The sequence below is a fragment of the Pseudoxanthomonas sp. z9 genome (assembly GCF_006542425.1).
GTDB lineage: Bacteria > Pseudomonadota > Gammaproteobacteria > Xanthomonadales > Xanthomonadaceae > Pseudoxanthomonas_A.
In genome coordinates this window covers 1-57671 of sequence record NZ_VFID01000007.1, presented here as the reverse complement: position 1 = coordinate 57671, position 57671 = coordinate 1, and the positions used below count along the sequence as shown (strand labels likewise).

Here is a 57671-nt window from a genome sequence, read left to right as displayed (position 1 = left end):
CACGGCAGGAGAGGAGACATCGACCATACGGACTAGTATGGGCTTGCCCGTTTAGAGCAGTCAATCGGTCGGCGGGATTCCCGGGCATTGCAAGCGTTTGATTTGGCAAAAGTTTTGCTGCGCCGCAGCAAACGTACTCCAACAAACTTCGCCGTATGGTTAAATGGGGCCATGACGACCCCAAGCCCCGACCCAGCTCCCGCCGCATCTCCGCGGAATGCCCGTCTCAGTGCCGACGACTGGGCGCAGGCCGCGCTCGATCTCATCGCCGAACAGGGTGTCTCCGCCGTCGCGGTCGAACCCCTGGCACGGCGTCTCGGCGTGACGAAAGGCAGCTTCTATTGGCATTTCCCGTCCCGCGATGCCTTGTTGCAGGCGGCGCTGGAGCGCTGGGAAGCGGTGGAACAGGAAAGCGTGTTCGGCAATCTGGAGAAGGTGCCGGATCCGCGCGAGCGCCTGCGCGCGCTGTTCCAACTGGTCGGACACGAAGTCAAACCGCACATCATCTACAGCGAGTTGCTGAAGGCGCTGGATCATCCGGCGGTCCAGCCGGTGATCGATCGCGTGTCGCAGCGTCGACTCGAATACCTGATGGCGTCGTTCCGGCAGGCGGGGCTGGCGCGACAGGATGCGATTCATCGTGCCCGCCTCACCTATGCGGCGTACGTCGGTTTCCTGCAGCTGTCACTGCAACTGCAGCAGCCGCGCATGACGCATGATGAATTCGAAGCCTATCTGGAACACGTCATCTCCACCCTCATTCCGGTCTGACGGAGCCTGCCGGGGACGTTCCGCCGGATGCATCCAGGCCGCCCGCCGGTGCGGTTGCCGCACGCTTGAGTTCCGAAAGCCTGACAACGACGTAGGCAAGCAGCGCGACCACGAAGAACACCAGCAGGAGCCAGGCAACGCCCTGCAACGTTTCGATGATGGTCCGGTAAACCTCGAGCAGCCAGCGCTCGGGGGTCAGCACGATGATCCTGGCCTTGTCGGCTTCCAGCCACTGTGGGGCGGTGATGTAGCGCTCCAGTTCGTGGATGCGTACACCGGAGGAAACGCCGACCACCAGGATGGCGAACTTCATGTACTTCACCCATGCGGCGCTGATGGTGTCGGCGATGATGCGATCCAGGATCCTGTCGATGGGCTGCGAGAACGCGCGGCTCACCAGCCAGGACACTGAAGCGGACAGCAGCAGGGTGACGACGAGCAGGGTGAGGAACATGGGATGCCTCGCGGGTTGGAATCAGGCCGGTCCAGGCGTGGCCATCAGGCGGCCGCTGCGCCACTCCTGCACGCGCTCGGTGTAACCGGCGCTGTCCAGGTAACGGAAAATCGAGCGTACGGTGATCACGGGGTAGTCGCCGGACAGGCGCGTGGCGACCGGATGGTCGGTGAAGTCGACGTTGGCGGTGAACAACCCGCCCAGTACGCGCTTGGTGTATGGGACATGGATCGTATCCGGTACGAAACCATCGCCGCGCGCGAAAGCATAGGCGGTGGCGCGGTCGTATAGCGGCGTGTCAGCCATCGCACTGGCCATCATCTCGACCAGCCAGGCGGTCGAGTTCTGGTAGTCCCGGCTGCCGGGACGCGCGATCAGGTTGTAACGCGGATGATGCAGGCTGTGGCGCGGCAGTTGTTGCAGTCGCCCGGCCAGCTGCTGGGCGAAAACCGGCGTGAACCAGACGATGCGCAGATCCTGGTTGACCAGATCGTCGGAGAAGAAATTCACCAGCCCCTGCGCGTACAGTCCGGAACGATCGCTGCCGCATTCATTGAGCAGATGCACCACCGTCCAGCGTCCCCTGGGGTGGTCGCGGACGACGAAGCCCGCATGGCTGTAGACCAGGCCCTGTTTCGACAGATCCGTACCGACCCGTGCAATCAGCGCGACCGGTGCATCCCTCTGATCCAGCGCGGCCGCTGCCCGCAGCGCACTCTCGGCCGCCGCGGCGGCTTTCGCGGGCGGCAATTCCTGTTCCCGGCAATCGTTGCCGGCGTGAGCCGCCAGCGGCAGGCACAGCAGCCAGGCAAGGCGCATCAATAACCGGTACATGGCTCAACTCCCGTAGCGATGGCTGTGGATATGCGGGCGAACGTTGTCGTTGGCGATGAAGCAAAACGTCTCGCCGGCAGCGCCCAGCAGCCAGCCGGTGGCAACAGCGGTTACGCTGATGGCGGTTCCCACCGCGATGCCCAGCCGGCGAACGGCTTCCACCGACAGGTAGATCACGAACGAGGCGCCGGCGGCGGTGGCCGATACGGTGACCGCCACGCTGCCACCCACCACCGCGACCCCGGACACCACCGCCGACGCGCCATGCGCCAACGCGTGCACGACGGCCACGGGCACTTCGACGGAAGCGGCGAGGCTGGCCTGCGAATGCCGGCTGGCGCCGTCGGACTGGACGGCGCTTCGGGCGGGAGCGGCCACGGCAAACAGAGCGGTTGCCAACAACAGCGTGCGAAAAAGCGGGAGGGTGGATTCTGTAAGGGGCATCGGCGGGTCTCCTTGCGCGGTGCAAGCTGTGCGCAGAACCCCTCCGGGTTCAACCAACTTCGACAAGGTAAGCTATCGGGGAGCGAAAGGTATAGGAATCCGCTACCCATGGCCGTATCCCTGGAACTGGTCGACGCCCTCAAGCGCTGCCTGCGCGGGCAGGGCATGACCTACCGCGACCTGGCCACGCAGATGAAGATGAGCGAGGCCGCGATCAAGCGCATGTTCTCCCGCCGCGCCATGAGCCTGCAGCGCCTGGAACAGATCTGCGAGGTGCTGGACGTCGGCCTGGCCGAACTCAGTGCCGAGGCGGCGCGCGGGCGCAAGCCGATGGCGCAGTTGGAGCCGGCGCAGGAACAGGCACTGGTGAAGGAACCCGCCCTGCTGATGGCGCTGTTCCTGACCCTCAACCGATGGCGCCAGGAAGACGTGCTGGAGCATTTCGGGTTCACGCCGGCGCAATGGACGGGCCTGCTGGTGAAACTGGATCGACTGGGCATCATCGAACTGTTGCCCGGGAACCGCACGCGCACCCTGACCGCGCGCAATTTCCGGTGGCGCGCCGATGGGCCGATGGAACGCTATTTCCGCCACACCCTGCTGACGGATTACTTCGCCGATGCCTTCGATGGCGAGCAGGATGCCCTGCTGCTGCTCAGCGGCAGCCTCAGCATCGATGGCATCAAGCAATTGCGACAAAGGCTGGAGGAGGTGGCGCGCGAGTTCGATGCCCTGTTGGCGCGGGATGCGACCCTGCCCGCGTCCGAGCGCATCGGCGTGAGCCTGGTGCTGGCGCAGAAGCCCTGGCTGCTCCAGCTCTTCAACCCTTATCGGCGATCACGCGCCGGCTGAGCCCGCCACCGAAGCTCCTGCCTGCCGCGAGGGAAGCCTGCCGGCGCCGCGTCTACATATGTATGTGGATGCTGCCTCTGCCGCGGATTCCCGGGAGGCCCGGGCGTGACGGCCGGGACAAGTCCTGACCTTCCTGAATCCGATTCGGCGTTGTTCTCGTCATCGGGACCGGACATTGGTATCATTTTGGTCTCATTTTTCGAGGGCACGGCATGAACGCAGCGGTCGACGTTTTCAAATCGCAGGATTCCCAGGGGTGCAGGCTGGACGCGCTGAACGCCTGGGTCGCGGAAGTCGCTGCGCTGACCCGGCCCGACCACATCCACTGGTGCGATGGCAGCGATGCCGAAAACGCCGCGCTCATCGCCCGCATGCAGGCCGACGGCACCCTGCTGCCGCTCAACCGCGAAACCCATCCGCACAGCTGGCTGCACCGTTCCAGCCCCAGCGACGTGGCGCGGGTCGAGCATCTGACTTTCGTCTGCACGCCGGACCGCGACGATGCCGGCCCGAACAACCACTGGATGGCGCCGGCCGAGGCACATGCCAAGATGGACGCGCTGTTCGCCGGCTGCATGCGCGGGCGCACCCTGTACGTGGTGCCTTACTGCATGGGGCCGATCGATTCGCCGCTGGCGCGTTGCGGCGTGGAAATCACCGACTCGCCCTACGTGGTCGCCAACATGCGCATCATGACCCGCATGGGTGCCGCGGCATTGGCGCGGATCGAACGCGAGGGCGGCTTCGTGAAGGGCCTGCACTCGATCGGCGAACTGGATCCGGAACGTCGCTTCATCATGCATTTCCCGGAAGAGCTGACCATCAAGAGCTACGGCTCCGGCTACGGCGGCAACGCGCTGCTCGGCAAGAAGTGCCACGCGCTGCGAATCGCCTCCCACCAGGCGCGGCAGGAAGGCTGGCTGGCCGAGCACATGCTGATCGTCGGCATCGAGAACCCGCAGGGCCAGACCCACTATGTGGCCGCCGCGTTTCCTTCCGCCTGCGGCAAGACCAACCTGGCCATGCTGATCCCGCCGGAAGGCTACCGCCAGGCTGGCTGGAAGGTGTGGACCGTCGGCGACGACATCTGCTGGATGCGTCCCGGCGCCGACGGCCGGCTGTACGCCATCAATCCGGAGGCCGGCTTCTTCGGGGTGGCTCCGGGCACTTCGGACAGCTCCAATCCGAACGCGCTGGCCACCATCAGCCACCACACCATCTTCACCAATGTCGCGGTGACCGACGAGCAGGAACCGTGGTGGGAAGGCCTGGACGGACGCACGCCGGCGCTTGACTGGCAGGGGCGCCCCTACGATCCCGCCAACGGCCCGGCCGCACACCCGAACTCGCGCTTCACCGTGTCCGCCCGCCAGTGCCCCAGCTACTCGCCGCGTGCGGAAGATCCGCAAGGCGTGCCGATTTCGGCGATCGTGTTCGGTGGCCGCCGCGCATCGCTGGTCCCGCTCGTGTTCGAAGCCCGCGACTGGACCCATGGCGTCCTGGTCGGCGCCGCGATGGGGTCGGAAACCACCGCCGCCGCCACCGGCGCGGTTGGCGTGATGCGCCGCGATCCGATGGCGATGAAACCGTTCTGCGGCTACAACTTCGCCGACTACTTTGCCCACTGGCTGTCGTTCGACCAGCCCGGCGTGAAGCTGCCGAAGATCTTCCACGTCAACTGGTTCCGCAAGGGCGACGACGGCAAGTTCCTGTGGCCGGGCTTCGGCGAGAACCTGCGCGTGCTGGAATGGATGATCAAACGGGTGGAAGGGCAGGCCGACGCGGTCGAGACCCCCATCGGCCATCTGCCTCGAACCGGCGATCTGAATCTTGACGGCGTGACGCTCTCGCAGGAAGCCGAAACCAAGCTGTTTGGCTTCGACCGGGACGGCTGGCGGTCCGAGGTGGAAAGCATCGGGGCTTATCTGGAGGAGTTCGGTGAGCGGATGCCGGGGGCGTTGAAGGGTGAGCAGGAGCGCATCGCTGGCCAGCTGGATTGAAGCCATTTTCTTCTTCGCGAGAGACGGCCGCCCTCGAGCGGCCGTTTTTCTTTGTGCCATCGCAGGTCCTGAAGCGTATTTTTTCTTACAATTCATCAAAATGAACAGGGCAAGTGATTGATTTATAAGGCCGCATAACTCTTTCTTAATGAAGAAATTTGCGTTACTCTTGGGTTCACAGGCTGCATGAGGCCTGTCACTTCGGATTCCGGGGCTCTTTTGGCACCGGCCGTTTACAACTCAAGAGAGAGAGACAAATGGGTTCCAGTTACTTGTCGAAAGGCATCAAGCGCACGGCCCTGAGCCTGGCCCTGGGTGCCTGCTTCGTGGGTGGGGTACAGGCGCAGTCGAACTCGGCCGGTGCCATCACCGGTCGTGCGGTCGACGGCGACACCATCACCATCGTCAACCCGAGCACCGGCTTTACCCGTACCCTCGGCGTGAGCGGCGATGGCAGCTATCGCTTCTCGGCCCTGCCGACCGGTAAGTACACCATTACCCGCAAGGCTGCCGACGGCACGTCGTCCACACGCGAGATCACCGTCAACGTTGGTACCGCAGCCAATGTCGATTTTGCGCGTGCAGCTGCCGCGGCAAGCGGTGGCGCCACCACGCTGGACGCGGTTCAGGTCGTGGGCACCAATGCCATCAACCCGATCGACGTTTCGTCCGTTGAATCGACCACGATCCTGACCTCCGAGCAGATCGCCAAGATTCCGGTTTCGCGCGACATCACCGGTGTTGCCCTGCTTGCTCCGGGTACGGTCAAGGGCGATGCTGCGTTTGGCAAGCTGGCGTCGTTCGGCGGCTCCTCCGTTGCCGAGAACCAGTACTACGTCAATGGCTTCAACATCACCAATACCTTCAAGAACCTCAACTTCGCGCAGGTTCCGTTTGAAGCCATTGCCGAACAGCAGATCAAGACGGGTGGCTACGGCGCCGAGTTCGGTCGCTCGACGGGTGGCGTGATCAACCTGATCACCAAGCGCGGCTCGAATGAATTCCATGCGGGCGGCAACGTCTTCTGGGAACCCGAATCGCTGCGCGAAACCAATCCGAATCTGTATTACAACAACGGCCGACTGGTCGCGGACAACTCCAAGGACAACGGCTGGGAGGCGACGGCCTCGGTTTGGGCCAGCGGTGCGCTGGTGAAGGACAAGTTGTTCGCCTACGCGCTGTTGCAGTACAGCAGGAGCAATCAGGACTCCTATCCCGGTAGCGTCGATGGCGTTGGCGGCGGCACGAACACCCTCGCCGAAGAAAAGTCCCCGACCTGGTTGGTGAAGCTGGACTGGAACATCACCGACGACCATCTGCTGGCGCTGACGGCGTTCTCCGATACCCGCAAGACCGATACCTCCTACTATTACACCGACTTCGGCACCACGGCCTCGCCGTCGGTCAAGCCAAAGCGCAGTGACCGCCTGGGAACCGTGTTCACGGAACAGGGCGGCGACAGCTACTCGCTGAAGTACACCGGCTACCTCACCGATACTTTCACCCTGACCGCACTGGCGGGCCGCGGCGAATTCAACCGCAGGAACCACGCAGTCCAGGCGGATGGAACCCGCTTGTCCTACAGCGGCGACCTCAACAGCGTCGTGGGCGGTTGCCCCATTGTTCGAGACAATCGCCCCCTGGGGGTCCAGCAGGCTACCGGAACGATCACCGGTTGTGACTTCGCGGGATCCCTGACCCGTTCGGATGCCAAGGATACGCGTGATCAGTATCGTATCGATGCCGAGTGGGTGCTGGGTGATCACCTGCTCCGCTTCGGCTATGACGCCGACGATTTCGAGACCGTTGATGGTTCGGCGTACTCGGGCAACTACTACTACCAGTACAACCAGGCTGCTGACGGCACCGATTTCGTTCGCCGCTACAACATCCGCCAGGGCGCGACGGTCAAGGTCGAGCAGCAAGCGTTCTATCTGGAAGACACCTGGAACATCACTGACAATTTCCTCGTCTATGGTGGTGTCCGTTGGGATAGCTTCGAGAACAAGAATGGCCTGGGCCAGAGTTATGTGAAGATCGACAACCAGTTCGCTCCGCGACTGGGCTTCTCGTGGGACGTCAACGGCGATTCCACGTTCAAGATCTTCGGTAATGCCGGTCGCTATGCCCTGCCGCTCACCGCGAACGTCGCTGTCCGTGGCGCCAGTGCATCCATCTATGAAATCCAGGACTTCTTCTACGGGGGAGTCGCGGATGGAACCGGTGCGCCGACGGGCATGACGCCCTGCACCAACGGGGCATGCTTCACGGATCCCTACTACGCCAACGGCGAGTATGGTGGTCCGAAGGATCCGAACTCGATCGCTTCCACCAACCTGAAGCCGATGTATCAGGACGAGTACATCCTGGGCTTCCAGGCGCAGCTGACGGACAACTTCTCGGCTGGCGTACGCGGCATCTTCCGTGAAATGAAGCGTGCCATTGACGACAACTGCGATATTCGTCCGATCGAAGCGTGGGCCGAAGCCAACGGCTACGACGGCGTTGCCCCGGGCAACCCCTCGTTCCCGTATTGCCGCCTGTACAACCCGGGTAGCGATGGCATCTGGAACATCGACGTCGACGGCGACGGCACCATCGAGCGCGTGACCATCGCTGCGGCCGACCTGGGTCCGAAGGCCAAGCGTACGTACAGCGCGTTGGAATTCTTCTGGGAAGGCGCTTGGGACAAGTTCTTCCTGCAGGGTTCCTATACCTACGCCAAGAGCAAGGGCAACAGCGAAGGCGGCGTGAAGTCGGATATCGGCCAGGGTGATACCGGCACCACGCAGGACTTCGACTATCCGGAGCTGATGTTGGGTTCGTATGGCTATCTGCCAAATGATCGGCGTCACACGCTGAAGATGTTCGGCAACTGGGAAATCAACGACGAATGGTCGGTTGGCGGCAGCCTGCTGGTCCAGTCCGGACGTCCCCAGAACTGCTTCGGCATCTACGGCAACGATCCGGTCAGCTACCGGGTTGCTTACTTCTCCTGCGACGCAGGTGATCCGACCAGCGGCCGGAATAATGGCACCACCATCGTTCCGCGTGGCACTGCGGGCCGGAATCCGTGGACGACCACGTTCGATGTGAACGTCGCTTACCGCCCGGCTTTCGCCGATGGCAAGCTGGCATTCAAGATTGACGTGTTCAATGTGTTCAATGCGGACAAGCCGACCGCCGTGGATGAAGAAGGCGAGACCGCGACGGGTAGTACCTCCGCCGCCGCTCCGACCTACAAGACCCCGCTGTCCTGGCAGACGCCGCGTTCGGTCCGCTTCATGGTGCAGTACGACTTCTAAGCAATATCGGAAGTCAACTTGAAAGAGACGGCCGCCTTCGGGCGGCCGTCTTGCTTTTCCTCTATCCTTTTCCTTTGTCTTGGGAGACGAGCGTGCAGAACCTCGACATCGGCGCTTACATCCAGCGTGGGCGCCAGGCGATGATGGAGCGTCGCTTCGACGATGCCCGCGTCATCTACCAGCAGATTCTCGAGCTGGATCCGGCGCAGCCACGCGCGTGGTTGGCATTGTCCGCGCTGGCGCAGAACCAGGGTGATTTCCGAGAATCGGTGCGCGCGGTACGTTCAGCGGTACCAGCCTGGAAACGAAGTGGAAGCCAGCAGTTCATCGCGGAACTGAGCATGCGCTTGCTGGTCCTTGGTGAATACAAGGAAGCACGCGACATCATCGTTTCGGCGGATTGGTCGGATCCCTTGGTCCTGCGCTACAGCATGGGACTGGTGCAGTACCTGGGTCTTTCGGAGGCGCATGGAGAAGCGCTGGAACTGGCGGACCATGCAGTTGCGCGGCTTGCCAGTCCACCAGCCCATCTCCATTACGCGCGCGCGAACGCACTTCGCTATCTAGGTCGGATGGAAGAGTCGACCGAGGCGTTTGAACGCTGCATCGCGTTGGATCCGCTGCATGCGGAAGCGCACTGGTCGCTGGCCAATCATGCGCGGAGTCCTGTCGCGGGAACTCGCATCGCGCGGATTCGAAAGGCGTTGGCCCATACCAGTCCACAGGCGGAGGAGTCCATCTACCTCCACTATGCGCTCTACAAGGAACTGGAGGATGCCGGAGAACTGGATGCAGCCTGGGCAGCGCTGGAGACTGGAGCGAGGGGCAAGCGCGCGAAGATCCGTTACGACGAGGCCGCGCATGAACGGGGGTATGGGCTGCTGCAGCGACTATGCAGCGATTCGTTTGTCGGAACCCGGATTGAATCGATGGATACGCAGGGCCGCCGTCCGCTCTTCATCGTGGGCCTGCCCAGGAGTGGCACGACCTTGCTGGAGAGGATTCTGGGTAACCATTCCAACGTGGCTTCAGCAGGTGAACTCACCGATTTTCCGAATGAACTTTCTTGGCAAGCGAACCTGTTCGCGGGTGAACCGCCGGCGTCCCAACTCATTGAAGCTTGCGCGAGGATTGATTTCACCGAGCTCGGTCGTGGCTACCGCACCAGGACCGCATGGCGTTGGAACCAGGAAACGCGCTACCTGATAGATAAACTTCCCAACAACATCTTCAACGCCGGCTTTATCTACAAGGCCTTGCCAGAAGCAAGGATCATCTGCGTGAGGCGGAATCCAATGGACAGTTGCTTTTCAACTTTCCGGCATCTGTTTTCCGGAAATGCATATGGATTCAGTTATGACCAGCAGGAGATGGCCGTCCAGTACAAGCGTTTCGTTCACCTGGCCGCGTACTGGGAATCCGTGATGCCGGACGGACTGATGGTGTTGGACTATGAGGATCTGGTCGCTTCGCCGGAAGCCAGCGTGCGAAAGGTCCTGGATTTCTGTGGACTCGACTATGAGCCCTCCATGCTGGACATCGAGCGAAACGATGCTCCCTCGGCCACGGCGAGCAGTTCCCAGGTCAGGGAAGGACTGCATGGGAGGAACGTGGACAGCTGGCGGCGATACGGGACCCATCTTTCGACTCTGAAGCGCCTGCTGGAGAGCTGATTTCGCGCGCTTCCATGGTTTCAGTGGCAACTACCGCTTCGAGCTACAACTCGGGGCGCACCATTTCAAGCGGCCAATCTCGACGAAGCCAGAAAAACTGAATAGGAGTCGGTGCGTAATGATGCCACCATACAGCTTGCTAACTTATTGATTAAAATCATTTTGTTGCTGTGAAAGTGTAATTCACATTCCGCTCCGTGCCGTAAAAGTTACGTTATTCTCTGGTCACCAGGCGTTTATGTTTCACGTCTGACATTCGATCGGCAGCTACGAGTCCGATCTTTTTTTTGACTTGAGAGAGAGAGCACAGATGACTACCCACAAGGGTTACAAGCTGTCGAAAGGCATCAAGCGAACTGCGCTGAGCCTTGCACTGGGTGCATGCTTCATTGGTGGCGTCCAGGCGCAGACCAACACTGCGGGCGCGGTTGCCGGTCGTGCGGAAGCTGGCGACACCATCAAGGTCACCAACCCGAGCACCGGTTTCAGCCGTACCTTCACGGTCGGCAATGACGGCAGCTATCGTTTTGCGCAGTTGCCGACCGGCCAGTACCAGATCACCCGTAACGGCGGTGAGCCGCGCAGTCTGACGGTCAGCGTGGGTACCTCCACCAACGTCGACTTCGTTGGCGGTAACACCCAGACCCTCGATGCGGTGACGGTCACCGGTACCTTGGTGAATCCGATCGACGTTTCGTCGGTAGAATCGACGGTAGTCCTGACCGAACAGCAGATCGATCGCCTGCCGGTCGCCCGTGATGCCACTTCCATGGCGCTGTTGGCTCCCGGTACCACCCTCGGCGACAGCCGCCTCGGTGGTGACCAGAAGCAGGGCGGCAAGCTGGCTTCGTTCGGCGGCTCTTCGGTCGCGGAGAACGTCTACTACATCAACGGCTTCAACGTCACCAACCTGATCAACGGCGTCGCGTTCAGCGAACTGCCGTTCGAGGCCGTGTCGGAAGCCCAGATCAAGAACGGCGGCTACGGTGCCGAGTTCGGTCGCTCGCTGGGTGGCGTGATCAACGTCATCGGTAAGCGCGGTACCAACGAATGGAAGTTCGGCGGAAACGTCATCTATTCGCCGGACTGGGGGCGCGGCAGCCCGATTCGCTACATTCCCAATCCGAACCTGTATTTTGACGGTCCCGATGCCAATACCACGCCGGAATGGCAGCGTACGCCGTCGGACAAGGATTGGATCGCGGTTGAAACCCCGGGTTACAACGAGTCGCTGCGCTACAACGTCTATGCGAGCGGTCCGATCGTCAAGGATCGGTTGTTCTTCTATGCGTTGGCCCAGGGCACGGACGGCACCACCAAGACCTACGGCAATACCGAGCAGTCGGAGAACAAGTCCGATGCACCCCAGTATTACGTCAAGCTGGACTGGTACATCACCGACAACCACGTGCTGGAAGTGACCGGCTTCCGTGACCGCGAAGAACAGAATTCCAACTACTGGTTCTCCAATAGCTCGTATGGCACGGGCAAGGGCGCACAGAAGCTGCCGAACTCCTACCAGTGGGGTGGTGACAACTACATCGGCAAGTGGACCGGCTACTTCGGCGACAGCCTGACCCTGTCGGCCCTGTATGGTGTGGGCAAGTACGATCACACCTCGCAGATCGGCGCGTTCGGTTGCCCGCGCGTCACCGACGCGCGCACGTCCCCGGCCACCAACTACGGCTGCTGGACGGTGACCTCGGCCGACCGGCCGGACGCCAACGAAAAGCGCACCGCCTATCGTTTCGACGGTGAGTGGGTGGTCGGCGACCACACCATCCGCTTCGGTGTCGACAACGAAGACTACGATTTCGTCGGTGGTACCAAGTACACCGGTCAGGCCGTCGATGGCACCAGCCGCATTATTCGTACGCTGGCTCCGGGCGGCATCATCACCAACAACGGCTACACCAACAACACCGGTGCGCCGATCGATTATGTCGAAATGCGGCATTTCGAGAACGGCGGTGAATTCACTCTGACCAACTCGGCCTACTATCTGGAAGACAGCTGGCAGATCACCGACAACTTCATGGCGTACATCGGTGTCCGCAATGAGTCGTTCGAAAACCTGAACGCCGCCGGCCAGAGCTTCATCAAGATCGATGACACCTGGGCGCCTCGTCTGGGCTTCTCCTGGGATGTGAACGGTGACGCCAGCTTCAAGCTGTTCGGTAACCTGGGCCGGTACTACATTCCGGTGATGGGCAACACCAACATGCGCCTGGCGGGTGCCGAGCTGGATTACACCGACTACTACGCTTTCGAAGGTACGTTCACCAACGACCAGTATCAGTTGCCGGTGCTGGGCGCCCAGCTGGGCGATCGCTGGGTCGTGTCCGATGGCGGCACGCCGGATCCGCGCACCGTCGTCGATCCCAACCTGAAGCCGATGTATCAGGATGAACTGATCCTGGGCTTCCAGGCGCAGCTGTCCGAGAAGTGGGTCGGTGGTGTCCGTGGCGTCTATCGCAAGCTTGCCACGGTCATGGACGATTACTGCTCCTACCAAATGCCGTACGACTGGGCGATCGAGAATGGCTACACGGCAGACGAAGCCGACGCCATCGGTACCGCGGTCAACCACTGCTTCCTGATGAACGTCGGTGAAGACCTCACCATGAACGCGGATTTGCACGGTGATGGCAACCTGACCAAGCTCACCATCCCGGCTTCCGCGCTGGGCATCCCGAAGGCCAAGCGCAAGTACTCGGCGCTGGAATTCTTCTTCGAGCGCCTGTGGGACGACAAGTGGACGGTGCAGGGTTCGTACACCTACTCGAAGAGCAAGGGCAACACCGAAGGCTACGTGAAGTCCGACATCGGTCAGGACGACGCGGGCATCTCGGCGGGCTTCGACTATCCGGCGCTGGCGGATGGCGGCTACGGCTACCTGCCGAACGACCGCCGCCATGTCTTCAAGATCTTCGGTGCGTACCAGATCACCGACGAATGGCGCGTGGGCGGTAACTTCATCGCCCAGAGCGGTCGCCCCGTCAACTGCATGGGCTTCCCCCGTTCGCAGTGGCCGGAGCCGGGCTATGCGGGTTATGCGATGTACTGCAACAACCAACTGGTCCCGCGCGGTACGTTCGGTCGCCTGGAATGGAACAGCAGCCTGAGCCTGAACCTGACCTACGAGCCGACCTGGTTGGAAGGCCTGCGTATCTCGGCGGACGTGTTCAACGTGTTCAACGATCGCAGTGTGTTGTCGGTCAACGAGCAGTGCGAAAGCGCGGCGAACACCACTCTGGCCGGTTGCCATCAGCCGCTGTCGGCCAACGCGCCGCGTCAGTACCGGTTCACGGTCGAGTACGACTTCTAATAACGACCTGATTCAACGCAGTTAGATTGGCGGCCCCAGTGATGGGGCCGCTTTTTTTTGCGTCGCAACAAAGCGCGAAGGCCAGCTTCACTACAGCTGCCGAATTGACCCACCAGAGTGCCCAAATCTGGGAATAATTGAATAAAAATTTGTAATTGTTCTTATCTTTCGACTCGCGATTAACCCTCGTCATCGCCGGGTGAAGGTCCTGTCGGCGTACACGTTTCTTTCCTTAAAAAAGCGTTACTCTCCGCGCGCCAATGCTTTGGCGCATTTCATGTTTTGCCGAATTTCACCATGAGCGGAGAGAGCAGAAATGGCAGTCAAGAAGAAAAGCATCTACGAACTGCGCATCAGCAAGACGGTACTGGCGATTGGGCTCGCACTGGGGGTCGCGGGTGGAGTCAGCGCACAGTCCAACACTGCTGGCGCCATCGCGGGTCGAGCCAACGCCGGCGACACCATTACCATCACCAATCCGAATACGGGCTTCTCCCGAACGATCACGGTCGGGGCCGACGGCACCTATAGGTTCTCGGCGCTTCCCACGGGGCAGTACACCGTGACCAGCAGCGCCGGTGGCAGCCGTAACGTCACGGTCAACGTAGGCGTTGCCGCCAGCGCGGATTTCGTCGGGGGCGGAGGAAGCAGCGCCACGACGCTCGATGCCGTGACTGTCGTGGGAAGCGGCTTCGTCAATCCGATCGACGTGACGTCGGTTGAATCGACGACGATCCTGACCTCTGAACAGATCGCGCGGATTCCGGTGCCACGCGATACCACCAGCGTCGCCCTGCTTGCGCCCGGAACCGTGCGCGGTGATGCGGCGTTCGGAAACCTTGCGTCCTTCGGTGGCGCTTCCGTTGCGGAAAACCAGTACTTCGTCAACGGATTCAACATCACCAACTCCTTCCGCAGCCTCAACTTCTCGCAAGTGCCGTTCGAGGCCATCCAGGAGCAGCAAATAAAGACGGGCGGTTATGGCGCCGAATTCGGCCGCTCGTTGGGCGGCGTGGTCAATCAGGTAACCAAGCGCGGCAGCAACGAATTCCATGCGGGCGCGAACATCTTCTATACACCGGAAAGCCTCACGGCCAATCCCAAGAACGTATACCTGACCAATGGGACCTTGCGTCAGGACAATTCCAGGGATGAAGGCTGGAATGCGACGACTGCGGTTTGGGCAAGCGGCGCGCTGATCAAGGACAGATTGTTCGCCTACGGACTCGTCCAGTACGGTCGCAATGAGGCCGAGGCCTGGGGAAACATCCTGTCGCCCAACAACACCAGCACGACGACCAAGAACCCGAACTGGCTGTTGAAGATGGATTGGAACATCAACGACAGCAACCTGCTTGAACTGACGGCGTTCTCGGACAAGCAGAAGCAGGACGTCGACACCTATCTGAACACCGTAGGGACGGTAGACCGCCTGAACTACATCGGCACCCTGCATAACGAGCAGGGCGGCGAGAACTACATCCTCAAGTACACTGGCTATTTCACCGACAATTTCACCCTGTCGGCCCTTGCCGGCCATGGTGAATTCTCGCGCAGCCAGCGGATCCGGACAGCCGCCGGCGACGACATCAGTTACAGCGGAACGCTGGAACAGGAACTGGGAGGATGCCCGTTTATTCTGGACGTTCGTCCGGCTTACCGCCGCGATGTTACCGGTGCCTATTACAGCAAGTGCAACATCGCGGCGGGAGCGCTCTTGCAGCGGAACGATTCTAAGGATACCCGTGATCAGTTCCGCATAGATGCGGAATGGCAACTGGGTGATCACCTGTTGAAGTTCGGCTACGACCTCGATGATTACGAGTCCGTGGCGGGACAGGCCAATGAAGGCGGCCGGTTGTGGCGTTATTCGACCGTCGATCCCACGCCGGGCGTTCCAAGTCCAACCAACCCCGGCACGAATTCGGGTGACGAATTCGACATCGTTCGGGAGCAGGTCACTACGTCCGGCGCGAAGTTGAAGGTCAAGCAGCGTGCGTTCTATATCCAGGATAGCTGGAACGTCACCGATAATTTCATTGCCTATCTGGGCCTTCGCTGGGATACGTTCGAGAATCTGAACGGGAACGGCCAGTCTTACATCAAGATCGACAACCAGTTCGGCCCGCGGCTGGGCTTCTCGTGGGATGTCAATGGCGATTCGACGTTCAAGATCTTCGGTAACGCGGGGCGCTATGCGCTTCCGTTGACGCCCAGCGTGGCATTGCGTGGTGCCAGCGCCTCACTGTTCACCCGGCAGAACTTCGACTTTACCTCGGTGGACCCGGAGACAGGCGTTCCTGGTGGGTTGACTCCGCGTGGAACGACCGGTCCAGCGTTCATCAACGGTGAGGACGGCCGCGGAAAGAATCCCGAAACCATCGCGTCCAAGAACCTGGAACCGCAATATCAGGATGAGTACATCCTCGGCTTCCAGGCCGCCCTCAGTGACAACATGTCGCTGGGCGTGCGCGGCATCTATCGCGAACTCAAGCGTGCGATCGACGACAACTGCGATTACACGGCGATTCTCGAGTATGCGGAGGAAAACGGCCTGGATCCTGTCATCCCCAATCCCGGGTTCCCGTACTGCCGCATGTTCAATCCCGGGGAGGACGCGGTCTTCGTTACCGATATCGAGGCCGATGGTACGTTGCGTACCATCACTATTCCCGGTGATCGGCTCAGCCCGAAAGCCAAGCGCACATACTCGGCCATCGAAATTTTCGTGGATGGAAACTGGGATCGATTCTTCCTGCAGGGGTCCTACACGTACGCCAAGAGCAAGGGCAACACCGAAGGTGGCGTGAAGTCGGATATCGGCCAGGCGGATACCAACGTCACCCAGGATTTCGACTATATCGAGCTGACCGAGAACACCTTCGGCTATCTACCCAATGATCGTCGGCATAGCCTGAAGTTGTTCGGTAACTATCAGATCAGCGAGGAATGGTCGATTGGCGGAAATCTGCTGGTGCAATCGGGGCGGCCGTACAACTGTATCGGTGTGCTCGACCGTGATCCAAATCGCGCACCGGGTGAGCCGCCGGCGCTGCCTCCGCCTGATGGCACGTACAACCCCCATCCCTACGGCGCCTCGTTCATGCGCTGCAACAACATTCCTGTGCCGCGTGGCACGGCAGGACGTTTGCCCTGGACGACGACCTTCGATCTGAATGTTGCCTACCGGCCCTCGTTTGCCAAGGGCCTGCAGTTCAAGCTGGATGTCTTCAATCTGCTGGACAGCCAGAAGACCATCGCCGTCAACGAGACGGCGGAGGACCAAACTTCCGGCCTGCCGGTGGAAACCTATCTTTCGCCGGTGGCGTTCCAGGCGCCACGTTCGGTCCGTTTCATGGTCCAGTACGATTTCTGACGCCTCCGGCGCCTTCGCAAATGTCTGCGGCCACCTTCGGGTGGCCGCTTTTTTTTGTATGATGCGGCGCCATGAATGCATCGATTTCCGAGCTGCTCCGGCGTGCGGAACAGTTGGCGGGGCAAAAGAACTGGGGAGAGGCGAAGGCTGCTTATGAGGCGATCCTGGCCCATCAGCCCGGCCATGCGGCGTCGCTCCTCCAGCTTTCCTATATTGCATCCCTGCAGGGGCACTATCGAACGGCGTGCGACTATGCGTTGAGAGCGGCTGTGGCCAAGCCGAAGGAGCAAGCGTCGCTGGCCGAACTGGCCAAACGTCTGCGCACATTCAACGAGGCGGAGGTACTGCAGGATTGCTTGCGTGGATTGGGCAGCCTGGACCGAATTCCCATTCCGCTGTTGGCGGCTTTTGCCGCGCAGTTCAGCTATCTCAACCGGCAGGAGGATGCGATGCGACTGCTGGATGAGGCCAAACGTGCTGATCCGGATTATCCGCCAACGTTGATGGCCCGGGCTCAGGTTCTCATGTATCTAGGACGATTCCAGGCCGCAGAGCAGGATCTGCAGTACTGCCTGCGCCGCGCGCCGGAGATTGCCCATGCCTGGTGGCTGATCTCCCGCCTGCGCAAGCAGAGCAAGGAGGCGAACCATGTGGACCGGTTGCGCCGCCTGCTGGCCACGCCGGGCAAGCGCCCGGACGAGGTCGCGCTGCTGGCCTATGCGCTGCACAAGGAGCTGGACGACATCGGCGATTTCGCCGGCGCGGGCGAGGCATTGACGCTGGCCTGCCGGGCCAAGCGGTCGACGCTGAAGTATCAGAGCGAGGAATCGCGGCGGCTGGTCGATGCGCTGATCGCGCTTCCCACGGGAACCGGCGATATGCGGACGCCAGGCGAGGCCGAGGCGGGGCGCGTGCCGATCTTCATCGTCGGCATGCACCGCTCCGGTACCACCCTGCTGGAGCAGTTGCTGGACGGTCACAGCGACATCCACGGCGTCGGCGAGTTGTACGACTTCACCAGCCAGATGCGTTGGGCGACCGACTACCATTGCCGCGGGGTCATCGACGAGACGCTGGTGCGGAAGGCGGCGGCGGGCGTGGACTATGCCGCCGCAGGGCAGGGCTATCTGCAGAAAATGGAATGGCGGCTGGGGAAGGAGCGCTTCTTCACCGACAAGCTGCCTTCCAATTTCCTCAACATCGGTTTCATCTGCCAGGCGCTGCCGCAGGCGAAGATCCTGCACATGGTCCGGGATCCGGTGGAAACCTGTTTCTCCAACCTGCGCGAGCTGTTCTCCGACGCCAATCCTTATTCCTACGACCAGCAGGAACTGGCCGATTACTACCGCCAGTACGAGCGCCTGATGGCGCATTGGCGCCAGGCGTATCCCGGCCGGGTCCTGGACGTGGACTATGGCAGGCTGACCCGCGACACCGAGGCGGTGCTGCGGGAAGTGACCGATTTCTGCGGGGTCGGGTTCGAATCCGGCATGCTGGCGCTGCAGGAGCGGACCCGCGGGGTCGCGACCGCCAGCGCCGTGCAGGTGCGTGACCGGGTGGTCGCGCTGGAACGGCCGAAATGGGCGCCCTATGAGGAATACCTGCAGCCGCTCATCCGGGGGCTACGGTCGGGAACCGCTTAAACCTTTCCCGGCGGTAGCACATCCAAAGGGATATGCTGAATGCCGCCGTGACCGACCTGATGACCGACACGACCGCCCTGGCGGCCGCCGAGACCGACAATGGCCTGGTCCGGGCTGCCGTCGGCGGCGACATGCACGCCTTCGAAGCGATTTACCGCCGGCATGCCAGCCGCATCCACGGCGTCATCCAGCGCCTGGTCGGTGGCCAGGGCGTACGCGCGGATGACCTGACCCAGGAGGCCTTCGTGCGCGCCTGGCAGGCGCTGCCCAAGTTCCGTTTCGAGAGCGCCTTCAGCACCTGGCTGCATCGGCTTGCGGTCAATACCGCACTGATGGAATTGCGCTCGCGCCGGTCGCAGCCGCTGTTCGATGAAGACGACGACCGCCTGGACGATCTGGGCATGGCTGATTCCGCGGGCTACCAGACCGCGCTCTCGCTGGATCTGGAACGGGCCGTGGCAACGCTGCCGCCCCGCGCGCGCGCGGTGCTGGTGCTGTACGACGTGGAAGGCTGGAAACACGAGGAAATCGCCAGCGAACTTGGCATGGCGGTCGGCAGTTCCAAGGCGCAGTTGCATCGTGCCCGGCAACTGCTGCGCGAAAGATTGGGAGTAGCAGCATGAACGAAGAAAACGACCGCCTGCGCTGGCAGCTGAAAGGGCTGCGCCAGGACATCCCCCCCACCCGTGACCTGTGGCCGGGGATCGCCGCCCGGATCGCGGAACTGCCGCAGCCGGCCGAGGCCGCGCCGGCATCGCCGGACGCGGACACGATCCGCACGCGCGGCGGGCCGCGTCGGCTGGTGCCCTGGGCGATGGCGGCCTCCGTGCTGCTGACGGTCGGGTTCCTGTGGCAGGCCACGCACCTGACGCCGCCCCAGGAACCCCTGATCCGGCAGGAAGCGGTGCAACTGACCCGCGACTACCAGGGAGCACTGGCGCAGATCCAGGGCGCCGAGGCCCATCCGGAGCTGGGAGGCGCCCTGCGGGAACTCGATCGCAGCGCCGAGGAGATCCTCGCCGCGCTGGATCGCGCACCCAATACGCGCTTCCTGCTCGAGCAGTTGCGCCGCACCTATGCCAAGCGCCTGGCGTTGACCCAGCGCGCCATGATGAGTTGACCAAGGAGCCTTCCATGTACACGTTCAGAACTTCCGTGCTGCTGCTGTCGCTGGTCATGGCGTGTCCGGCACTGGCCGGGACGCCCATCAACGAGAGCCGTCCGCTGGATCCGCGCGGACGCGTGGACGTCAGCAACCTCAAGGGCCGCATCCAGGTCCGCACCTGGGACCGGCCCGAGGTCAAGATCACCGGTACGTTGGGAGCCGGGGTCGAAAAGCTCGAGATCGATGGCGGTGGCGAACACCTGAATGTCTCCGTCGAGTATCCGAATGGCGGTGGCTGGGGGGAACGCCGCAGCGAGCCGACCGATCTGCAACTCATGGTGCCGCTGCGCGCGGACCTCGAAATCGACTCGGTGTCGGCGGACGTCGACGTCGAGGGCGTGGCGGCGGGTTCGCTGTCGATAGAATCAGTCAGCGGCCAGGTGGTGGCGATCGGCGCGCCGCGTAGCGCCGACATCAGTTCGGTCAGCGGCGACGTTCGCTTGACCCTCAACAGTGCCGAAGTCGATGCCCAGACCGTGAGCGGCAGCCTGACCCTCAATGGACGCCTGAATGGCGAGGTCACCGTCGAGAGCGTCTCCGGCAACGTCAATGTCGCCGTCAGGGACGAGCGCCTGCGCGAGTTCAAGGCCAATACGGTCAGCGGCGACCTCCGGGTCAGCACTGGCGTGGCGCCCAAGGCGGAGTTCCACATGGAGACCGTCAGCGGCAACGTGCTGCTGATCGTGCCGAAGAACCTTTCGGCCTCCGTCCGGGGTGAGACCTTCAGTGGCGATCTCCGCGCGCCGGGGGTGAAAGTCGAGCGTGGCGTCGGGCCGGGTGCCAGTTTCCAGACCCGTTACGGCAGCGGCGACGGCGACATCAGCCTGGAGACCTTCTCCGGCAATGCGGAGCTCCGCTTCGAGTAAGGCGCATCGGTATCCGGAAAGCAGAAAGGCCGCGGAAATCGCGGCCTTTCCTGTATCCGGGTTTTGTGGCGCGGAACCGTCCGGGGAGCCGCCGGCGAATCAGAGATCCTGCTCGTAACGCACGTAGGGCACCGTGCCTTCGTCAGCCTTGTCATTGCTCAGCGAGAACGGATTCTTGCCGCGGCTGATGACGTTCTCGGCGCCCACGGTCAGCTGGCCGCTCCACGGCGTGCGCCAGGTGAAGCCCAGGCCCAGGCCTTCCCATTTGCCCGGCTGGCCCGGCACATCGACGACGCGACCGATGATGTTGGCGCTGAAGGGGCCATAGCCGCCGCCCACCGTGAAGGTCTTGCTGTTCCAGTGATCGGCGATCGCCGGCAGATCCGACGCCGGCACCAGGCGGGCGCGGGCGACCGCGCCGCCGATGGAGACGAAGCCCTCGCGGCCGATGTTCTTCTCGCCGAACACCGCCAGATCGTTCTGTTCGACGCGTCCGCCGGAGACCTTGCCGCCAGATAGCCAGACGGGGAGGGTGTCGCGACCGGTGCCGGCCGACAGGCCGAGACGGCCGCCGGGACGGCTGAGGGTCGCGCCTGCGCTGATGCGCTGGCCGTTGGCTTCATCGCTGTCCAGGGCCGCCAGCATGCAGTGGCTGGCCAGGCTGCCGATGTTGCCGACGATGCCGCTCTGCCGGTTGCAGACCAGGCCCAGCGAATCGCCGGCTTCCAGGCCGAAGGCCGCGCTCAGCGTATTGCTGCCGAAGCGCCAGCGCGCGCCCGCGGAGGCTTCACCGGTGGGTTCGAGCAGCAGCACGGCTTCGACCTTGCCGTTGGCATTGTTCAGGATGGGGAGTGCGGTCGGCGCGGCGCGCTCGGACTTTTTCTGCTGGCTCTGCGCAGCCGCGCCCGTTGCCACGCCAAGGGCGAGCAGAACGGCTAACGGTAGTCGCAGATGACGCAGTTTCATGGCTCGCTTCAGACCCCGATCGTTGACACGGAGTTCCCCTCCCGAAGGGGAACTGATGCTATGCCGTTTATGTTTCTTTAACAAGTCCCCAAGACCCGTCTGGTCCCCAAAATAACGCTACTGGAGCCTGGCAGGGGCCTCGATTCCGACCGACGGTTGGGCAAAAAGTTCCGCGATCTGGTTGGTATTAAATTGGTATCTCTGGCCGCAGAATTCGCAACGCACTTCCGCCGTTCCATCCATCAGCGCGGCGTGGGCTTCTTCTTCCCCCAGCGACTGCAACATGGCCGCGACCCGATCACGGGAGCAGGAGCAGCCAAAGCGCAGCGGCCGTTCGGCCATCCGTTCCGGCACCTCCTCGTGGAACAGGCGATGGATCAATTGATGAGGAGGAATGGCCAGCAGTTCGTCCTCGGACAGGGTGTCGAACAGCGCGCCGACCCGGTGCCAGCCGTCGGCGTCGCCCTCGTCGCCGGGCAGCTTCTGCAGCATCAGGCCGGCGGCGCGTTCACCGTCGCTGGCCAGCAATAGGCGGGTCGGCAACTGCTCCGACTGGCGGAAGTAGTCCTCGAAGGCCTCGGCCAGCGATTCGGCATCTAGCGACACCAGGCTCTGGTAGCGCTGCGGCTCGCGCGGATCCAGGCCCGGATTCTCGATGGTGATGGCCAACAGGGCATCTTCGCCGAGGGCGCGCAGATCGCGCGGGGCGTCGTGGCCGTCCTCGAGTTGGGCGATGCCGCGCAGCGTGCCCGCCGCGGTGCATTCGGCGAACAGCGTGCGCAACGCCGCGCGGCTGCGTAGCTGGATGGAGAGGCGGCCATCCACCTTGGTGTGTCCGGTGAACAGCACCGCCGCCGCGCTGGCTTCGCCCAGCAGCGCCGCGGCGGCGGGCGGATAGGCTTGGTGCGAAAGCAGTTCGCGCCACGACTGATCAAGGTGCACGGTCACGCCGCGCACGCCGGCCTTGGGCAGCAGGAAACGGATCTGGGTGTCGTTGTCGGGGCTGGGGTTCACGAGGGCTCCGGGATGCGGGAAAACCGGCCGCATCGGCATAATGCGGCATTGCGATGGCGAAGGATGGTGTGACGATGGGGGCGAATCCGGCCTTCCTCAAGACGGCGGGCCAGGAAGCGGGCGGGAAACCGACCCGCCGCCGCCGTTGGGGCCGATGGCTGTTGGCGCTGCCGTTCCTGTTCGCGGCGGCGAGCATCCTGCAGGTCGTGGTCCTGCGCTTCGTCGATCCGCCGCTGTCGGCCTTCATGGTGGCCCGCCAGTTCGAGGCATGGACCGAAGGCGACTGGGGTTTCCGCATCCAGCACGCCTGGCGGGATCTGGACCGGATTGCGCCGAGCCTGCCGCTGTCGGTGGTGGCGGCCGAGGATCAGAACTTCGCCGGGCACAATGGTTTCGATTTCAAGGCCATCGAGAAGGCCCGCGCGAGCAATGCCAAGGGACGCCGGCTGCGCGGCGCCAGCACCCTCAGCCAGCAGGTCGCCAAGAACCTGTTCCTGTGGCAGGGCAGCAGCCGGCCTTCGCGCTGGATACGCAAGGTATTCGAGGTCTGGTACACCCTGCTGATCGAGACCTTCTGGCCCAAGTCGCGTATTCTGGAAATGCACGTGAACATCGCCGAGTTCGGTGATGGTGTCTATGGCGCCCAGGCAGCCGCCCGACGCTATTGGAGCAAGGATGCGTTACGACTATCGCCGGCCGAGAGCGCGCGGCTGGCGGCGGTGCTGCCGGCACCACGTCGTTACAGCGCGCGCAATCCGGGCCCTTATGTGCAGCGCCGTGCCAACTGGATCCAGCGTCAGGTGAGGCAAATCGGCGGGGTGGCCTATCTTGAGCAATTGGATTGAGTGGCATGAGCAATGAACTGCTGACCGTGGTGATTGCGGCACGTAACGAGGCCGAGGCGTTGCCGCGGCTGCATCCCCGCATTACTGCAACGCTCGACGGGATCGCCACCGTCCAAGGGCGTGTTCTCTATATCGATGACGGCAGCACGGATGACACATGGAAGGTCATGCAGCGCCTGGCGACCGAGGATGGGCGAGTGTCGCTGTTACGGCTCTCGCGCAACTTCGGCAAGGAGGCGGCACTTACGGCTGGACTGGATCAGGTGGTCAAAGGTGCTGCCGTCATTCTCGATGCCGACGGGCAGGATCCACCGGAACTGATTCCTCGTTTCGTGGAAGTGTGGCAGCAGGGTTATGACAACGTGCACGGCACCCGCATCGCCCGCGAAGGGGAAAGCTGGCCCAAACGCTTGACGGCACATCTGTTCTACCGCGTCATCGGCCGTCTCTCCAAGACACCCATCCCGGCCGACACCGGTGATTTCCGCCTGCTGTCGCCGCGCGCGCTGGAGGCATTGCGCGGGCTGCGCGAGCGCCATCGCTTCATGAAGGGCTTGTTCGGCTGGGTGGGCTACCGCCAGACCGCCATCGCCTACCGGCGCGAGCCGCGGTTGGCGGGCGACACCAACTTCGGTTTCTGGAAGCTGTGGAACTTCGCCCTGGAGGGCATCACCAGCTTCTCCACCGCGCCCCTGCGGGCGGCGACCTACCTGGGTGTGTTGACCGCGCTGCTGGCGTTCCTGGCCGCGCTGTGGGTGGTGGTCAAGGCGATGTTGTGGGGGGACCCGGTGGCTGGCTGGCCAACGATGATGGCGGTCATCCTGTTCCTGGGCGGCGTGCAACTGGTCGCGCTGGGCATCATCGGCGAGTACCTGGGCCGGCTCTACGAGGAGTCCAAGCAGCGTCCGCTGTACCTGGTCGATGTATGGCAACCCGGCGCCGCAGGAGTATCCTTGGGCCAGCCCTCTCGACCATCCGATGGAGGCAGTCATGCGCACGGTTCGCCAGCTGTTGGGGGCCAAGAGCCCTGAGGTTTTCGCGGTTTCCCCGGACGATTCGGTACTCGATGCCATCAAGCTGATGGCGCAGAAAAGCGTGGGCGCGGTATTGGCCATGCAGGGGGCCAGGTTGTGCGGCATCGTTTCCGAGCGTGACTACGCACGCAAGGTGGTGCTGCAGGGACGTTCCTCGGCCAACACGCCGGTGCGCGACATCATGACCGGGCGGGTGATCACCGTCGGCCCGGACGACACGGTCGATCGCTGCATGCAGATCGTCACCGAACACCGCATCCGCCACCTGCCGGTGCTGGAAGGCGATCGCGTGGCCGGCGTGATCTCGATCGGCGATCTGGTCAAGGCGGTGATCGAGGACCAGCAACTGGAACTGGACCAGCTGCAGCGCTATATCGCCAGTTGACCTCAACGCGCGTGCTTCAACGCGCGTATTGGCCGCCGCAGCCGGCGTCCTTGCCCGGACCCAGTTCCAGGGTGGCCAGCAGTGCGGCCGGCGGCGCGATGCTGCCCAGCGCCAGCGCGGTCGCGCCACGCAGCCCCAGGCGCTTGAGGTCGGGGCGGAACGAGGGATCCCGGAAGGTTCCGCCGACCACCAGCGGCGAACGCAGGGCCAGGATGCTGCGATCCTTCGGCCGCGGCCGCAGTTCCAGATCCAGGGTTTCCTCCTTCAGGCTGATGTCGCCCTTGCCGACGATCAGCGTGTCGGTGGTATCGAATGCCAGCGTGCGCGCGTGCATCACGCCGTCCTGCACGGCGAAGTCGCCGAACGCGCAGCGCACCGGAACGGTCTTGTCCTGGGTCAGCAGGAATTTGAGCGACTCGGCGACGTCCAGTCCGGCGAGTTCCATCAGCAGGTTGCTGATTCGACCCTGGCCCATGCCGATCGCGATGTCGCCGTCGGCGCTGCCGAGGATGCGCGCGACCGAGTTGCCGGTGCCGGTAATGGCGACATCGCCGCCGATGCGGCCGATGGCCGTGCGGGTGATCTCGGCATCCGGGAACAACCGCGCCAGGTTCAGCCGGCGCAGCGAGATGTCGGCGCGGGTACGGATGGTGTCGGTGCGAGCATCCATGCGGATGTTCGAGCGGATGTCGCCTTCGGCGACGCCGAAGTTGAGCGGATCCAGGTGCAGCAGGCCGCCGTCCAGGCGCAGGTGCGCGTCCATGTCGTCCAGAGGCAGTTTCGGCGCGTTGATGCGGTGTGCCTTCCAGCGCACGTCCGCATCCATCGCGCGCAGCTTGGCCAACTGATAGGGCGTATCGGGCAGCACGCGCGCATCCGCGCGCTGCTCGGCCGCTTCGGCCTTCTGTTCGGCGTTGCTGGTTTCCGTGCCACCGGTTTGCGGCGCCGCACCCACGAAGCCCGCCAGATCGTCGAAGTCGAGGCGTCGCGAGACCAGGTCCGCCTTCAGCAATGGACGCACGCGGCCGACCGTCACGCTGGCCGAACCGCCAAGATCGCTGTCGCCGACCTGGCCGGTGAAGCCGTCGTAGCGCCAGGTATCGCCATCGCGGGTGAAACGCCCGTCCAACCGGTACGGGGGCGTGGGGGGGATGGCGATGCCGAGCAGCGGATACAGATCCTGCATGTCGCGGCCAGCCAGCTGCAGCTTCAGATCGAAGCCACGCAGGCGCAGCGGATCCAGCAGGTTGCCACGCGCATGGGCGCGGGTGGCGCCGGCCTGCGCGCGCAGGTCGATGCGGTAGGGTTGGTTGGCATCGCGCAGCGCCAGCGGCGAGGCGGCCTGTCCCTGCAACCGGAAGGACTCGCCGCTCCAGTGGCCGCCGCCCTCGATGGCCACCGACGGCGCGCTTTCCTTGCCCCGCGGGGCCACGCTGTTCAACCGGATATCGATGTCGGTTTTTTCCGGCGCATCGAGATAGCGCAGGCGTCCGTCGCGAACCCACAGGCGATGGAAACGCAGATCCGTCTCGCCGGAGGCCCCGAAGTCCCAGTTGCCCTTGTCACCGGGTCCGGTTTCCAGGCGCAGGGCAGGTTCGATCAGGCGAATCTCGGGAATGCGGACTTGTCCCCGCAGCAGCGGCCAGATTTCGATGTCCAGTTCCACGCGCCGTGCCGTCGCCATGGTCGGTTCCCGCGACCATGCCGCGTTGCCGAAGCGAAGCGCGTCGCCGCGTACGGTGGTGACGCGTCCCAAGTCCACGTCCAGATTGCCGCCGATGCGGAATTCGCGACCGGTGCGGGCCTGGACCTGGCGTTCGAGCGGACCCTTGAACCAGTTCCAGTCGAACAACGCGATCAGCACGGCCACGAGCGCCACCAGCAGCGCGAGGACCATGCCCGTGCGGCGCGATGGCCGGGGCCAGCGGAATGGCGTCTTGCGGGCAGGGACGCGATTCATGCGTCAACTTAGCCAGCGCGGTTGTTCAGGCCATGCGAAAGCCGGGTCAAACCGGGTTTCGCGTGTTCAGCCGGGGGACGGCGCGCTCAGCCGCCCGCCAGGCGCGGGCGCAGGACCTGTTCGGTGACCGCGATGTAGTGGCAGACGCTGCCGGCGATCACGAACAGGTGCCAGATCGCGTGCGAATAGCGGATCGACTCGCGATGATAGAAATAGGTGCCGAGCGTGTAGAAGAGTCCGCCGGCCAGCAGCCAGCCCAGGGTCCAGGCATCGAGCGAGGTCAGCATCGGCTTGATGGCCACTATCACCAGCCAGCCCATCGCGATGTAGATCAGGGTGGACAGCAGCTTGAAGCGACCGGTGTAGAACAGCTTGAAGATCACCCCGCCCACCGCCAGCGTCCAGATCGCCGCGAACAGGCTCCAGCCCCAGGGACCGCGCAGGCCGATGAGGGTGAACGGCGTGTAGGTGCCGGCGATCAGCAGATAGATCGCGCAGTGGTCGAACACCTTCAGGCGGCCCTTGGCGATCGGGTGCTGGATGGCGTGGTAAAGCGTGGAAGCCGTGTACAGCAGCAGCAGGGTCACGCCGAACACGATCGACGCACCGAGTTGCCATCCGTCACCGTAGATGGCTGCCAGGGTGATCAGCACGGCGCCGCCGGCCAGGGCGGCCATCGCGCCCAGGCCATGGGTCAGGGCGCTGGCGATCTCGTCACGGATGTGCGCGGCGCGCGGGTGGGAGTGTTCGGCGGTCATGCGTGGACGTTACCGCAACGCAGCAAGCGCTGCATCCATACGCCGCCCGCGCCTTCAGCATGGAGCCGGAAAACACGGACGGCGCGCGGGGATCAATCCACCGCGGCGGCGTGCGCGTGCTCGCGGGTGGCCAGGAACTGCACGGCCGGCGCGCGTTCCTGCGCCAGTTGCAGGTTGACCCGCGTCGGTGCCAGGTAGACCAGCTGCCCGGCCGCGTCCAAGGCCAGGTTCATCGCGTTCTTGTCGCGGAACTCCTCCAGCTTCTTTGCGTCGTCGCAGCGGATCCAGCGGGCGGTGGCGACGCTGACGTTCTCGAAGCTCGCGTCCACGCCGTACTCGTCCTTCAGGCGGTAGGCAACCACGTCGAACTGCAGCATGCCGACCGCGCCGAGGATGAGGTCGTTGCTCATCAGCGGGCGGAAGAACTGGGTCGCGCCTTCCTCGCTGAGCTGGGCCAGGCCCTTCTGCAACTGCTTGAGTTTGAGCGGATCCCGCAGGCGCGCCCGGCGGAACAGTTCCGGCGCGAAGTTGGGAATGCCGGTGAAGCCCAGCGATTCGCCTTCGGTGAAGGTATCGCCGATCGAAATGGTGCCGTGGTTGTGGATGCCGATGACATCGCCCGGCCAGGCTTCGGCGGCGATCTCGCGATCGCTGGCCATGAAGGTCAGCGCGTTGGCCAGCTTGATGTCCTTGCCGCTACGCACATGGAAGGCCTTCATTCCGGCCTCGAAGCGGCCCGAGCACACCCGCATGAAGGCGACGCGGTCGCGATGCTGTGGATCCATGTTGGCCTGGATCTTGAAGACGAAGCCGGTCAGCTTGTTCTCGGTTGGCTGCACTTCGCGGCCGGTGGTGGCGCGCGCCTGCGGCGAGGGCGCGTGCTCGACGAAGAAGTCCAGCAGCGGCTGCACGCCGAAGTTGTTCACGGCCGAACCGAAGAACACCGGGGTCTGCCGGCCGTCGCGGTAGGCCTGCAGGTCGAAGGGATGCGAAGCGCCCTGCACCAGTTCGAGTTCGTCGCGCAGGTTGGCCAGCATCTCCGCGCCGATGCGCGCTTCCAGCTGCGGATCGTCCAGCGAGGCGAAGATGGTCGAGTCCTGGCGGGTGAAATTGCGGCCCTGTTCGTACAGGTGGACTTCGCCGGTGAGCAGGTGGACCACGCCCTTCAGTCGGCTGCCCATGCCGATCGGCCAGGTGACCGGCGCGCACTGGATGCCGAGCACGCGCTCGACTTCGTCCAGCAGTTCGATCGGCTCGCGGCCTTCGCGGTCGAGCTTGTTGATGAAGGTCATGATGGGGGTGTCGCGCAGGCGGCACACTTCCATCAGCTTGATGGTCCGCTCTTCCACGCCCTTGGCGACGTCGATGACCATCAACGCGGAGTCGACCGCGGTCAGCACGCGGTAGGTGTCCTCGCCGAAATCGGCGTGGCCCGGCGTGTCCAGCAGGTTGACGATCTTGCCTTCGTACGGGAACTGCATCACCGACGAGGTGACCGAGATGCCGCGTTCCTTTTCCAGCGCCATCCAGTCGGAGGTGGCGTGGCGGGCGGCCTTGCGGCCCTTGACCGAACCGGCCATCTGGATCGCGCCGCCGAACAGCAGCAGCTTTTCGGTCAAGGTGGTCTTGCCGGCGTCAGGGTGGGAAATGATGGCGAAGGTGCGGCGGCGCGCGGCTTCGGTGGCGACTTCGGACATGGCGACGGCGCCCGCGCGGGCGCTGGGAGACGGGGAAAGTCGCGAATTATAGCGGGTTGGGCGCGCCCGCCGGGGCGGTACCGGCGGGCAGGCCGATGGGGCCGGACCCGGCATGCTGGCTGGGGAACTGGAGTTGCCCCAGCGGACCGAACATCCTGAACGGAATGGATTCCAGCGCCATGCCGCGGTTCACCTGGACCACGAAATGCAGGTGCGGGGCGGTGCTGAAGCCGGTGTTGCCGGACAGCCCGATGCGCTGGCCCTTGCGCACGTACTGGCCCTCGCGGACCTGCACGCCTTCCGGCTTGAGATGTGCATAGACGGCCATGCTGCCGTCGCCGTGGACGATGCGGATGAAATTGGCGCGGCCGCCGAAACGCTCGCGGTTCAGGCCGGCCTTGTCGAAGTCGGACTCCACCTGCATCACCATGCCCTCGCGCGCGGCCAGGATGGGCGTGCCCACCGGCACCGCGAAGTCGATGGCGTACAGGTTCTGCGCGTCGTTGTGGCTGAATCCGCCGCCCGGTCCCTGGTCCACCCGCACCCGCCCGTATTCGAAGGGCAGCCGGTATTCGTAGTCCTGGCCGTGCGCGGCGGGATCGCCCGGCAGGGAGTCCAGCGCCAATTCGAAATCACCGCCACGCAGGGGATCGCGCATGGAAATGCTGGCGACCATGACGCTGCTGCGCGCCGGCACCACCGCGGTCGCCGGCAGGGCGGGCTGGGCGGCGACGTTGCTGTTGCGCTTGAAGCCCAGGCGCACCTCGACCGGCCCGTGCAGCAGGTTGTCCGCCCATGCCTGGTAGCGCAGGCCGCTGCGTTCCAGCCTCAGCCGCACCTGTGCGCTGGGGGTGTTGTGGAAGCGCAGCACGTCCACGCTGGCGTCCACCAGTTCGCCGGCCTCCGGCGGTTTGTCGCCGTACTGGGTATAGCCGTGCTTGTCCTTCCAGCGATACAGCCGTGCCGCCTCGCCCGGGACGGCGCCAGCGAGCAGCGTGGCGGCGGCGAGGCAAAGCAGGGATGTGCGCAGGGCGGGGTTCACGGCAGGCAGTCGTTTCCAAGGTTCAGGGCGCGCGCGACGTCGCGCAGGTCGAACGCGGCCAGTGATTGATCATTGTGCAGGGCGAACAGCGCGCCGGCCGGGAAGCGCCGGGTCGACGCCGCGTAAAGGGTCTCACCATCGGTGTTGCTGACCTGTTCACCGCGGAAGATACCGCGCGGCGCCAGGCTGGTGCGATCGAACACGCGGAACAGGGTGGGAGTGAGCTGGTCCACCGCGATCCAGTAGCCGCGATCCACCGCGCAGGGCCACAGCGCGATGCCTTCGGCGTCCGCGTCGAACGCGGGAAGGCTGAGTCCGCGGTATTGGCCGGACAGGGTGTAGTCGCGCAGGGTCGAGCCGACCCGGCGATCCTCGTCCGCAATCAACAGCCGATCGTGCAGCGGATCCCCGGCGATGGATTCGACCATGCGCAAGGCGCCGGCCTCGTCGGTCGCGCCGAAGCTTCCCAGCAGGCGCCATCGCACGCTTCCGTCCTCGTCCTCCTCGACCCGGAAATGCTTGATGCGCTGGTCGAGCTCGCTCAGCGGCGGCAGCTTGCCGGTGCGGAAGTCGGCCATGAAGCTGTCGGTGACGAACAGATCCAGCTGGCCGGGTCCGGTTTCGTCCAGCCAGAGCCCGTAGGGCACCTTCAGCGCGTCCTGTCCGATCTGCGCCACCGGGGTGAATCCGGGCAGGCGCATCACCTGCACCCGGTGGTTGTCTCGCTCGGCGACGAACAGCAGGTCGCCGAACACGGCGATGCCGTTGGGCCGGTTGAACTGTCCCGCTGCCTGGCCCGGGCCGCCCACCGTGCGCAGGCGTTCGCCGGTGTCGCCGTCGTAGACCGCCAGGCGATGGCTGGACTTGGCGGTGGCGATCAGCCAGACCCGTCCGTCTTCGGTCGGCCAGGCCGCCAACGAGTCCAGTTCATCTTCCGGAACCGGGGCGGAGACCCAGGCTTCGGGAACGATGGCATCGGCGGTGGTGGTCGGCGTCGGTGCGGGAGGGCGGGAGGTGTGGTGGCTCTGGGTGGCGCAACCGGCCAGCAGGGCCAGGGCGCCAGCAAACAGGTATTTCCGGGTCATCGCGGGATTATGCGGCATGGGTCACGGAGCCGGGAGGGGGTAGTCCGGTAGATCCATCGCTCCATCCGCATAAAGCGATTGACATCGGGAAAAACCGCTGGCAAAGTGCCGGTCACCATCGAGACCGGCAGAGGGACAGGCCCGAAGAAGCCGGGGCAACCAGCGATGCGCAAGCGTCGTGGTCGGTGCCAAATCCTGCGGGGACCTTTGCGTCTGCCCGAAAGATGGTTCGTACCGTGCCTCCGCACGGCGAACGCGAGCTCCGCGAAAGCTCGATGGCCGCAAGTCCCCTCTTCACCGGACACCGCCATGAGCTTCGCCACCGCCGCCGCGTCTTCCCTGTCGTCCTTGCCCGCGTCCTGTACGGCCGATGCCGTTCTCCTTGCCCAGGACGGCATCACCGCCCGCCGTGGCGAAATCGCGCTGGAACTGGAGATGCGCCACGCGGGCCGGCACCTGATCCGGCTGCGCTATGAACTGTCGGGCGCGGTGGACGCACCGGTGGTGTTCGTCGCCGGCGGCATTTCCGCGCACCGGCACCTGGCCGCCAGCGCCACGTTCGCGGAAAAGGGCTGGTTGAACGATCTGGTCGGCACCGGCCGCGCGCTGGACCCGGCACACCACTGCCTGCTGGCGATCGATTTCATCGGCGCCGACGGCAAGCTCGACGCGCCCATCGACACCGCCGACCAGGCCGAGGCGATCGTCAAGCTGCTGGACGCGCTGGGCATCCGCCAGTTGCATGCCTTCGTCGGTTATTCCTACGGTGCGCTGGTCGGCCTGCAACTGGCGGTGCGCCATCCGGCCCGGCTGGCAAAGCTGGTGGCGGTCAGCGGCGCGCACCGCGCCCATCCGTATGCTGCCGCCTGGCGCGCGCTGCAGCGCCGCGCGGTCAGCCTGGGCCAGTTGCAGTGCGCCGACGCGGAAGGACTTTCGCTGGCGCGCCAGTTCGCCATGCTCAGCTACCGCACGCCGGAAGAATTCGAGGAGCGCTTCGACGCCGCTGCCGAGATCGTGCATGGCCGCGTGCGCTGCGCCGCCGAGGACTACCTGGACGCCGCCGGCGCGCAGTACGTGGCGCGCACCCCGGTCACCGCCTACCTGCGCCTGTCCGAATCCATCGACCTGCATCGCATCGATCCGGCCGCCGTGCGCGTGCCCACCACGGTGGTCGCGGTCGAGGGTGACCGGCTGGTGCCGCTGTCCGATTCCGTGGCCCTGGTCGAGGGGCTGGGCACGCGGGGCAACCTGCGCGTGCTGCGCTCGCCCTATGGCCACGACGCCTTCCTGAAAGAAACCGATCGCATCGACGCGATCCTCAGCACTGCCCTGCGCGGCAACGGAGAAAACGCATGAGCCAGTTCGAAGCCGCCGGCGACCACCCCTGTCGTCCCGCCACCGCCGCCGTTCGCGCCGGCATCGACCGCGATACCGCCTATGGCGCGGTGACGCCCCCCATCGTGCTGTCGTCGAACTTCAGCTTCGACGGCTTCGGCAACAAGCGCGAGTACGACTACACCCGCAGCGGCAACCCGACCCGGGATCTGCTGGGCGAGGCGCTGGCCGAACTGGAAGGCGGCGCCGGCGGCGTGATCACCTCCACCGGCATGGGCGCGATCAACCTGGTCCTCAATGCGCTGCTGCAGCCGGGCGATCGGCTGGTGGTGCCGCATGACGCCTACGGCGGCAGCTGGCGCCTGTTCAACGCGTTGGCCAAGAAGGGCCACTTCGAACTGATCACCGCCGACCTGACCGACCCGCGCTCGCTGGCCGACGCGCTGGCGCAGTCGCCGCGGCTGGTGCTGATCGAGACGCCCTCCAACCCGCTGCTGCGCATCACCGACCTGCGTTTCGTCATCGACGCCGCGCACAAGGCCGGCGCGCTGACCGTGGTCGACAACACCTTCCTCTCGCCAGCCTTGCAGAAGCCGATCGAGTTCGGCGCGGACCTGGTGGTGCACTCGACCACCAAGTACATCAACGGTCACAGCGACGTGGTCGGCGGCGCGGTGGTCGCGCGCGATCCGGACGTGCACCAGCAACTGGTGTGGTGGGCCAACGCGCTGGGCCTGACCGGCTCGCCGTTCGACAGCTTCCTGACCCTGCGCGGCCTGCGCACGCTGGACGCGCGCCTGCGCGTGCACCAGGAGAACGCCGACACCATCGCCGGCCTGCTGGAGCATCATCCGGCGGTGTCGAAGGTGTACTTCCCCGGCCTGGCCTCGCACCCGGGTCATGCGCTGGCGGCGCGCCAGCAGAAGGGCTTCGGCGCGATGCTGAGCGTGGAACTGCATGGCGGCGAAGCGGCCGTGCGCGCGTTCGTGGAAGGTCTGCGCTATTTCACCCTGGCCGAATCGCTGGGCGGCGTCGAGAGCCTGGTCGCGCATCCGGCTTCGATGACGCATGCGGCGATGACCGCCGAAGCGCGCGCCAAGGCGGGCATTTCCGATGGCCTGCTGCGCCTGTCGGTCGGCATCGAGGCGACCGAGGACCTGCTGGCCGATCTGTCCGCCGGCCTGGCGCGCGCGCAGCGCGCCGCCGTGGAGGCCGATCGAAAACTCGCCGACGCATGAGCGCGGTCGTCCAGCTTCCGGCGGCGCGCCGCCGGCCTTCGCCGCGCCTGGCGCTGCTGGGTACCGGCGTGGTCGGCAGCGCGTTCGTGGATCGCTACGCTCGTCTGAGCGAGCGCGTCGAGGGCCTGCCCGAGTTCGCCTGGCTGGCCAACTCGCGCAGCGTGCAGGCCTGCGCGGCGGCGCCTGTCGATGCGCTGGACGCCGCCCGTGCCGCGCCGGCGCGCGACGCGGAGCTGCCGCCGTGGGCGGAAGCCGAATCGCTGCGCGACGGCGACATCATCGTCGACGCCACCGCCAGCGACGCGGTGGCCGACTGGCATGCCGAGTGGCTGGCGCGCGGCATCCACGTGGTCACCGCCAACAAGCTGGGCAACGGCGGCGCGCTGGTGCGTGCACAGGCCATCCAGCGCGCGCGCCGGGATTCGGGTGCGCACTACGGCGACAGCGCCACGGTCGGCGCGGGCCTGCCGCTGCTGCGCAGCCTGCGCGCGCTGGTCGCCGGCGGCGATCGCATCCATCGGGTGGAAGGCGTGCTGTCCGGTTCGCTGGCGTGGCTGTTCAATCATTACGACGGCATGCGGCCGTTCTCCGGCTTTGTGCGCCAGGCGCGCGAGGCCGGCTATACCGAGCCGGATCCGCGCATCGATCTGTCCGGCGAGGACGTGCGCCGCAAGCTGTTGATCCTGGCGCGGGCGGCCGGCCTGCCGTTGCAGTCGGAAGACGTGAAGGTCGAGTCGCTGGTGCCGGCGGCATTGGCAACGTTGACGATCGCCGAGCTGGACGAGGCGCTTGGCCAGTTCGACGCGCCGCTGGGCGCGCATTTCCGCGAGGCCTACCGCAACGGCGAAAAGCTGCGTTTCCTGGGGCGTTTCGACGCCGAAGGCGCCAGCGTCGGACTGCGCACGCTGGCCGCGGATCATCCGCTGTGCGGCGGCGGCGGCACCGACAACCGGGTCGCGATCTTCAGCGACCGCTATCCGGACCAGCCGCTGGTGGTGCAGGGCCCCGGCGCGGGCGCGGAAGTGACCGCGGCCGCGCTGCTGGACGACGTGCTGGCCATCACCGCGCGAGCATAGAGCCGGGCTTGCCCGGCTTGCGGGAAGGTTTGGAGAGAAGGGCAGCGGAGCGAGCTCCGCTCTACGCGCCGCCGGATTCCGTCAGCACTCGATGACGTTGACGGCCAGGCCGCCGCGGCTGGTTTCCTTGTACTTGTCCTGCATGTCGCGGCCGGTGTCGCGCATGGTCTTGATGACCTTGTCCAGCGACACCTTGTGCTTGCCGTCGCCGCGCATCGCCATGCGGCTGGCGTTGATTGCCTTCACCGCGCCCATCGCGTTGCGTTCGATGCAGGGAATCTGCACAAGTCCGCCGATCGGATCGCAGGTCAGGCCGAGGTTGTGTTCCATACCGATTTCGGCGGCGTTCTCGATCTGGCTGGGCGAACCGCCAAGCGCGGCGACCAGGCCGCCGGCGGCCATCGAGCAGGCCACGCCGACCTCGCCCTGGCAGCCGACCTCGGCGCCGGAGATGCTGGCGTTTTCCTTGTAGAGGATGCCGATGGCGGCGGCGGTCAGCAGGAAGTCGAAGATCCGCTGTTCGCTGGAGCCGGGGCAGAACCGGTCGAAGTAGTGCATGACCGCGGGGATGATGCCGGCCGCGCCATTCGTGGGTGCGGTGACCACGCGTCCGCCGGCGGCGTTTTCCTCGTTGACCGCCAACGCATACAGGTTGACCCAGTCCAGCGTGGTCAACGGGTCGCGCATGTTGGCTTCCGGCTTGCTGGCCAGTTCGCGGTGCAGGGTGGGGGCGCGTCGCGAGACGTGCAGGCCGCCGGGCAGGGTGCCTTCCTCGCGGATGCCGCGGGTCACGCAGGCCTGCATCGCGCTCCAGATCGCCCGCAGTCCTTCGCGGATCTCGTCCTCGCCGCGCCAGCACTTCTCGTTCTCGAACATCAGCTGGGCGATGCTCAGTCCGCTGCGCTGGCACTGCGCCAACAGCTCGTCGCCGCTCTTGAACGGATACGGCAGCGGGGTCTCGTCGGCGACGATGCGGTCCACCGCCGCGTCGTCCTGGTTGACCACGAAGCCGCCGCCGACCGAGTAGTAATCGCGGGTCGCGATGACTTCGTCGCTGGCGTCGTAGGCGGTGAAGCGCATGCCGTTGGTATGGTAGGGCAGCTTCTGCCGCTTGTTCATCAGCAGGTCGCGCTTCTCGTCGAAGGCGATCGCGTGGACACCACCCAGCTGCAGGGTCTTGCTGCCGCGGATCCGTTCCAGCGCCGGCGGGATGATGTCCGGGTCGATTTCGTTCGGATAGTGGCCTTCCAGGCCCATCAGCACGGCCTTGTCGGTGCCGTGGCCGCGCCCGGTCAGGGCCAGCGAGCCGAACACCTCGGCGCGGATTCGCGCGACGTCGCGCAGGCGGCCGGGTTCCTCCAGCCAGCGCGCGACGAACCGCGCCGCCGCCCGCATGGGGCCGACGGTGTGGGAGGAACTCGGCCCGATGCCGATCTTGAAGAGGTCGAAGGTACTGACTGCCATGGCGCGTATTCTATGCCGTCGCCGGCGAAAGCCGCTCCCGCGACGCAACAGATCGGATCCGGAGATGGCACCCTTGTCCCCAGCCCTGACCCTCTACCAGCGCGACGATTGCCATCTGTGCGACCTGGCCCTGGCCGTGCTGGCCGAGGCGCGGGTGCCGGATTTCGAGAGTGCGTTCATCGATGGCGACGACGATCTGGAAGCGCGCTACGGCGTGCGGGTGCCGGTCCTGCGCCGCGCGGACGGGGCCGAACTGGATTGGCCGTTCGACGTGGCGGGGCTGGCGCGTTTCCTCGCCGGTTAAGGGCGCCGGGCGGAGGCGGACGGCAGTTCGATCGGAATCGGCGGCCGTCCGCCGGTCGCGTCGCAGCCGCCTGCATCGGCGCCCGGGCGCAGGCGAAGGACGCCGGCGGCGGTGCCGTCGTGCAGGCGCAGGCGGTCACGCAGGGCGGGGGTGATCAGCACCTCGCCTTCGTGGCTGACCAGCAGCGCGCAGTTCAGGTGCATGCGCCGGACCGTTGCATCGAAGCCGGTCGGCCCGGCCACCATCAGCGCGGTCGCGGCCATGTCCGCCAGCACCGGGTCGATGGCGATCACGCTGGCGGCGGCGCTGGCCTGCCCGGGTCGGCCACTGCGCGTGTCGACGATATGACCGCCGTCCTGGCGCGTGCCGGCGCGGCGGCGCTGGTAGTCGCCCGACGAGGACAGCGCCTCGCCGTCGCGCAGATCGATCGCCCCGAGCACGCCGCCCGGACCGCGCACGCCGGCGGTCCAGGGACGGTGGCCGTCGCGGCCCATCGCCAGGACGAAACCGCCGACGTAGAGCAGCGCGTCGTCGACCCCTTCCGCGCGCAGCAGTTGGCGCATCTGCGCGGCCGCGTAGCCTTCGGCCAGGCCGTTGAAATCCAGTTGCACCTCGCGGCGGCGGGACGTGACGATCCCCTGCGCATCGACCTGTATCTCGCGCATGCGCGGCATCGCCGCGCGCAGCGCGGCCACCTGCTGCTCGGTCGGTGCGGCGGTGCGTACCGGATATTGGCTGGTGTGGAATCCCCAGGCGGCGATGAGCCGGCCGGCGGCGGGATTGAACAGGCCGTCGCTGCGCGCGTCGCCGATCGCGGCGGCCCGGATCAGGCCGGCGATGTCGCGCCCGACCCGGTGCGGACGGCCTTCCGCCAGCGCGGCATTGAGGCGGGTGAGGTCGCTGGGCTCCCACGGATGCCAGGCGCGGTGGTCGTGGATCAGCAGCGGGCCGATGGCGGCCAGGGCGCGATCGGCGGCCTCCCGGTTCGGTGCGCGCAGTTGCACCGAGACCCGGGTGCCGAAGGCCAGGTACTCCCCGCGCGCTTCCACCCGCGGACGCCACCACAGCATCGCGGCGGTGATCAGCACCGCGGTCACCGCACAGGCGAGCACGCCCTGCCAGACGCGCGGGCGTGGCGCGGTGTTCACGCCGGCCGGCCGATGACCTGGTACTCGATCATTCGCTGGAGGATGGCAGGCGTCCATCGGCGATGGCCTGGAGAACGATCTCGAACACGTGCTTGCGAACGTCGGCCTGGATGTCCAGATCCGGCGCGATGACCGCGCCGTCGGGCAGGTGCAGGTGTGGACTGCCAACAGCCAGGCCGGCGTGCGACACCGGCGCGGTATCGAGCCGCCACGACCGCTCGCCGCGCCGCCATTCGAACGACCAGTCGCGCGGCGTCAGTACGCGCGCCAGCACTTCCAGTCCATCCTCGCCGCGCAGGCCGAGCCCGTCCAGGTGCCGTTCGGGCGGATGGGCCAGGAACGCGGCCGGCAGATCGTCCGGAACGCCATCGGCGATCGCCGGCCACTCCGCGTCGTCGCGGATATGCCGGCAATGCCAGTCCAGCAGTTCGCGCGCGGCCTGCTGGCGCTCGCGCATGAGTTCCAGCGCCAGCCACGCCTCGTAGCCGGGATGTTCGGGCAGGCGGCCCGCGCGGATCGCCGCGAGCACGGCGCCCGCGTCTTCGCAGTCCAGTTGTTCCAGCAGCTCCTTGTGCCGCTCGCGCAGTTCGAACATCTGCCGGGACAGGCCGGCCATGCGGGTGGCGACAGCGGGTTCGATGCCGGTGAAGAAGGGATCCATGTCAGCGCCTCATCCGTGCATGTCGTGGCTGGCACCACCGTCCAGCTGGACCATGTCCGCGCTGATGTCGGCGAAGGCCAGGACCTTGCCGCCATGGGCGGCGGCGAACCTGTCCGCGTCCTCGCGGCTGGCGAAGCTGGCGAAGGTCGGTCCCATGCTGCCGGTGCGCGAGGAGCCCTGCACATAGAACGCGGTGGTGGCGTCGATCCAGTGGCCCTTCGGCACGTCCCAGTCGGTCTTGCCCATGTCCTGGACATAGACGCCGGCGACCTTGCGCACCTGTTCGGGCTGCAGGGTGATCGACAGCAGTTCGAGGGTGTCGCAGTAGTACTCCACCTTGCCATCGGCGTAGCGGATCTGGCCCTTCGGGCCGGGATAGTCGCGCAGCACCATGCCGTCCAGTTCGCATTGCTGGCCGGCGTCCGGGTCGACCGGTTCGACGCTGGCCAGCGGCTGGGCGCAACCGGCGACCAGCAGGGCGACCAGCGAAACACGTAAGGCTTTCATCGGAATCTCCAAAGGGCCACCCCGAGCGGGGCGAGGATCCAGGCCACCATCACCGAACCGAGCACGCGCGGATCGCCCCAGGCATCAGGCAGCAGCGTGCCCAGCCCGAACGCGTTGCGCAGGGTTTCGGTGGACATGGCGTTGAACACGCGGAACACGTCCGCGGGATTGAGCAGCAGGGCATACGGCGCCCAGGCCGAGGAATGCCGGCCGGCGGTGGCGACCAGCGCGCCGAGCAGGGCCAGGTCGAACACCAGCACGAAGCCGAACCACAGCAGGATGGCCGCGCCGGTGGCGCGCGCGCGATCGCGCACCAGCACCGACACCAGCATCGCCAGGCTCAGGAATGACAGGCCCAAGACGATCACGCTGGCGACGAACAGTGCGTACAGGCGGATGCCGGCGGCGTCGAGTTGCGTGGCCAGCGGTACCAGTGCGGCGCCGAAGCCGATCAGGGTCGCCAGCACCAGTGCCGCGCCCAGTCCGAGGTACTTGCCGAGCAGGAGTTCGGCGCGGGTCAGCGGCATGGACAGCATCAGGTCCAGGGTGCCGCGCTCGCGTTCGCCGACGATGGCGTCGAAGCCGAGCAGCAGCGCGATCAGCGGCACCAGGTAGATCGCCAGGCTGGTGAGGCTGGCCACGGTCACGCCGATGCTGCGGAAACCCACCGTGCCGGACTGGGCGCCGCCGAAGTAGGCGATCAGCAGGGCGAAGGCCGCCAGCACCACCGCGACCGCGAGGATCCAGCGGTTGCGCAGCCGATCGCGCAGTTCCTTGCCGGCCACGGTGCGCAGGGCGCGCCATTGCAGTCCGCCGGTCATGCGTGGCCTCCGGCGTGGCGCTGGCGCAGGTACAGGTCTTCCAGGGTCGGTGGATGGATCTCCACGTCGACCAGGGCAGGGCCGGCTTCGGCCAGCAGCGGCAGCAGGCCGGTGCGGTGCGCGCGCGCGACGCTGATCGTGAGCACGTTGTCCGCCGTGGCGATGACCGGGAAGCCGGCGTCTCCCAGCCGTTGCCCGAGGCGCCGCGCGGCGTCGGCGTCGCGTGCATGCAGGCGGGCGCGGCTGGGCAGGTCGGACGCCGCGGTCAGGCTGTCCACGCTGCCCTGCGCGACGGCCCGGCCATTGGCGAGGATCACCAGGCTGTCCAGGTGTGGCTGGATTTCGGCCAGCAGGTGCGAGCTGAGCACGATGGTCGCGCCCGCGCGCTTGAGGGTGGCCAGGGTGTCGTAGAAATCGTGGATGGCCTGCGGGTCCAGGCCATTGGTCGGTTCGTCGAGGAACAGCAGTTCCGGTTGGCCGAGCAGGGCCTGGGCGAAGCCGAGCCGCTGGCGCATGCCCTTGGAGTACTCGCGCACCGGACGCTTCATCGCCTGCGTCAGCCCGACCTGTTCCAGCAGGCCGGTGCATTGCCTGGTATCGGCCGCCTTGAGCCGGGCGAAGAAACGCAGGGTGTCCAGGCCGCTCAGGTTGTCGTAGAGCGCGACGTTTTCCGGCAGGTAGCCGATGCGCTGGCGCAGCCAGCGGAATGCCGCGCCGCGCACCGGCGTGCCATGGATGCGGATCTGGCCGGCGCTGGCCGGTTCGATGCCCAGCATCATCTTGAACAGCGTGCTCTTGCCGGCACCGTTGTGGCCGACGAGTCCGAACGTCGTCCCGGCCGGGATCGACAGGCTCACCCCGTCGACGGCCTGCAATGCGCCAAACCGCTTGTCGACCTGTTCCACTTCAATCGCGTGCTGCATCGTTCCGCATGGCCTCGAGCCACGCCCTCCAGTCCTGGTGTCGCGGCACCATCGCCGGGCGCGCGTCGGTCACCGTGGCGACGCGCAGCACGGGGAATTGCCGGGAAATCAGCCGCAGGGTGCTGATCGCCGGGCTGCTGTCCAGCAGCTTGGTGAACGGATAGCGCGCCACCAGCCAGTCGACCGCGTCGCTGGCTTCCATCGGCGTATCGCCGAAGCCGTCGCCGTCGCCGTCCCAGCCCAGGTAGTTGCTCCAGTAGTTGCCGCGCCGCTGGCCCCATTCGACGTCGCGCGAGGCCACGTAGCGGATCTGTTCCTGGTTGTTGACGAAGTCGTTGCCGTCCACCTGGTTGTTGAACGATCCGGCCCACAGGTGGATGCCCACCCGGTTGCCGATCACCAGGTTGCCGCGCAGGACGTTGTACTCGGCGTCGTAGATGAAGAAGCCGCGTCCGTTGCCCGCCGCGACGTTGTCCTCGATGGTCGAGTCCTGCAGGGTCCGCAGCATGATGCCGTGGTCGGTGTTGGCCCAGGTGCGGTTGCCGCGCACGGTCAGGTGGCGGACCTCCATCAGCGCCAGCCCGCCCTGGTTGTGGTGGCTTTCGTTGTCCTGCCACAGGTTGTGGTAGGAGTTCATGTAGTGGCTGCCATACCGCACGTGGTGGATGACGTTGCCGACGAACTCGGCATGGTGCGAGACATCCACGTAGATGCCGTCGCGGGCGAAGCTGATGTGGTTGCGCGCGATGCGTGCGCCGCGGGTGTTGTAGAGCTGGATCGCGTTGCCGCGCTGCGAGGACAGTTTCTCGCGCATGCCGGTGATCAGGTTGTCCTCGATGCGGACATCGTCGGCCTTCTCGATCCACAGGCCGAACAGCACGTGGGCGAAGTCGCAGTGGCGGACCACCGCGCGGTGCGCGCCCGGCTGGATGTAGATGCCGGCGTTCTGCCCGCCCAGATCGTCGCCGCTGTCGCGCACGATCAGGCCTTCGATGCGAACGTCCGGCGCGACCACGCGAATGACGTCGCCTTCGCCGCCACCGCTGATCGTCGGGCGATCGATGCCGCGCAGGGTCAGTGGCTTTTCGATGCGCAGGCGTTCGGCGTAGTGGCCGCGCGGGATTTCAACGGTATCGCCCGGCGCGGCGCGTTCGATCACCGCGCCAATGCGTTCGCCCGGCTGGACCCGCCACACCGCCGCTGCGGCGGGGGCGGTGCAGGCCAGCAGCAGGAGCAGGGCGCCGAGCCGCTTCATTCCACCAGTTCCAGCGGAATGAAATAACCGTCGCGTCCCACCGGCGTCAGCGGCAGGCCGGCGCGCTCGCGGCGCTTGCGTTCCTTGGCCAGCGGGGGGCAGGAGTGGTCGTCGTGGTACAGCACCATGCAGTCCAGGCACTGCATGCACTCGCTGGGATCGATCCGGCCCTGCGGGTCGATGGCCTGCGAACCGCAGCCGACCGCGCAGGCCTTGCAGGTGGTGCATTCGGCCTTGCGGCGCAGGCCGAACAGGCGCCAGCGCGAGGGCAGGGCCAGGCCGGCGCCGAGCGGGCACAGGTATTTGCAGAACGGCCGCTCCATGAACATCGAGGCCGCCAGCAACAGCGCCCAGAAGGCGATGAACGGCCAGGCGCGCGTCCAGATCGAGACGAAGAAGGTGCTCTTGAACGGCTCCACCTCCGCCAGCAGTTCGGCCAGCGCCATCGAATGGAACGAGGCCGCCACCAGCACCGCGAGGATCACGTACTTCAGCCAGCGCAGGCGATGGTGCCATTTGCTCGGCAACTGGAACTGCCAGCGCGCCAACCCGATCTTGCCGGCGAACTTGTACAGCAGCTCGCTCAGCGATCCGTACGGGCACAGCCAGCCGCAGAACACGCCGCGTCCCCACAGCACGATGGTGATGGCGATGAAGATCCAGAAGATGAAGATCAGCGGATCGCTGAGGAACAGATCCCAGCGCCAGCCGTCGCGCAGCGCATGCAGCAGGGTCAGTCCCTGGACGATGGAAGGCTGCGCCAACTGGCTGAAGCCGAGGAAGCCCACCGCGATCAGCCACACCGCGATGTGCGGCCACAGGATCCAGCGCTTGTCCACGCGGGTGGAGCGGGCGGCCCAGCGCCGGTGGGTGGCGTAGAACACGAACACGAACACCAGCAGCGCGGTCATGCCGGCGATCGGCCAGGCCTTGGCCTTCCAGATGCGGACCCAGGCCGGGGTCTGGCTGGCCACCGCCGGACGGCCGCCCTGCAGGTACTTGCCGGGCAGCCAGTAGCTGGCATCGAAATTGGCGTAGTCGCGGTTGCCCTCGTCGGTATTGCGATGAGCCAGGAACGAGAGCTTCCACGGGTAGGCGGCGGAGAACTCGCTGCCACGCAGGATGAAGATGCCGGATTCCGCATGCGACGGCGCGCCGTTCGCATGGATCCGGTACAGGTTGCGGTAGTCGGTGTCGCGGAAATGGTGGACGTCGATGTCCTGCGAGACCTGGATGCGGTCGTAGATGCCACCGCGCACGAACGCCGATCCCTTGAACGAACTGGTGCCGTTGCCGACCACGAAAATGGCGTGCTCGCCGGGTTTCAGTTCTTCCATCAACTGGCGGTAGCCCGCGTCGCCAAGCACGCTGCGGCCGATGGCGGGCGCGTTGAGGTAGCCGAACCACAGATCGATGAAGGGCTGTTCGTTGGCGGGCGCGCCGACATCGGCCTGGCCCACGGTCAGCCGCTGCACGCTGCCTTCCTTGACCAGCGCGTTCCAGTCGCGCGGCGGCACGGCATCTTCGACCAGCCGCGCCTGCGGCCGCGCCACCGCCTTGATCAGCCCGACTTGGCGGGCGACGGCGTAGCTGCCGCGGCTGACCAACTGGTTCTCGGCCATCACCGTCACGGTCGCGCCGCTGATGACGTCCATCGAGACTTCGCCTTCCTCGGCCTTGCCCAGCTCGAACCGGGAACCGGCGGGCTGGCCGACGTACTGCTCGACGTAGCGGTTCAGTTCCTTCTCGGGGATGCCGGCGAGCAGGATCGGCTCGCTGTGCTTGAGGATGCGCACACCGGTGATGCGGCCTCCGGCATCCATGCCCGCCAGCGTGATCATCGGCTTGCCGGAGTAACCGACCACGTCCGGCGCCACGTCGCTGGACAGGAACACGTAGCCGACCGTGCGCGGCTTGCCGGCTTCCTCGCGGAAACCCCGCACGAACGCGGGATTGCCTTCGCGCAGGCCGAACCGCGTGGCCTGCGGCAACACGCTGTCGCAGGCGACATGGCGGCACATGTCCGGATCGGTGAACAGCGCTTCCGGCAACTGCGCCTCGTAGGAACCGGCCCGGGCCCAGCCCGCGACCAGGCAAAGCAGCAGGAGGGCGGCCAGGCACGGCCACCCCATCGCGCTTGCCCGTCGCGTACGCCGCGCGATGCCCGGATGCGATGCGCGCGTAGCGAACTCCCCGCCCGGGGAGGACTGGATGATCGAAGGCATGGCGGAACCCGTGCTGGCGGTTACTTGGACTGGCCCACCATGTAATCCACGGCGGCCTTGACCGCATCGTCGTCGAGGCTGGGATTGCCACCGCGCGCGGGCATCACGCCCTTGGCGCCGTTGAAGCCTTCCAGCGCGTGCTTGTGCAGGGTCTCGGTGCCCTGTGCCGCGCGTGCGCCCCAGTCGGCCTTGTCACCAACCATCGGTGCGCCCAGCGCGGTGGTGCTGTGGCACATCGCGCAGGTCTTCTTGTAGGTCTCCTCGCCCGGATGGCCAGCCGCATCGGCGGCGGGCGTGCTGTCGGCCGCGGCGACAGCAGTGTCGGCGGCAGGCGCCTGCGCTGGCGCGGCTTCCGCCGCAGGCGCGATCTCCGGCTCCGCCGTGGCGGACGTGGGTTCCGTGGCGTCCGTGGTTTCGGACGATTGCCCGGAGCAAGCGGCCAGCGCGAGGACGACAGCCGCGAGCGCGAGCAGGCCAGGGTTTCGATTGTTCATGGAGGGAGCTCGGAGAAATGGAGAGGATCGTTGCGCGGAACCGGTCCGCATCCGCGCACCGGGCGCGGTCGATGCAAAAGGTAGTGGGCCGAACTTCCGACCGCCTTGATTTGAGTCAAGGAGAACGCCGTATCCCCGCGCGTATCGTGGCGCCGCAACCCAACGTTACATCCAGACGAAACTGTCCATCAGAGGAAAGCAGCGATGAAGAACAACGAGAGCGGGATGGAGATCCGGGATCCATCACGCCGAAAGATTCTCGGGGGAGCCGCCGCGCTGGCGGGAACGGGATTGACACTCAGCCTGACCGGCTGCGGCGCGGCATCCGACGGCAAGGGCGCCGCGGCGACCGGTGCGGCGGCAAAGGCGACCGGCGGCGCGGCTGGCCATTTCGAAGTACCGCCCGGCAAGCTCGATGACTATTACATCCTGTCCTCGGGCGGACACTCCGGCGAGGTGCGCATCCTGGGCTGCCCGTCGGGCCGCACCATCAAGCGCATCCCGGTGTTCAACATCGATCCGATGGTGGGCTGGGGCATCACCAACGAATCCAAGGCGATCATGGGTACCCGTCCGGACGGCCAGCTGAAGTACTGGACCGGCGACACCCACCATGTGCACGGTTCGTACACCGACGGCACCTACGACGGCAAGCGCTTCTGGGTCAACGACAAGCTGCATGGCCGGGTCGCCCGCATCCGCGGCGACACCTTCGAAGTCGATCGCATCACCGAGCTGCCGAACGTGCAGGGCCACCACGGCATCTTCACCGACAAGCGCGATCCGGTGGACAGCAGCATCAACCACACCACCCGCGTGTTCGCCGGCGCCGAGTTCCACATCCCGCTGCCCAACGACGGCCGCGACATGGACAAGCCGGAGGCCTATGGCTGCCTGTTCTCCTGCCTGGACGCGGAGACCATGGAAGTGCGCTGGCAGTGCCGCGTCGACGGCAACATGGACCTGGTGGCGACCAGCTACGACGGCAAGTACGCCGCGTCCAACCAGTACAACGTGGAAGGCGGCATCCACTACGAGGACATGATGTCGGCCGAACACGATGCCTGCGTGTTCTTCGATGTCGCCCGCATCGAGGCGGCGATCAAGTCCGGAAAATTCATCACCATCGGTGATTCCAAGGTGCCGGTGGTCGATGGCCGCAAGGCCGCCAACGCCGATCCTGCCACCGCGCTGACCTGCTACGTGCCGGTGCCGAAGAACCCGCACGGCGTCAACGCCAGTCCCGACGGCAAGTACTTCGTCTGCTCCGGCAAGCTGTCGCCGACCTGCTCGGTGATCGACCTGTCATTGGTGGAGAAGTGGTTCGCCGGCGAGATCAAGAACGCACGCGACGCCGTCGTCGCCGAGCCGAACCTGGGCCTGGGCCCGCTGCATACCGGCTTCGACGGCCGCGGCAACGCCTACACCACGCTGTTCCTGGACAGCAAGATCGTCAAGTGGAACGTCGACGCCGCGATCAAGCAGTTCAAGGGCGACAAGAACGCCAAGGTCGTCCTCGACAGCATCGACGTGCACTACCAGCCGGGCCATGGCTTCACCTCGATGGGCGAAACCAAGAACGCGGACGGCAAGTTCTTCAACTCCGGCAACAAGTTCTCCAAGGACCGCTTCCTGCCGGTCGGCCCGTTGCACGTGGAAACCGAGCAGCTGATCGACATCTCCGGCGACAAGATGGTGCTGGTGCACGATCACACGGCCTATCCGGAACCGCATGACGCCATCATCGTGGCCGCCGACGCCATCAAGACCCGGCAGATCTACAGCCTCGACGAGTTCCCCAACGCGGTCAGCGCGCAGACCGCCGGCATCGAGCGCAACGGCAACAAGGTGCACGTCCGCCTGACCTCGCAGGCGCCGGCCTACTCGCTGCGCGAGTTCTCGGTGAAGAAGGGCGACATCGTCACCATCACCCTGACCAACCTGGACAAGGTGGAGGATCTGACCCACGGCTTCGGCATCCCGAAGTACAACATCAACTTCATCGTCAATCCGCAGGAAACCAAGTCGGTGACCTTCGTGGCCGACAAGCCGGGCGTGTACTGGTGCTACTGCACCCACTTCTGCCACGCGCTGCACCTGGAAATGCGCACGCGGATGGTGGTCGAAGGCTGACCGGGCGCCACCCGCCGGCGTTGGCGGTATCGCGCCGGCGGGTTCTTCCCGCCAGAAAGAGAAAGCCCGCGCCATGGCGCGGGCTTTTTTTTTTACGCCGAAGCGTTGTGCTTACTTCGCCGGCTTCAGCACGACCTTGGTGCTGATGGCGACATCGTTCGGAATGGTCTTGGTATCGGCCCATTCGCCGCCGCCGACGCCGAAGTCCAGGCGCTTGACCGTGGCCTTGCCGGTCAGCACCGGCTGCGCGCCCGGGGTCCAGGTGAAGGTCAGGGTGACCGGCTTGCTGACGCCGCGCAGACTCAGGCTGCCGTCGGCGGCGTACTGGTTGCCGCCCAGCGCGCGGAATTTGGTCGCGGTGTAGCGGGCCTGGGTGAACTTGGCAACGTTGAAGAAATCGCCGGTCTGCAGCGTGCTGTCGCGATCGTCGTTGCCGGTATTGGTGCCGGCGAGCTGGATGGTCACGTCCAGCTTCGAGGTGGCCAGGTTGGCCGGATCGAAACTCAGCGTGGTGTTGAAGCCGCCAAATTTGCCGGTGAAGGTTTCGCCTTGGTAATTGCTGGCGAACACCAGCGTGGAGCCCGGCGCCTGCACGTAGTCGGCGGCGAACGCGGGCGCGATGGCGGCCAGCAGGAGACTGGCGGCAAACAGGCGGGGGTGGGGGAAGCGGATCATGGCGCGATATCCTCGGTGGTGGACGCGGTGGGGGAAGCAGTGGCCTGCCGGCGGCGGCCCGGCAGCATCCGCCGCAGGGTGTCGTCGTTCTGGAACAGGTGGTGGTAGAACGCGGCGCCGGCGTGCAGCAGCACCGCGACGACCAGCACCCAGAACATCGATTCGTGCAGGTTCTCGGCCAGCTCGTGCAATTCCGGATTGCGGGCGGTGATCGCGGGCAGGTTGAACAGCTTGAACCATTGCAGCGGATAGCCCGCGGAAGAATTCAGCACCCAGCCCGACAGCGGCATCGCGAACATCAGCCCGTACAGCGCCACGTGGGTGAGCGAGGCGATGCGCTGCTGCCAGCCGGGTGTGCCGGGGATCGCCAGCGGCGCGCCGGCGTACACGCGCCAGACAAGGCGCAGCGCGACCAGCGCCAGGATGGTCAGGCCGATCGACTTGTGCAGCGCGTAGGTGTTGATCTTGCGCGGTCCGTTGGGCAGATCGCCCATGGTCAGGCCGATGTAGGCGATGACCAGCAGCAGGACGACGATCAGCCAGTGCAGGGTCTGGCTGACGACGCCCCAGCGTTCAGGGGTGTTCTTCAGGGTCATTGAGGGTGGGCTCCCGAGGGGTGGCTGGGATGGTGGCCGCGTCGGCGGCCGCTTCTTCGGCATCGTCGGCCTTGCCCGTCCGTGTGGCTTCGGCCTCGATGCGAAGTTCGACGGAATCGCCAATCACCGACTTCCATGCGGTGATGCCGAAATCCGAGCGTTGCAGCGTGGTGGTGGCGGAAAAGCCGGCCGTGCGCCGGAACGGCGGCAGCGGATGGCGCTTGAGCGCATTGAGTTTGACGTCCAGGCACAGCGCGCGATCGATGCCATGCAGGGACAGGGTGCCGCAGACCGAGGCGCGATCCGGTCCAGTGGGTTCAATCCGGTGGGAAACGAAACGCGCTTCCGGGAATCGTTCGGCATCCAGGAGGTTGCCGGCCAGCACCGCCCGGTTCCACTTCTCGTCACCGAAATCCGTGCGCGCCAGCGGCACCGTGACGTCGAGCCGCGCGCTGCTCCAGTCCTCGGGATCGAACACCAGCGTGCCGGTGCTGCCGGAAACCGTGCCGATGGCCTTGGAGAAGCCGGCATGCTCCACCGCGAACATCACCCGGGTGTGGACCGGATCCAGCGCGTAGGCCACCGGGCCCGCCGCCCACGCGGGACAGGCGCAGGCGAACAGCGCGAACAGGGCGCTGGTCCGGGCACGGCGAAATGGACGCGTTGGAGTCATGACCGGGGATTCTAGGCGGGCCCGGCTGAAGATACCCCGCTTGCGCCTGCAACGGTCCGTTGCGACGATTCGGGCCGGGGAACCACGGCAGAACAGGACACGACGGCATGGGATGGCGGATCTGGATGTTGGCGGCATGGCTGGCCTGCGCAACGGTGCAGGCGGGCGTGCCGGAGATTCCGCGCTTCCGGATGATGACGGTGGCCGACGGATTGCCGTCCACCACCATCCCCGCGATGGCCCGCGACCGCGCCGGCTACCTGTGGCTGGCCACCTGGGATGGCGTGGCCCGCTATGACGGGGTGAACTTCAAGGTGTGGCGGCATGATCCGGATGATCCGGCCTCGCTGCCCGGCAACGTCGTCCAGGCGCTGCACGTGGATGGCCTGGACCGGGTCTGGGTCGCCACGGAGAACGGCGGCCTCAGCATGATGGGACCCGAGCGCCGCGGATTCCGCCATTTCCGCAAGGCCCAGTATCCGCAGATGGGCAGCGACGACGCCTTCGCCATCGCCAGCCACGGCGGCGAGGTCTGGTTCGGCACCTTCGGTGGCGGCCTGCACCGGATCAGCGCCGACGGCCGGATCCAGCGCTTCAACGCGGTGGAAGGCGATCCGGCCAGCCTGCCGTCCGACAATGTGCTGTCACTGGCTTTCGATCCGACCGGCCAGTTGTGGATCGGCACCATGAGCGGCCTGGTCCGGTACGACGGCAAGCGCATGCTGCGCGAAGCCCTGCCCGGCGGGGACTCGCTGATCATCTATTCGGTCACCGTCGACGGCGATTCGATCTGGGCGGGCACATCGTCCGGCATGTATCGCTGGCGTCGCCAGGGCGGTTGGAGCACGCCGCCCTGGTCGCCGATGTTCGAACGACCCAACGCGGTGATGGCGATGGCCGCCGATGGGCACGGCGAATACTGGCTGGCCAGCCAGGGCGGGCTCTGGCATACCGACGGCGATCGCGCGCCCGCGCCGATCGCGCAGGACAGCCAGGGCGTGGGCGTCGGCCGCGTGCTGCAGACGCTGTTGATGCAGCCCGATGGCGGCCTCTGGGTGCCGGTGCCGACGCGTGGCGTCGCCTACCTGCGCTCGGACTGGCGGCGGATCGCATCGTTCACGCCCACGCAGGGCCTGGGAGGCGGGCTGTATCGCGGCCTGGCCACCTCGGCTGTCGGCACCGGCGTGTGGCTGGTCAGCAGCATCGGCGGGGTCGAACGGCTGGATACCGCGAGCGGCGAGGTGGAGCCGTTGGGTGTGCACGCGCAACGGTTGAAGGAACTGCGCTTCACCTCGGTGCTGGAGGATCGCGAGGGACGCCTCTGGCTCGGCCACCGCAACGGCATCATCCGCATCGATCCGCGCAGCGGCGAAAAGCGCGAATGGTCGAACGCCGATGGCCCGGATCAGGTGCCCGACGGCACGTCGGTGGACTGGCTGGTGCAGACCGGCGACGGCACGTTGTGGCTGGCGACCCAGATGGGATCATTGCAGCATCGCGACGGCGCGACCGGCCAGGTCATCGACAATCTGGCGCGCTCGGAACAGGACAGCGAGCCGAGCGAGATCGAAACGATGCTCGCCGGCCCCGACGGCCAGTTGTGGACCGCGAGCAATCGCGGCATCGAGCGCTGGGATCCCGGCCAGCACCGCTTCGTCACCGTCATCGGCGCGGGGGTGGAACGGGTGCTGTCCTTCGCCTTCGCCGGTCCCGACGAACTGTGGCTGCACCGGCTTTCCGGCCTGGAGCATTGGCGGCAGCGGGAAGGCCGATGGGTGCAGGTGCGGCAGATCGCGCCACGGCAGGGACTGCCGGCGCTGGAATCGACCGGCATGACCATCGATCCGGGAAAGCGGGTATGGCTGGCGACCCGTCGCGGCCTGTTCCGGATCGAGGCGCCCGATGATCGGGCGCCGGTGCGGGTGCGCAATTTCGGCGTGCGCGATGGCCTGATGAGCCAGGAATTCAACGACCGCGGCCTGCTGATGGCGGGTGGCGGCCTGCTGGCCGGCAGCACCGCCGATGGTTCGGTGATGCTGCTGGACACGGCGCTGCCGGATCCGCCGCCGCTCACCCCGCACCTGCTGCTGGCCGGATTGCAGGTGAACCAGCGCGACCGCACGGTGCAGTTGCCGATGAATGGCGGCTTCGAACTGCTGCCCGATGACCATGACCTGCAGGTCAGCCTGCGCCTGCTCAGCTACGAGGATCCGCTGGCGCATCGCTATCGTTCCTGGCTGGAAGGCTTCGATCAGGGCTGGGTTGAACAGGGCGCCAGCGGCGAGCGTTCGTTTTCCAACCTGCGTCCCGGCCACTATCGCCTGCGCCTGCAGGCGTTCGACGCGGCGGGCAATGCTTCGGAGGAAAAGCAGCTTTCGTTCGAAGTGCTCCCGCCCTGGTACCGCAGCGTCTGGGGCATCAGCCTGATGGTCGCCGCGGGCGCGCTGCTGCTGGCGCTGCTGGCGGCTGCCTACCGGCGCCGGCTGCGCCGACGCACCGAATGGCAGCTCAACGAACACAAGCGCGAAGTGGCCGAACAGGCTTCACTGGCCAAGACCCGCTTCCTCGCCACCCTCGGCCATGAAGTGCGCACGCCGATGACCGGCGTGCTGGGCATGAGCGAACTGCTGCTGGCGACGCCACTGACCGACACCCAGCGCCATTACACCAACGCCATCCAGCGCGCCGGTTCGCACCTGCTGCGCCTGGTCAACGACGCGCTGGACCTGGCGCGCATCGAGGCCGGCAAGCTGGACATGGATGCGCAGGAAGTCGATCTGCGCGCGCTGATCCGCGAGGTCGTCGACATGACCGCGCCGATGGCGGAGAAGCGCGGCCTGTCCTTCTCCGACGAATGCGCCGAGGACGTGCCCTCGCACGTGATCGTCGATCCGATGCGGATGCGGCAGATCCTGCTCAACCTGCTGGGCAACGCGATCAAGTTCACCGAGCGCGGTGGGGTCGGCCTGCGCGTGCTCCCCTTGCACCCGCAGGGCGTGCGCTTCGAAGTCAGCGACACCGGGCCGGGCATCAATGCCGAACAACAGGCGCGCCTGTTCCAGCGTTTCGAGCAGGGCGATGGCGCGCGCACCACCTCGCGCTACGGCGGCAGCGGACTGGGCCTGGCGATCTGCCAGGAACTGGCGGTCGCGATGGGCGGCAGCATCCGGGTCGAAAGCCGACCGGGCCTGGGCACCCGCTTCATCGTGGAGCTGCCGCTTCCGCACGTCGTGCCGGCGGCGGCAGGCACCGCGCGGGCGGCGGTGTCGGCGCAGGAGCGACGGATCCTGCTGGTGGAAGACGACATCACCGTCGCCGAAGTCATCGCCGGACTGTTGCGCGCACGCGGCCACCACGTCGTGCACGCCGCGCATGGACTGGCGGCGCTGGGCGAAACCGCCGGGCAATCGTTCGACGTCGCCCTGCTGGATCTCGATCTGCCGGGACTGGACGGGCTGGCACTGGCGCGGCAACTGCGCCTGGGCGGCTTCAACGCGCCATTGATCGCCATCACCGCCCGCGCCGACGCCGAGGCCGAACCACAGGCGCGCGCGGCCGGCTTCGACGACTTCCTGCGCAAGCCGGTCACCGGTGACATGCTGGCCGAAACGATCCAGCGTGTCTGCGACGGCCGGGCGGACGGCGCATGACTGGCCAATAGGGGGCGCCAAAAGCAAATCCCCCTCAATCCCCCTTTTTCGCTTTCAACAGCCGAATGGCTGATCAAGGGGGAGGCGAAGCGAGTTTGCTTTCGTTGATCTGCGTTGGCCTTGGGTCAACGCCTGATTAGCCCCCTTTGAAAAAGGGGGCGGGCGCCCGCGAAGCGGGTGACGGGGGATTGGCTTTTTGCGTCAAAGCAAAATCCCCCTCATCCCCTTTTTCGCTTTCAACAGCCGAATGGCTGATCAAGGGGGAGGCAAAAGCAGTGCCTTTGCCAATCCCGAATCCCCAATCCCCAATCCCCGCTCAATCAGCCCACCCCTCCGCGTAGATCGTCCGCGCGGCATCATCCGGGTCCGCATGGATCCACAGCCCGCTGATCTCGTCCACGCGCAGGTACAGCGCGCCTTCGCTTTCTTCCATCGTGCATTCGGGCGCGCCTTCGCGTTCCTGGCGCGTGTGGCGCTTCACGCAGTCGGCTTCCAGTTGCGCGCGCAGATCGGCGGCGACCTGTGCGTAGGGTTCGGCCAGCACGTACTGGTGATCGCCCCAGAGTTCGGAATCCATCCGCCGGATCTCGCTCACCGCGTGGCCGGCCAGCCAGACCCGGCCGGGCTTGAGGAACGCGGTCGCGGTCAGCGCCATCAGCGCGGTCTCGCCCTCGGGCGCTTCCATTGGCTGGCAATCCAGGTGGACGCGGTCCACCGCCTCGCGCCAGGGATAGGGCAGTTCGTCCACGCGGCGCGCGCGCACGGCCTCGCAGCCGGGCGTGCGTGGCAGGCCGTTGTCGTCCAGCGGTGGCGGCAGGCCGGTGTCCTGCACCAGCATCGGAAAGTCGTCGCCGCGCACTTCGATCGTCACCGGCGCGCGTTCGCCGGCCAGCGCCGCGGAGGCGGCCAGGCCGGTGGTCATCAGGACGAGGGCGAGGGAAAGCGCGTGGGGGCGGCCGTCCATTGCGGGCTCCGGAAACGTCGCGCCTATCGGGCGCTGAATTCGTGCACGGCATCCACCAGCACGGCGACGTGCTCGGGATTCATGTCGGGCGACATGCCGTGGCCGAGGTTGAAGACGTGGCCGTCGCGGCTGCCGTCCGCACCCGCGGCGTAGCTGTCCAGGGTCGCCTTCACCTGCGCGCGGATCGCGTCCGGCGAACCGTACAGCACCGCCGGATCCAGGTTGCCCTGCAACGTCACCTTGCCGCCGGTGCGGCGGCGCGCGTCGGCCAGTTCGATCAGCCAGTCCACGCCCACGCCTTCGGCGCCGCTGTCGGCCAGCGCTTCCAGGTGCGCGGCGTTGCCTTTGCCGAACAGGATCAGCGGCGTGCGATCCGCGCCTTCACCGCGTTCCAGTTCACGCGCGATGCGGGTCAGGTAGGGCAGCGAGAACTCGCGGTACATCGCCGGCGACAGCACGCCGCCCCAGGTGTCGAACACCTGCAGCGCCTGCGCACCGGCCGCGCGCTGCGCCGACAGGTAGGCGATCACCGCATCGGTGTTCACCGACAGCAGCCTGTGCAGGGTGGCCGGATCGTTCAGCGCCATCGCCTTGATCCGCGCATAGTCCTTGCTGCCGCCGCCTTCGACCATGTAGCAGGCCAGCGTCCACGGGCTGCCGGAAAAACCGATCAGCGGCACCTGTCCGTCCAGTTCGCGGCGGATCAGGCGCACCGCGTCCATCACATAGCGCAGTTCGGTTTCCATGTCCGGCACCGCCAGCTTTTCCGCATCGGCGGCGGTGCGCACGGTGCGTTCGAACTTCGGGCCTTCGCCTTCGACGAAGTACAGGCCCAGGCCCATCGCGTCGGGCACGGTCAGGATGTCGGAGAACAGGATCGCCGCGTCCAGCTTGAAACGGCGCAGCGGTTGCAGGGTGACCTCGCAGGCGATGTCCGGATTTTTCGCCATGCCCAGGAAGCTGCCGGCGGCGGCGCGGGTGGCGCGGTACTCCGGCAGATAGCGGCCGGCCTGGCGCATCAGCCAGACGGGCGTGCAGTCGACGGGTTCGCGCTTGAGGGCGCGCAGCAGGCGATCGTTCTTCAGGGAGCTGGACATCGTGTTCCTTAGTGGGGGAATCCGGCGGTGGTCTCGTCGGGTGGAAAAAAACGCGCGTGGCGCGAGTCGTGCGGACATGCCGTTCAGGCGGCGCGGAAACCGGCCGCCGCGGAGAGGCTCACGGCTGTGGCGCTCCCTGCGTGAAGGTGATCTGGTAGCCACGCTTGATATGGGTGTCGCGGGCTTTCTCGAAGGCCGCGTCGGCTTCGGATTGCAGCAGGTACTGTTCGCGCTTGAGCTGCGCGCGCCCGCCGATCTGCCCGCTTTCGCGCAGCAGCTCCCAGCCGCCGAACAGGTCCGGTTGCAGGGTCAGCTGGACGTAGCGGGGAGCTTCGCCCGTCTCGGGGCGTTGCTGGAGGAAGACGCGCATGGGGCGGATTGTAGCGAAGCGGCGGCCATTCAGCCGCCGCGGAAGCTGCGCCGGTAAGCCGAGGGCGAGGTGCCCAGGGCGGCGGCGAACCGCTGGCGCAGGGAGACGGCGCTGCCGAAACCGGCCTCGGCGGCGATGTGGTCCAGCGGCCGGTCGGTGGTTTCCAGCAGCCGCTGCGCCCGCGCCAGCCGCTGGTGGGCCAGCCAGTCGCCGACGCTGGCGCCGGTGGCCCGGCGGAACCGACGGGTGAAGGTGCGCCGGCTCATCAGCGCCCGGTCGGCCAGTTCGTCCACCCCCAGCCGCTGGTCCAGGTGCGCCAGCGCCCAGGCCAGCACCGCGCGCAGGCGGTCGTCGCCCGGATCGGCCGGCAGTGGCTGTTCGATGTACTGGGTCTGGCCGCCCTGGCGATGCGGCGCCACCACCAACCGGCGGGCGATGCGGTTGGCGACCTCGGCGCCGTGATGGCGACGGACCAGGTGCAGGCAGCAGTCGATGCCGGCGGCGGTGCCGGCCGAGGTCAGCAGTTCGCCGTCGTCCACGTACAGCACGTCCGGCTCCAGCCGCACCTTCGGGTAGCGGCGGGCGAAGGTGTCCAGCGCGGCCCAGTGGGTGGTGGCGGGGCGCCCGTCCAGCAGGCCGGCGTCGGCCAGCACGAAGGTGCCCAGGCACAGGCCCACCAGCCGGGCGCCGTTGGCATGGGCCTGGCGCAGGGCTTCGCGCAACGGCTCGGGAGCCGGCTCGTCCTGGTCCCGCCAGGACGGAACGATCACGGTGTCCGCGCCTTCCAGCCCCTCCAGGCCGTGTTCGGGCTGGAGGGCGAAACCGGCGTCGGTGCGCAGTGGCCCCGGCTCCACCGCGCAGACCCGCAGGTCGAAGTCGGGCAGGCCGGGGGCGGGCCGCGACTCGAACACCAGGCAGGGCACCGATAGGTGGAAGGGGCTAATGCGGTCGAAGGCGACCACGGCGATGCGGTGCAGGGACATGGCCCGATTCTATCGAAAGATGAGTTACGGGCCACTCGTGGCATGCCGGCCCGGTGCCCAGAATGCCGCCACACCCCACTGGAACCGGACACCGTGTCATCTCCCCGCCGCGCCCTCATCGTCATCGACGTCCAGAACGAGTACTTCACCGGCGGCCTGCCCATCGAGCACCCACCGGTCAGCGAATCCCTGCCCAATCTGCTGCGGGCGATGGATGCCGCCCAGGCGCGTGGCATCCCGGTGATCGTGGTCCAGCACAGCGCCCCGGCCGGCGCGCCGGTGTTCGTGCCCGGCACCGCGACCTGGAAACTGCATCCGGACGTGGCCGGTCGCCCGCGCGATCACTACATCGAGAAATCGCTCGCCAGCGCCTTCACCGGCACCGACCTGGCCGACTGGCTGGCCGCGCGCGGCATCGACACCCTCGCCGTGGTCGGCTACATGACCCACAACTGCGACGCCTCGACGATCTACGAAGGCGCGCATCGCGGCCTGCGGATGGAATTCCTGCACGACGCCACCGGCGCGCTGCCGTGCGCCAACGCGGCCGGTTCGGCCAGCGCCGAGGAAATCCACCGCGTCTTCAGCGTGGTCTTCCACAGCAACTTCGCCGCCGTGGCCTCCACCGAAGCATGGATCACCGCACTGGATGCGCAGGCACCGCTGCCGATCGACAACGTGCCGCAATCCAACCAGCGCGCCCGCGAAGCCGTGGCCTGATCCCCAACCTGTGGGAGCGACGTCAGTCGCGATGGGGCTTTCCCGCGATCTTCATCGCGACTGACGTCGCTCCCACAAGGAAGCGATCGGATCCCGATATCACCTGTTTCCACGGAGCCCCCATGAACCTTATCCGCAGCCGCGACTACACCGCCGATCGCGCCTGGGGCGCCCTCGATGTCGCCCGCCTGGACGGCACCAGCGTGCGTCTGCACTGGACCGACCAGCCCTACCGCTGGCACGTCAACGACGGCCAGGAAGTGTTCGCGGTGATGGACGGTCGCGTGCGCATGCATTGGCGCGAGCACGGTGTCGAACACTCGGCGGTACTGGAAGCCGGCGACATGTTCCATGCGCAAACCGGCACCGAGCACCGGGCCGAACCACTTGGCGTGGCGCGAATCCTGGTGATTGAACGCGAAGGCAGTGAGTAGGACACCGAACCTGCAGGCACCGGCAGTGCCCAGCTTTTGTCCCTTCCCCCGCGCGCGGGGGAAGGTCGGGATGGGGGCCGCCTCCAGCGGCGCGGGAACACCGGGACGTTCGCCCCCACCCCAGCCCTCCCCCGCACGCGGGGGAGGGGGCGGAATTCGTGTACGTGCGCGCGACGCAACCTGTGGGAGCGACGTCAGTCGCGATGGGGCTTTCCCGCGATCTTCATCGCGACTCACGTCGCTCCCACAAGGGAGGAAGAATTCAACCTCCCCTGAGCACCCTCAACACCTGTGCCTCGTCCACATCCGGTACCACCTCGGCGCGACCGACGGGCATCCGCAGCGCCCAGCTTTTGCCCCTTCCCCCGCCTGCGGGGGAAGGTTGGGATGGGGGCCGCTTCCAGGGGCGCGGGAATACCGGGACGTTC

At 66.0% G+C, this 57671-nt stretch carries 49 protein-coding genes and 1 riboswitch (1 of these 50 running past the window's edge); of the genes, 22 read left to right on the top strand and 27 right to left on the bottom strand.

The genetic code is table 11. From position 1 onward, the window contains the following. A protein-coding gene (locus tag FG323_RS07320) for an alpha/beta fold hydrolase (RefSeq protein ID WP_141453873.1) crosses the window boundary here: on the bottom strand, positions 1 to 27 show its 5' portion. The gene continues 945 nt to the left of window position 1, outside the view; only the first 27 of its 972 coding nucleotides appear in the window; it begins with the start codon at positions 25 to 27; its stop codon lies off the left edge, out of view. Between the two features lie 144 nt (positions 28 to 171). Between FG323_RS07320 and FG323_RS07315 the strand changes: the two genes are divergently transcribed. Then, positions 172 to 771 carry a TetR/AcrR family transcriptional regulator gene (locus FG323_RS07315; RefSeq protein ID WP_141454577.1) on the top strand — a complete coding sequence of 200 codons (600 nt, stop codon included), beginning with the start codon at positions 172 to 174 and terminating at the stop codon, positions 769 to 771. On the opposite strand, the gene FG323_RS07310 is transcribed toward FG323_RS07315, so the two are convergent. From FG323_RS07310 to FG323_RS19630, 3 genes are read right to left on the bottom strand one after another with little or no spacing between them, the layout of a single operon-like run. After that, on the bottom strand, positions 758 to 1225 hold the full coding sequence (locus FG323_RS07310; RefSeq protein WP_141453872.1) for a hypothetical protein: 468 nt from the start codon (positions 1223 to 1225) through the stop codon (positions 758 to 760). The genes FG323_RS07315 and FG323_RS07310 overlap by 14 nt on opposite strands. Positions 1226 to 1246: 21 nt before the next feature. Next, positions 1247 to 2059, bottom strand: a complete 813-nt coding sequence (locus FG323_RS07305) for a DUF2145 domain-containing protein (protein WP_141453871.1) — start codon at positions 2057 to 2059, stop codon at positions 1247 to 1249. Between the two features lie 3 nt (positions 2060 to 2062). Next, positions 2063 to 2458 carry a hypothetical protein gene (locus FG323_RS19630; protein WP_181444118.1) on the bottom strand — a complete coding sequence of 132 codons (396 nt, stop codon included), beginning with the start codon at positions 2456 to 2458 and terminating at the stop codon, positions 2063 to 2065. Between the two features lie 153 nt (positions 2459 to 2611). On the opposite strand from FG323_RS19630, the gene FG323_RS19625 reads away from it, so the two are divergent. The 10 genes from FG323_RS19625 (at position 2612) to FG323_RS07255 (ending at position 20711) form a co-directional block, all read left to right on the top strand. After that, positions 2612 to 3355, top strand: a complete 744-nt coding sequence (locus FG323_RS19625; RefSeq protein ID WP_181444117.1) for a helix-turn-helix transcriptional regulator — start codon at positions 2612 to 2614, stop codon at positions 3353 to 3355. A 212-nt stretch (positions 3356 to 3567) separates the two neighbouring features. Continuing rightward, a complete protein-coding gene (locus FG323_RS07295) occupies positions 3568 to 5355 on the top strand; it encodes a phosphoenolpyruvate carboxykinase (GTP) (protein ID WP_141453869.1) in 1788 nt (595 codons plus the stop codon). Between the two features lie 257 nt (positions 5356 to 5612). Next, complete coding sequence (locus tag FG323_RS07290; RefSeq protein WP_141453868.1) at positions 5613 to 8660, top strand: TonB-dependent receptor; 3048 nt, start codon at positions 5613 to 5615, stop codon at positions 8658 to 8660. Between the two features lie 92 nt (positions 8661 to 8752). Beyond that, positions 8753 to 10333, top strand: coding sequence for a sulfotransferase (locus FG323_RS07285; protein WP_141453867.1), 1581 nt, complete (start codon positions 8753 to 8755; stop codon positions 10331 to 10333). 310 nt (positions 10334 to 10643) lie between these two features. Next, positions 10644 to 13661 carry a TonB-dependent receptor gene (locus tag FG323_RS07280; protein WP_141453866.1) on the top strand — a complete coding sequence of 1006 codons (3018 nt, stop codon included), beginning with the start codon at positions 10644 to 10646 and terminating at the stop codon, positions 13659 to 13661. Positions 13662 to 13977: 316 nt separating this feature from the next. Next, entirely contained in the window at positions 13978 to 17037 is a 3060-nt protein-coding gene (locus tag FG323_RS07275) for a TonB-dependent receptor (protein WP_141453865.1), read from the top strand. Positions 17038 to 17108: 71 nt separating this feature from the next. After that, positions 17109 to 18680: a sulfotransferase gene (locus FG323_RS07270; protein WP_141453864.1), complete on the top strand. Its 1572-nt coding sequence runs from the start codon at positions 17109 to 17111 to the stop codon at positions 18678 to 18680. A 59-nt stretch (positions 18681 to 18739) separates the two neighbouring features. Continuing rightward, positions 18740 to 19303 carry a sigma-70 family RNA polymerase sigma factor gene (locus FG323_RS07265; RefSeq protein WP_141454576.1) on the top strand — a complete coding sequence of 188 codons (564 nt, stop codon included), beginning with the start codon at positions 18740 to 18742 and terminating at the stop codon, positions 19301 to 19303. Then, a complete protein-coding gene (locus FG323_RS07260; protein ID WP_141453863.1) occupies positions 19300 to 19800 on the top strand; it encodes an anti-sigma factor in 501 nt (166 codons plus the stop codon). The genes FG323_RS07265 and FG323_RS07260 overlap by 4 nt, the downstream gene beginning before the upstream one ends. 14 nt (positions 19801 to 19814) lie before the next feature. After that, a complete protein-coding gene (locus FG323_RS07255; RefSeq protein ID WP_141453862.1) occupies positions 19815 to 20711 on the top strand; it encodes a DUF4097 family beta strand repeat-containing protein in 897 nt (298 codons plus the stop codon). A 99-nt stretch (positions 20712 to 20810) separates the two neighbouring features. Here the strand turns inward: FG323_RS07255 and FG323_RS07250 are convergent, their stop codons facing one another. After that, positions 20811 to 21641 carry a hypothetical protein gene (locus FG323_RS07250; protein ID WP_181444172.1) on the bottom strand — a complete coding sequence of 277 codons (831 nt, stop codon included), beginning with the start codon at positions 21639 to 21641 and terminating at the stop codon, positions 20811 to 20813. A 153-nt stretch (positions 21642 to 21794) separates the two neighbouring features. Beyond that, positions 21795 to 22691, bottom strand: a complete 897-nt coding sequence (locus FG323_RS07245; RefSeq protein ID WP_249889796.1) for an Hsp33 family molecular chaperone HslO — start codon at positions 22689 to 22691, stop codon at positions 21795 to 21797. Positions 22692 to 22765: 74 nt separating this feature from the next. Between FG323_RS07245 and mtgA the strand changes: the two genes are divergently transcribed. From mtgA to FG323_RS07230, 3 genes are read left to right on the top strand one after another with little or no spacing between them, the layout of a single operon-like run. Further along, positions 22766 to 23536 (top strand): monofunctional biosynthetic peptidoglycan transglycosylase, encoded by a 771-nt coding sequence (mtgA, locus tag FG323_RS07240; protein WP_141453860.1) that lies wholly within the window; start codon positions 22766 to 22768, stop codon positions 23534 to 23536. Between the two features lie 5 nt (positions 23537 to 23541). Beyond that, the gene (locus FG323_RS07235; RefSeq protein WP_141453859.1) at positions 23542 to 24567 is read left to right on the top strand and encodes a glycosyltransferase family 2 protein; all 1026 of its coding nucleotides are present in this window, start codon (positions 23542 to 23544) and stop codon (positions 24565 to 24567) included. Beyond that, complete coding sequence (locus tag FG323_RS07230) at positions 24527 to 24955, top strand: CBS domain-containing protein (RefSeq protein WP_141453858.1); 429 nt, start codon at positions 24527 to 24529, stop codon at positions 24953 to 24955. The genes FG323_RS07235 and FG323_RS07230 overlap by 41 nt, the downstream gene beginning before the upstream one ends. Positions 24956 to 24971: 16 nt before the next feature. Here the strand turns inward: FG323_RS07230 and FG323_RS07225 are convergent, their stop codons facing one another. From FG323_RS07225 to FG323_RS07205, 5 genes are all read right to left on the bottom strand, one after another. After that, a complete protein-coding gene (locus tag FG323_RS07225) occupies positions 24972 to 26915 on the bottom strand; it encodes an AsmA family protein (RefSeq protein ID WP_141453857.1) in 1944 nt (647 codons plus the stop codon). A gap of 86 nt (positions 26916 to 27001) precedes the next feature. Further along, positions 27002 to 27673: a hemolysin III family protein gene (locus tag FG323_RS07220; protein ID WP_141453856.1), complete on the bottom strand. Its 672-nt coding sequence runs from the start codon at positions 27671 to 27673 to the stop codon at positions 27002 to 27004. Between the two features lie 92 nt (positions 27674 to 27765). After that, the gene (locus tag FG323_RS07215; RefSeq protein ID WP_141453855.1) at positions 27766 to 29370 is read right to left on the bottom strand and encodes a peptide chain release factor 3; all 1605 of its coding nucleotides are present in this window, start codon (positions 29368 to 29370) and stop codon (positions 27766 to 27768) included. Between the two features lie 46 nt (positions 29371 to 29416). Next, a complete protein-coding gene (locus FG323_RS07210; protein ID WP_249889802.1) occupies positions 29417 to 30412 on the bottom strand; it encodes a peptidoglycan DD-metalloendopeptidase family protein in 996 nt (331 codons plus the stop codon). Further along, a complete protein-coding gene (locus tag FG323_RS07205; protein WP_141453854.1) occupies positions 30409 to 31515 on the bottom strand; it encodes a phytase in 1107 nt (368 codons plus the stop codon). The genes FG323_RS07210 and FG323_RS07205 overlap by 4 nt, the downstream gene beginning before the upstream one ends. 94 nt (positions 31516 to 31609) lie before the next feature. Next, positions 31610 to 31728: riboswitch (SAM riboswitch) on the top strand. A 78-nt stretch (positions 31729 to 31806) separates the two neighbouring features. Between FG323_RS07205 and FG323_RS07200 the strand changes: the two genes are divergently transcribed. Genes FG323_RS07200 through FG323_RS07190 form a run of 3 tightly spaced genes read left to right on the top strand, consistent with a single transcriptional unit; the run spans position 31807 to position 35146 of the window. Then, positions 31807 to 32853, top strand: a complete 1047-nt coding sequence (locus FG323_RS07200) for a homoserine O-succinyltransferase (protein WP_141453853.1) — start codon at positions 31807 to 31809, stop codon at positions 32851 to 32853. After that, a complete protein-coding gene (locus FG323_RS07195) occupies positions 32850 to 34070 on the top strand; it encodes an O-succinylhomoserine (thiol)-lyase (protein WP_141453852.1) in 1221 nt (406 codons plus the stop codon). Before FG323_RS07200 ends, FG323_RS07195 begins: the two co-directional genes overlap by 4 nt. Then, on the top strand, positions 34067 to 35146 hold the full coding sequence (locus FG323_RS07190; protein WP_141453851.1) for a homoserine dehydrogenase: 1080 nt from the start codon (positions 34067 to 34069) through the stop codon (positions 35144 to 35146). The genes FG323_RS07195 and FG323_RS07190 overlap by 4 nt, the downstream gene beginning before the upstream one ends. Before the next feature lie 81 nt (positions 35147 to 35227). Here FG323_RS07190 and FG323_RS07185 read toward each other — a convergent pair whose 3' ends face one another. Then, positions 35228 to 36610: an L-serine ammonia-lyase gene (locus tag FG323_RS07185; RefSeq protein WP_141453850.1), complete on the bottom strand. Its 1383-nt coding sequence runs from the start codon at positions 36608 to 36610 to the stop codon at positions 35228 to 35230. Positions 36611 to 36674: 64 nt separating this feature from the next. On the opposite strand from FG323_RS07185, the gene FG323_RS07180 reads away from it, so the two are divergent. Continuing rightward, positions 36675 to 36914 (top strand): glutaredoxin family protein, encoded by a 240-nt coding sequence (locus FG323_RS07180; protein WP_141453849.1) that lies wholly within the window; start codon positions 36675 to 36677, stop codon positions 36912 to 36914. On the opposite strand, the gene FG323_RS07175 is transcribed toward FG323_RS07180, so the two are convergent. From FG323_RS07175 to FG323_RS07140, 8 genes are all read right to left on the bottom strand, one after another. Beyond that, positions 36911 to 38062 carry an FAD:protein FMN transferase gene (locus FG323_RS07175; protein WP_181444116.1) on the bottom strand — a complete coding sequence of 384 codons (1152 nt, stop codon included), beginning with the start codon at positions 38060 to 38062 and terminating at the stop codon, positions 36911 to 36913. The genes FG323_RS07180 and FG323_RS07175 overlap by 4 nt on opposite strands. 28 nt (positions 38063 to 38090) lie before the next feature. Continuing rightward, complete coding sequence (locus FG323_RS07170; protein ID WP_141453847.1) at positions 38091 to 38723, bottom strand: hypothetical protein; 633 nt, start codon at positions 38721 to 38723, stop codon at positions 38091 to 38093. A gap of 9 nt (positions 38724 to 38732) precedes the next feature. Further along, positions 38733 to 39230, bottom strand: a complete 498-nt coding sequence (locus tag FG323_RS07165; RefSeq protein ID WP_141453846.1) for a nitrous oxide reductase accessory protein NosL — start codon at positions 39228 to 39230, stop codon at positions 38733 to 38735. After that, entirely contained in the window at positions 39227 to 40051 is an 825-nt protein-coding gene (locus FG323_RS07160) for an ABC transporter permease subunit (RefSeq protein ID WP_220094132.1), read from the bottom strand. Before FG323_RS07160 ends, FG323_RS07165 begins: the two co-directional genes overlap by 4 nt. After that, positions 40048 to 40974 (bottom strand): ABC transporter ATP-binding protein, encoded by a 927-nt coding sequence (locus FG323_RS07155; RefSeq protein ID WP_141453845.1) that lies wholly within the window; start codon positions 40972 to 40974, stop codon positions 40048 to 40050. Before FG323_RS07155 ends, FG323_RS07160 begins: the two co-directional genes overlap by 4 nt. Continuing rightward, positions 40958 to 42229 (bottom strand): nitrous oxide reductase family maturation protein NosD, encoded by a 1272-nt coding sequence (gene nosD / locus FG323_RS07150; protein WP_141453844.1) that lies wholly within the window; start codon positions 42227 to 42229, stop codon positions 40958 to 40960. The genes FG323_RS07155 and nosD overlap by 17 nt, the downstream gene beginning before the upstream one ends. Continuing rightward, positions 42226 to 44361 (bottom strand): NosR/NirI family protein, encoded by a 2136-nt coding sequence (locus tag FG323_RS07145; protein WP_181444115.1) that lies wholly within the window; start codon positions 44359 to 44361, stop codon positions 42226 to 42228. Before FG323_RS07145 ends, nosD begins: the two co-directional genes overlap by 4 nt. Before the next feature lie 113 nt (positions 44362 to 44474). Continuing rightward, entirely contained in the window at positions 44475 to 44948 is a 474-nt protein-coding gene (locus FG323_RS07140; protein WP_141453842.1) for a c-type cytochrome, read from the bottom strand. A gap of 204 nt (positions 44949 to 45152) precedes the next feature. Between FG323_RS07140 and nosZ the strand changes: the two genes are divergently transcribed. Next, entirely contained in the window at positions 45153 to 47081 is a 1929-nt protein-coding gene (nosZ, locus tag FG323_RS07135) for a TAT-dependent nitrous-oxide reductase (protein WP_141453841.1), read from the top strand. Positions 47082 to 47192: 111 nt separating this feature from the next. Here nosZ and FG323_RS07130 read toward each other — a convergent pair whose 3' ends face one another. From FG323_RS07130 to FG323_RS07120, 3 genes are read right to left on the bottom strand one after another with little or no spacing between them, the layout of a single operon-like run. After that, a complete protein-coding gene (locus FG323_RS07130; protein WP_141453840.1) occupies positions 47193 to 47756 on the bottom strand; it encodes a YceI family protein in 564 nt (187 codons plus the stop codon). Continuing rightward, positions 47753 to 48352 carry a cytochrome b gene (locus tag FG323_RS07125; RefSeq protein WP_141453839.1) on the bottom strand — a complete coding sequence of 200 codons (600 nt, stop codon included), beginning with the start codon at positions 48350 to 48352 and terminating at the stop codon, positions 47753 to 47755. Before FG323_RS07125 ends, FG323_RS07130 begins: the two co-directional genes overlap by 4 nt. Continuing rightward, positions 48330 to 48983: a YceI family protein gene (locus FG323_RS07120; protein ID WP_343192861.1), complete on the bottom strand. Its 654-nt coding sequence runs from the start codon at positions 48981 to 48983 to the stop codon at positions 48330 to 48332. Before FG323_RS07120 ends, FG323_RS07125 begins: the two co-directional genes overlap by 23 nt. A gap of 149 nt (positions 48984 to 49132) precedes the next feature. Between FG323_RS07120 and FG323_RS07115 the strand changes: the two genes are divergently transcribed. Further along, a complete protein-coding gene (locus tag FG323_RS07115) occupies positions 49133 to 52675 on the top strand; it encodes an ATP-binding protein (RefSeq protein WP_141453837.1) in 3543 nt (1180 codons plus the stop codon). Between the two features lie 316 nt (positions 52676 to 52991). Here the strand turns inward: FG323_RS07115 and FG323_RS07110 are convergent, their stop codons facing one another. From FG323_RS07110 to FG323_RS07095, 4 genes are all read right to left on the bottom strand, one after another. Then, positions 52992 to 53639, bottom strand: a complete 648-nt coding sequence (locus tag FG323_RS07110; RefSeq protein ID WP_141453836.1) for a hypothetical protein — start codon at positions 53637 to 53639, stop codon at positions 52992 to 52994. 23 nt (positions 53640 to 53662) lie between these two features. Then, the gene (gene hemE / locus FG323_RS07105) at positions 53663 to 54736 is read right to left on the bottom strand and encodes a uroporphyrinogen decarboxylase (protein WP_141453835.1); all 1074 of its coding nucleotides are present in this window, start codon (positions 54734 to 54736) and stop codon (positions 53663 to 53665) included. A gap of 118 nt (positions 54737 to 54854) precedes the next feature. Further along, positions 54855 to 55106, bottom strand: a complete 252-nt coding sequence (locus tag FG323_RS07100) for a WGR domain-containing protein (RefSeq protein ID WP_141453834.1) — start codon at positions 55104 to 55106, stop codon at positions 54855 to 54857. 29 nt (positions 55107 to 55135) lie between these two features. Continuing rightward, positions 55136 to 56089: a helix-turn-helix domain-containing protein gene (locus FG323_RS07095; RefSeq protein WP_141453833.1), complete on the bottom strand. Its 954-nt coding sequence runs from the start codon at positions 56087 to 56089 to the stop codon at positions 55136 to 55138. Between the two features lie 93 nt (positions 56090 to 56182). On the opposite strand from FG323_RS07095, the gene FG323_RS07090 reads away from it, so the two are divergent. Continuing rightward, positions 56183 to 56809 carry a cysteine hydrolase family protein gene (locus tag FG323_RS07090; RefSeq protein ID WP_141453832.1) on the top strand — a complete coding sequence of 209 codons (627 nt, stop codon included), beginning with the start codon at positions 56183 to 56185 and terminating at the stop codon, positions 56807 to 56809. Between the two features lie 122 nt (positions 56810 to 56931). Then, positions 56932 to 57243, top strand: coding sequence for a cupin (locus tag FG323_RS07085; RefSeq protein ID WP_141453831.1), 312 nt, complete (start codon positions 56932 to 56934; stop codon positions 57241 to 57243). The last annotated feature ends 428 nt before the right edge of the window (positions 57244 to 57671 follow it).

Coding starts and splice junctions, on each gene's coding strand:
- FG323_RS07315 (WP_141454577.1), top strand. CDS start 172: ATGACGACCCCAAGCCCCGACCCAGCTCCCGCCGCATCTCCGCGGAAT.
- FG323_RS07310 (WP_141453872.1), bottom strand. CDS start 1,225: ATGTTCCTCACCCTGCTCGTCGTCACCCTGCTGCTGTCCGCTTCAGTG.
- FG323_RS07305 (WP_141453871.1), bottom strand. CDS start 2,059: ATGTACCGGTTATTGATGCGCCTTGCCTGGCTGCTGTGCCTGCCGCTG.
- FG323_RS19625 (WP_181444117.1), top strand. CDS start 2,612: ATGGCCGTATCCCTGGAACTGGTCGACGCCCTCAAGCGCTGCCTGCGC.
- FG323_RS07295 (WP_141453869.1), top strand. CDS start 3,568: ATGAACGCAGCGGTCGACGTTTTCAAATCGCAGGATTCCCAGGGGTGC.
- FG323_RS07290 (WP_141453868.1), top strand. CDS start 5,613: ATGGGTTCCAGTTACTTGTCGAAAGGCATCAAGCGCACGGCCCTGAGC.
- FG323_RS07280 (WP_141453866.1), top strand. CDS start 10,644: ATGACTACCCACAAGGGTTACAAGCTGTCGAAAGGCATCAAGCGAACT.
- FG323_RS07275 (WP_141453865.1), top strand. CDS start 13,978: ATGGCAGTCAAGAAGAAAAGCATCTACGAACTGCGCATCAGCAAGACG.
- FG323_RS07270 (WP_141453864.1), top strand. CDS start 17,109: ATGAATGCATCGATTTCCGAGCTGCTCCGGCGTGCGGAACAGTTGGCG.
- FG323_RS07265 (WP_141454576.1), top strand. CDS start 18,740: ATGACCGACACGACCGCCCTGGCGGCCGCCGAGACCGACAATGGCCTG.
- FG323_RS07260 (WP_141453863.1), top strand. CDS start 19,300: ATGAACGAAGAAAACGACCGCCTGCGCTGGCAGCTGAAAGGGCTGCGC.
- FG323_RS07255 (WP_141453862.1), top strand. CDS start 19,815: ATGTACACGTTCAGAACTTCCGTGCTGCTGCTGTCGCTGGTCATGGCG.
- mtgA (WP_141453860.1), top strand. CDS start 22,766: ATGGGGGCGAATCCGGCCTTCCTCAAGACGGCGGGCCAGGAAGCGGGC.
- FG323_RS07235 (WP_141453859.1), top strand. CDS start 23,542: ATGAGCAATGAACTGCTGACCGTGGTGATTGCGGCACGTAACGAGGCC.
- FG323_RS07230 (WP_141453858.1), top strand. CDS start 24,527: ATGCGCACGGTTCGCCAGCTGTTGGGGGCCAAGAGCCCTGAGGTTTTC.
- FG323_RS07225 (WP_141453857.1), bottom strand. CDS start 26,915: ATGAATCGCGTCCCTGCCCGCAAGACGCCATTCCGCTGGCCCCGGCCA.
- FG323_RS07220 (WP_141453856.1), bottom strand. CDS start 27,673: ATGACCGCCGAACACTCCCACCCGCGCGCCGCGCACATCCGTGACGAG.
- FG323_RS07215 (WP_141453855.1), bottom strand. CDS start 29,370: ATGTCCGAAGTCGCCACCGAAGCCGCGCGCCGCCGCACCTTCGCCATC.
- FG323_RS07205 (WP_141453854.1), bottom strand. CDS start 31,515: ATGCCGCATAATCCCGCGATGACCCGGAAATACCTGTTTGCTGGCGCC.
- FG323_RS07200 (WP_141453853.1), top strand. CDS start 31,807: ATGAGCTTCGCCACCGCCGCCGCGTCTTCCCTGTCGTCCTTGCCCGCG.
- FG323_RS07195 (WP_141453852.1), top strand. CDS start 32,850: ATGAGCCAGTTCGAAGCCGCCGGCGACCACCCCTGTCGTCCCGCCACC.
- FG323_RS07190 (WP_141453851.1), top strand. CDS start 34,067: ATGAGCGCGGTCGTCCAGCTTCCGGCGGCGCGCCGCCGGCCTTCGCCG.
- FG323_RS07185 (WP_141453850.1), bottom strand. CDS start 36,610: ATGGCAGTCAGTACCTTCGACCTCTTCAAGATCGGCATCGGGCCGAGT.
- FG323_RS07180 (WP_141453849.1), top strand. CDS start 36,675: ATGGCACCCTTGTCCCCAGCCCTGACCCTCTACCAGCGCGACGATTGC.
- FG323_RS07170 (WP_141453847.1), bottom strand. CDS start 38,723: ATGGATCCCTTCTTCACCGGCATCGAACCCGCTGTCGCCACCCGCATG.
- FG323_RS07165 (WP_141453846.1), bottom strand. CDS start 39,230: ATGAAAGCCTTACGTGTTTCGCTGGTCGCCCTGCTGGTCGCCGGTTGC.
- FG323_RS07160 (WP_220094132.1), bottom strand. CDS start 40,051: ATGACCGGCGGACTGCAATGGCGCGCCCTGCGCACCGTGGCCGGCAAG.
- FG323_RS07155 (WP_141453845.1), bottom strand. CDS start 40,974: ATGCAGCACGCGATTGAAGTGGAACAGGTCGACAAGCGGTTTGGCGCA.
- nosD (WP_141453844.1), bottom strand. CDS start 42,229: ATGAAGCGGCTCGGCGCCCTGCTCCTGCTGCTGGCCTGCACCGCCCCC.
- FG323_RS07145 (WP_181444115.1), bottom strand. CDS start 44,361: ATGGGGTGGCCGTGCCTGGCCGCCCTCCTGCTGCTTTGCCTGGTCGCG.
- FG323_RS07140 (WP_141453842.1), bottom strand. CDS start 44,948: ATGAACAATCGAAACCCTGGCCTGCTCGCGCTCGCGGCTGTCGTCCTC.
- nosZ (WP_141453841.1), top strand. CDS start 45,153: ATGAAGAACAACGAGAGCGGGATGGAGATCCGGGATCCATCACGCCGA.
- FG323_RS07130 (WP_141453840.1), bottom strand. CDS start 47,756: ATGATCCGCTTCCCCCACCCCCGCCTGTTTGCCGCCAGTCTCCTGCTG.
- FG323_RS07125 (WP_141453839.1), bottom strand. CDS start 48,352: ATGACCCTGAAGAACACCCCTGAACGCTGGGGCGTCGTCAGCCAGACC.
- FG323_RS07115 (WP_141453837.1), top strand. CDS start 49,133: ATGGGATGGCGGATCTGGATGTTGGCGGCATGGCTGGCCTGCGCAACG.
- FG323_RS07110 (WP_141453836.1), bottom strand. CDS start 53,639: ATGGACGGCCGCCCCCACGCGCTTTCCCTCGCCCTCGTCCTGATGACC.
- hemE (WP_141453835.1), bottom strand. CDS start 54,736: ATGTCCAGCTCCCTGAAGAACGATCGCCTGCTGCGCGCCCTCAAGCGC.
- FG323_RS07100 (WP_141453834.1), bottom strand. CDS start 55,106: ATGCGCGTCTTCCTCCAGCAACGCCCCGAGACGGGCGAAGCTCCCCGC.
- FG323_RS07095 (WP_141453833.1), bottom strand. CDS start 56,089: ATGTCCCTGCACCGCATCGCCGTGGTCGCCTTCGACCGCATTAGCCCC.
- FG323_RS07085 (WP_141453831.1), top strand. CDS start 56,932: ATGAACCTTATCCGCAGCCGCGACTACACCGCCGATCGCGCCTGGGGC.